Raw genomic sequence first — 57,671 nt, 5'->3', positions numbered from 1 at the left:
GGTTGTAATAGTCCTGACCATCGCAGGTTATACCCCCTAAGTTCACACGCTCGTATTCAGAATCCCAGTTGTTAATAGGTAACAGGATGTATTTCTGGTTCAAAGCCCAAACATCGGGCAGGTTGGTAATAAATGATCCATCCAGCATCAGCCATTTTTCGCGGTCGTTTTGCTGCTTGCGGCCCAATACTTTGTATAAAATACCAGAAGCTTCGGCGCAGGTATATTTACCAAACTCGGTAATAATATCAGGCTCCACTACATCGTGCTCCGCACAGATTTCCTTGATACGGCTTACGATCTCGTTGATCATGTACTCATAGTCAAAATCGAACACCAGCGAATCTTTAAACGGCATACCACCGCCAATATCCAAGGTATCCAGTTCTGGGTTAATCTTTTTGAATTTGCAATATAGAGTAACGTAACGCTCCAATTCGTTCCAGTAATACGGCGTATCTGAGATACCCGAATTAATGAAGAAGTGCAGCAACTTTACGCGGAAGTTTGGATTCTTCTCGATCTTGTTATAGTACAGGTCTATCACATCCTCCATACGGATGCCCAAGCGCGAAGTGTAGAACTGCGAATCGGGTTGCTCTTCTGAAGCTATGCGGATACCCAGGTTACAAGGGGTGTCCAGTTCAATTTCGTCGTCGTAAATGTTAAACTCTTCTTTATTGTCAAGTACGGGGATGATGTTCTGAAACCCGTCGTGCAGCATATCAACAATGTACTGCTTGTACTGGTAGGTTTTAAAGCCATTACAAATTACAGTAATGTCTTTACTAATGACCCCTTTTTTCTCCAGTGCATCAATCATGGGCATATCAAAGGCCGACGAAGTTTCCAGGTGGATATCATTCTTCAGCGCTTCTTCAACCACATGTTTAAAGTGAGAACTTTTGGTGCAATAGCAATACTTATAACTACCACGGTAATTGTTCTTGATAATTGCCTGTTGAAACATCAGCTTAGCTTGCTGTATCTTTTTAGAGATCAGAGGCACATAGGTAAACCGCAAAGGGGTACCATAAGTCTCGATCATCTCCATAAGGTTCAGGTCGTGAAAATATAATTCGTCATCTATGATCTCGAAACCCTCCTGCGGGAAACCCACGCTCAGGTCCAGAAATTCCTGGTAGCTTTGCATTCTTTATTTGTCCTTTTTTTAGTTGTGCAAAAGTGTACTTTTTTTAGATAAAAATGGGTTCATTTTATGCACAATTTTCTCCTCGTATTGTAATTTGTTGGTTGAAGGTTCAGTGTCGTATTTAATATAATGTTATAATGTTGTAAATCAAATATTTGTGAAGGTGTAAGAACTTAAGTAGTTGACTGAAATACTGTTCAATTTGTTGTGTGTTATTACGTAAGCAAACATTCTAAAATTAATGCAATAATGTAATGTTAAATGAATGTTTATCAGAAGTTAATATAGTTTGAATGGTTTTAGCTGAATGATAATTTACAGGATTAATTAATCTACAGAATTTTAGATTATAACGATCAAGTCAAAACAACCTGATCCAGGGTCAAGTTTCCCTAAACTCACAACTCACAACTCACAACTCACAACTCACAACTCACAACTCACAACTCACAACTCACAACTCACAACTCACAACTCACAACTCACAACTACATGCCTTTGCGCATCTTACTGAAAAATTCGGGCGTTACGCCTATGTAGGAGGCTATTTGTTTTTGCGGCAGGTGGTAAATAAGGGTAGGGTAGCGGCTGCAAAAGCGGGAATAGCGCTCGGCGGCGGGCAGGCTCAGGTTATCTATCAGGCGTTGCTGGTAGGCAATCAAAGATTTTTCGGCCAGTATGCGGAAAACGTGCTCAAACTTAGGTACTAACTTATATAATTCTTCCTGGGCAGTTTTAGGGAGCAGCAACATTTCGGTTTCTTCTAATGCTTCAATGTTTAGACTGCCGGGCTGGTGGGTAATCAGGCTGTACATATCAGCCATCCACCAGTCGGTAGGGGCAAAGCTAAGCACATGCTCAAAGCCGTTGGCATCTACCGTATATCCCCGTAAACATCCCGAAATTACAAAGGCCGAATGCCGGCATATATCGCCGGTGGCCACCCAATGTTGCTTGCGCTTTAGTTTTTTGGACTGCAGCATCTGGGTGAAGATATCTTTTTCGGCAGGAGTAAGCATTGTATGTTTACTTACGTTATTGAGTATCAAATTCAGGCCACTATCCATCGGCCATAAAAGTAAAAAAATATTTTTTAGAGCTTATAAGCAGAATGACTGTATACGTATATGTAAAAGCTATAAATTTATTAACCATGGTTATATTTATTAACTATTGGTTGTTGGTGGCATGGGCTTTGTAATTATGCGTTTGTACAAATTTGGCAAACATGAAAAACAAGATTTTAGTAGTAGACGATAACGAATTTATGTTAAGCCTCATGTCACAGATCTTGAGTACACAAGGTTATGAGGTGGAAACTTTGAGCAGAGCAGCCGGCTTGTTTGAGTGTATAGGTACATACCAACCTGGTTTAATTATTTTAGATGCGCAACTGCCCGATGGCGACGGACGCGACCTGTGCGGCATTATAAAGCAATCTAAAACTTATAACGGTATTAGTGTTATACTGTGTTCGGGCAGGGACGATATTGAAGAGTGTTACAGTCAGCCAGGCCCTCCCGATGCTATATTACCGAAACCGTTTGATGTTGCACAACTGATAGGTATGGTTGACGACAGCATCCGCACTGCCGCCTGAAATTAAAGTCGCAAATTAATTTATTAATAACCGGATCATTTAGTTCGGTAAGTTGTGAGAATTAGTATGTGCAGCTGATATATTTGCTGCACATACTACACTCATGAAATATCTTGTTTACATCAGCACTGCCTATCGTTTACTTAACCAGGACGAATTGCTTGATATACTGGCCGTAAGCCGTAAAAATAATCAGCGAAATAATCTTACCGGAATGCTGCTGTATGGAGAAGGTACTTTTATACAAGTGTTGGAAGGTGATGCTGATGTGCTGACCAAAACCTATGAAACCATTATTGCCGATCAAAGGCATAAGAATATTATAAAGATGGCCGAGGGTGATATAGATACACCCAATTTTCCGCACTGGTCTATGGGCTTTAAATCAGCCAGTGCAAAGGAACTGCAAGAGTTAGGCGGATTTACCGATCCTAAGTCTTTAGGTAAGAACTGGATTGCAGCAGAAACCAGCTCCATTTTAGGAATGATGAAAACCTTTGCCGATGCCAACCGGATGTCTGATTAACTAATTAAAGCTGCGGGAAGCGAAGTTGAGGTGTATAATTATTTAACTTCGAACCTCGCTCCCCACAACTTATTACTAAACTCTTATAATCCTCTTCCGGTTTTGTGCTGCAGTTCGTCTATTTTTTTAGACGCTTCTGCCTTGTTTAAACTTTCATCAAACTCTTCCTTTGCTTCGTCAGACAGTGTTTTTAAATACGAATGCTGTGCGCCGGTCATAGGCTCATCGCCGGTTGTCCAATCGTCCGGGTCTTTTTCGGTGTTCGAGCCTTTTACATCACCCGTTTCGTTTGTGGTATTGCCGGTGTTGTTATCTTCAAACAAGTCTCCGGTTTGATCTTTATCTTCAGTTGTCATACTAATATATTTAGTAATTAAACCGGCTATGTAAGGCAATTGTTTTAATGGTTAAGATAAATTTCTAACTTAAGCTTTATTAGGTGCACATATAATGGAAGTGTATAGTGTCATATCTTACAACCCGGCTGCAAATCCGCCACAGCATAATCACAAATTCACTATCTTTACAGCCCATGAGTAAAACTGTAACGCCCTATCAAAATCAGCAGGCAACTAAAAAAGAACAGGTGGCCGATATGTTTAATAACATATCTAAAACTTATGATTTTTTGAACCACTTCATGTCGTTGGGTATTGATATCATTTGGCGTAAAATTGCCATAAATGAGCTTAAAGCACAGCAGCCTAAACGCATACTAGATGTAGCTACCGGTACCGGCGATTTTGCTTTCGAGGCCCTGAAGATATTACAACCCGATCAAATCATTGGCGTTGATATTTCTGCCGGGATGCTGGAGATAGCTAAGGAAAAAATAACCAAGCGTAAGCTAAGCAAACGTTTCGAGGTTAGGTTGGGCGACTCGGAAAAACTGCCTTTTGCTGATAACGAGTTTGATGCTCTTACTGTAGCTTATGGCGTGCGTAATTTTGAAAACCTTGAAGTTGGTTTGGCCGATATGCTCAGGGTTTTAAAACCTGGAGGTAAAGCCGTAGTGCTTGAGTTTTCTAAGCCCAAAGGTTTCCCTGTTAAGCAGCTGTATAACTTTTATTTCAAATACATCACACCCGGTATAGGCAAGCTGTTCTCTAAAGATTCGCGCGCTTATTCATACCTGCCCGAGTCTGTAGCTGCCTTTCCGGATGGAAAAGATTTTGTGGCCATGATGGATAAAGTTGGTTTTAAAAACACAAAGAACAGGCCGCTTACCTTTGGTATTTGTTCCATATATACCGGTATTAAATAAAGGAATGAATTTGCCTAAAGCCCTTTTATTGTTTGCGGCCCTGCTGTTTAGCCGGTTGGTTAATGCGCAGGCCTGGGGTGGCGGTGCCGATGATAATAAGGTGAGCTTCGGTTTTAGTTTTCAGTACCTTAATCAAAACTATAAGATCGTAAAAAAGCCTGACTGGCGCACACCTTTTTACGATGCAGAGATCAATAGAAATATTACCGATTCGCTAACCAGTATCACCTCGCGTTCATCGCCCGGTTTTACCGTAGGTTTTATTACCCGTTACCGCCTGAGCGAGAACCTGGAGGTACGCACTACACCCGCGCTGGTTTTTGCCGACCGTGAACTTAACTATACTTACAAAACGCCATCGCAAAATGCCAACCGCCAGGTGCAAAGCACTACGGTAGAGATACCATTGCTGCTCAAACTACGGTCTGATAAAATTGGTAACGTAAGGGCTTACCTGGTAGGCGGAGCCAAATATTCTATGGAGGTAAGCAAAGGGCAGGTTGATGAAAACGAAGCTCCGCTGCAACGCAAGATCCGTAACAACCGCGGCTTTGCATCGTACGAAGCTGGTTTTGGCTTTGATATTTATTTTGAGTACTTCAAGATGTCGCCCGAAATTAAAGTGGGTAACTCTTTTGGCAACGTTCTTATTGCAGAGAACACGCCTTTTTCAAATCCAATAAGCAAGTTGTTTTTGCATAGTATTATGTTCAGTTTGCATTTTGAGTAGTCTGAACAGGAATTTGAAAAATTAGTTGAACTTTCAGAATTTCCTATTTAAGTGTTTCAAAATAAAATTTGCTTATTCAGCAGTTTACAATACAACTCGCTCATTCATGCGTCCACGCCTGAATGCATTTTAAAGTAAGCGTCCACGCTTACTTTTATAAGCTTAGAATTAAATTAAGTGTTAACGTTCAAACTAAGATACGTCACGAGGTCTGCGGACTAATATCCAAAAATGCATATACCACCTTCAATAACATTCAAGTCATATAATTCAGTAAATTCTATTAATTCTTCAAATTCTGGTTCAGACAAGGATAAAAAACATAATTTCGCCTGCTTAGTTAAATATCTATGGCTAAAATTGCTTTAATAACAGGTGCCACTGCCGGAATAGGCGAGGCCTGTGCACATTTATTTGCCCGCGAAGGCTACGATCTTATTTTAACGGGTCGCCGTCAGGACAGGTTAGATCAACTGGCGCAAAATTTAAATAGTACGTATAATGTACGCATTGCTGTAGCTGCATTCGATATTCGCAGTAAGGAGCATGTGGCCCACCATCTTGAAACTTTGCCGGCCGAAATGAAATTGGTAGATGTGCTGGTCAACAATGCTGGGTTAAGCCAGGGCTTGGATCCCATACAAAACGGAAACACGGACGACTGGGATACCATGATAGATACCAACATTAAGGGCCTGCTTTACGTAAGCAAGATCGTGTCTAACTGGATGATCACGAATGGCAAAGGACATATCATTAACCTGGGCTCCATAGCCGGTAAAAATGTATATACTAATGGTAACGTATATTGCGCTACCAAAGCGGCCGTTGATGCGCTGAACCAGGGCATGCGTTTAGATTTGTTGCCCCATGGCATCAAGGTAACGGCCATACACCCCGGCGCTGTAGAAACCGAATTTTCGGAAGTGCGCTTTAAAGGCGATAAGGAACGGGCTGAAAAAGTTTATGAAGGCTTTACCCCGTTAAGCGCCGAAGACGTAGCCGATGCCATTTGGTACGTAGCTTCGCGCCCTGCCCACGTAAACGTAAACGATATGTTATTAATGCCAACCGCACAGGCAAACGCAGGTACTATATTTAGAGGATAATTTAAATAATCGTCTTTGCGAGCGATAGCGAAGACAACCGACCAAAGGGAGTTCATTAATACCATTGAAAACAAACAATGCATTAATAATCCCTGCACGCAAGGGTAAACGCTTTGTTAGCCTCCGCAGAGATTGCTTCGTACCTCGCAATGACGGTATGGGCCAACCAATAACTTAACAACCTAATAACTTAATAACTATCATGTCATTAGAAACCCAAATAAACCAAGATATTAAACAAGCCATGCTGGGCAAACAGGAAGCCCGTTTGCGTGCCTTGCGTGCCGTAAAATCGGCATTGTTGTTAGCCAAAACCGAAAAAGGTGCTGCCGAGGAAGTAAGCGAAGAAGCCGAGATCAAGGTTTTGCAAAAGCTGGTTAAGCAACGTAAAGAATCGGCCGATATCTACCAGGCGCAAAACCGTCCTGATCTGTACCAGATTGAGAAGGAAGAAATGGAATATATAGAAGCTTACCTGCCTAAGCAAATGAGCCGTGAGGAGGTAGAAACTTTCCTGAAAGATTTAATTAGCAGGGTAGGTGCAACCTCGGTTAAAGACATGGGTAAGGTTATGGGTGCCGCCAACAAAGAACTGGCCGGCAAAGCCGATGGCAAAACAATATCTGAAGTGGTAAAACAATTATTGGCCTAATATATTTGTTAAGAGTATTGTAACTCTGTTTCAAAAACCTAATTTTATAACCAAAATTATAATGTTTTATACCGTTTTTAAAAATGGTATAATGTACTGACCGTTATTTATATAGCTATTACACTTCCCGATATGAAATTTGTGCTTAAAGAGGAAAAAGGATTTATATACATCGATGAAGGCCAGGGCGAGGTGTTATTGCTGCTGCATGGCCTAATGGGTGCTTTAAGCAACTGGGAGGAGGTTATTGATCATTTTAAAGACCGCTACCGCGTTATTATCCCCATACTGCCCATTTATGATCTGCCAATATTAACTACCGGTGTTAAAACACTAAGTAAGCACGTCCATCGTTTTATTAAGCATAAAGATTTGGATAATATTACCTTGATAGGCAACTCCCTTGGTGGACACGTTGGATTAATTTATACACTGGCACACCCCGAAAGAATTAAGTCGCTGGTGTTAACCGGCAGTTCGGGTTTGTACGAAAACGCTTTTGGCGGTACGTTCCCTAAACGCGAGAGTTATGATTTTGTAAAGGAAAAAGTAGAATATACATTCTATGATCCGGCTACGGCTACTAAAGATCTGGTAGATGAAGTTTTTATCATGATTAACGACCGGTCGAAAGTTATACGTATATTGGCTATGGCTAAATCGGCTATCAGGCATAATATGGCTAAAGACTTGAAAAAGATCAAGATACCGGTTGGCCTCATTTGGGGTAAAGATGATAAGATAACCCCGCCCGAGGTGGCTGTTGAATTTAACCAGCTGCTGCCCGATTCTAAAATATACTGGGTAGACAAATGCGGACATGCGCCCATGATGGAGCGACCGACGGAGTTTAACCGGTTGTTGAATGAATACCTGGAATATTTGAAAACCAAAGTTTAACATTATGCTTGCAATAGAGTTAGCTGCCGACACCATACCACCGGTTACCACAACCGATACCATACAGCGTGCGATAGACCGTATGGTTGAATTTAGGGTGCGGCACCTGCCTGTTGTGAATGATCAGCAATTTATAGGCATGCTGGCCGAGGCTGATATAACCGAGCCCGACCATAGTCTGCCTATAAGCTCATTACCGCACTTGCATGTAAATGCTTTTGTATACGAAGAGCAACACGTGTACGACGTGGTGCGCATGTTTTACGAGCATAAACTAAGCATGGTGCCGGTACTTGATTCTTCTAAGAATTACGACGGGGTGATTGATCATAACGCAATGAACAACTACTTTGCTGAAATTACAGCTGTAGCCCAACCAGGCGGTATCATTGTGTTGGAGGTGAGCAATAAAGAGAACTCCATGACGCAAATGGCGCAGATAGTGGAGTCAGACAACGCGCAGATCCTGAGTTCGTACGTGCGTACCTTCCCTGATAGTACCAAAATGGAGGTCACCCTCAAACTTAATAAACCCGATATATCATCCATCAACGCCGCCTTTTTGCGTTACGGGTACGATGTAAAGGCAACCTTTAATCACAATGATGGCGAAGATAATTCGAAGAACCGGTACGAATCGTTCATGAATTATCTGAACATTTAATTTATGAAGATAGCAATCTACGGCAGGCAGTTTAACGATACCGTACTCCCTTATATACAGCAAGTATTTGATGCCCTGTCACAACACCCTGTCGAAGTTTATATTCATCACCAGCTTTACGGTTCACTTAAAGATCAGATCAATATTTCTGCTTATCCTGTACTTGAAGCCAATCGCGAATTAAGCGGCTTTATTGACCTGGTAATTACCCTGGGCGGCGATGGTACACTGCTGGATATGGTTACCCTTATACGCGATAGCGGCATCCCGGTAATCGGTATTAATTTTGGGCGTTTGGGGTATTTAGCCAGCGTAAACAAAAACGATATTGCCGCCGCTATTTATGCAGTTGTAAACAAAGAGTTTTCCATTGACAGTCGCGAGCTTATCAGCATTTGTTCAGATGCCTCCGTTTTTGGAAACGAAAACTTTGCCCTCAACGATATTACCATCCACAAGCGGGATGATGCCGCCATGATCACCATGCACGCCTATCTTAACGGAGAATTTTTAAACACCTATTGGGGCGATGGTATTATTATTTCCACAGCTACCGGCTCTACCGCTTATTCGTTAAGTTGCGGCGGACCTATCATTTTACCGCAGTCAGACACCATTGTAGTTACACCTATATCGCCACATAATTTAAACGTGAGGCCAATTGTACTGCCCGATAGCTGTACACTAACCTTCGAGGTAGAAACCCGCAGTGCTAATTATTTGATCTCTTGTGATTCGCGCACGGCGGTGATAGATACCAATATGAAGTTTGACATTCGCAAGGCCGGCTTCAAACTTAACCTCGTAAGGCTTAATAATGAGAGTTACCTGCAAACGCTAAGAAATAAATTATTGTGGGGATTAGATGCCCGCAACTATTAACTTTGCACAATGCCCCGGTGTTTAATTTTCCTGCTGTTTGTTTTAACAGTTGTACAAGCTAGAGCCCAGAAATGGGAGTTTGGTGTGCAGGCCGGTGCGGCAGGCTATCAGGGCGATTTAAACCAACGCAACCCGCTGCAGGTAAGCGGCTCCATGGCGGGTTTGTTTTTACGCTATAACATTAACGGCTACCTTTCGCTCAAGGCCAGTGCCAGCAAAGCGCAAATTGAAGGGGCCGACAGTACCTCCAAATACGCACAGCAACGCGGCCGTAATCTTAGCTTTTACACGCCACTTAACGAATTTGCCCTGGTAGGGGAGTTTAACTTTTTTGAATACCGCCCCGGTAGTGGCTATAACAGTTTTACGCCATTTATTTATGCCGGTATAGCAGGCATAAGTTACAATCCGCAGGCTACGTACAAAAATCAAACCTACGATTTGCGCCCCCTGAATACCGAGGGTAATAATGCGCTTTATAAAAATTCGGCTTTTGCCATACCCTTTGGCGCAGGGGTAAAGTACAATATATTTGGTAAGCTTAGCCTCACGGCAGATATTGGCTACCGCAGCGCCTATACCGACTATCTTGACGATGTAAGCGGCAACTACGCCGACCGCCGGATTTTTACCGACCCTGTGGCCCTTGCCCTTTCAGACCGCTCTGGCGAACGGACAGGTGTTTACACCGGCGCAGCAGGTACCCAGCGTGGCGACGGCCGCAAGCACGATACCTATGTTTTCTTCGGCATAGGTATATCCTACACTTTTATCAGCAAAAACTGCTATTACTAAGCTCTCTTAAACTTCAGGCCAACAAAAAATCCCTTGCTTGCGCAAAGGATCAGTTATCTAATAATTGAATTGTATTAACGGTGTAAGCCTGCCGGTTTAGGCGTATTGGCTTCAGATGGTTTGGCTAAAACCTCGGTTTTAATGTGTCCTGCTGCTTCAGATGCTCGTGCAGGTTGATTGCACTTACCCAGCAAAGTGTAGATGACAATAAATATAACAATGGTAGAAAGGCAGCCTCCGCCTAACTTTTTGGCGCCCCAGGCAGCAATAATGGTTCGGAAAAAATTATTCATAGTATAGTATTGATGTAGGTTAAATAACCCTAACCCGCCATTATTTGTTTGGCATTAACTGTAATTGACCGTTAACTTATGCCATGCTACGCATGTGTTGTTGAAATATAACGGAAAATACCCATTTAATAAAATAATATTCTTCGTTACGGAACAATACATTGCTTATATTCGTTTAATAGTTAATTCTCCAATTATTAACCTTTAATCTTTGTATTATGGCCGAGCTCAATTCATCTTCCGAAAAAAATGATGGCAAAAAAGCACGTCAACCCAAAAGTATGCGTGTTGACCTTACCGCCATGGTAGACCTGGCGTTTCTGCTGGTCACCTTCTTTATGCTCACCACCACGCTATCCAAGCCCAAGGCCATGGATCTGGCTATGCCGGTTGAAGGGCCTGGTGGTCCTGTGCCGCAAAGCCGAAGCATAACGCTGTGTTTAGGTAAAGAAAATAAACTACTACTTTACAAAGGCTTATCTACTACGCCGCAGGTATTAAGTTATGGCAAGAACGGATTGCGTAAAGCGTTGTTAGATGCCAAAGCAGAAATTAAGCGTAATACCGGCAAAGAGGCTATTGTTGTAGTGAAACCAAGTGATCACTGTGTTTACGGTAACCTGGTTGATGCTTTAGACGAACTCAACATCACCAGAACCAATATTTATGCGGTGGTAGACATTACCGATAAGGATGTTGACCTGTTAAAGAAGCAGGCTATTTATTAGAGCATTACTTAACGACCTCTTTGTAATACTAAAGTTGTCTTAAATAAGTAATAACCCAATTGTCAGTCTGAGCTTGTCGAAGACTTAGCCAGCGTACAAGTCTTCGACGAGCTCAGACTGACATAAGTTTATAAATCATGCATTTGTTTCGTACCTCGCAAATACGGATTCAATAAAATAATAGACTAATTAAAAACAGCTTTGCATACCGCAAAGCTGTTTTTTTATGTTGCACTATTGGCAATTAACGGTTTACGTACAAATGCAATTTCTTTTTGTTTTTTGAATAATAAATAAATCAAAGTATAGTTTTACCTTTGTACCCTGAAAAAATCATGATTATGCGCTTTTTGCATGCTCAAAATTGTGGTTATTAAATTAAAAGTGATTAACTCTAAACACATATTCCTGTCTGCACAGCCTGTATTAACGGGTTGCGGCAAAGCCCTGGGCATTGCACTTATGGGCGGTAAGCATCACTATTATGGGGTATAAAGATCAGATAGATTTATCAAGGCTTCCGCAGCATGTGGCTATTATTATGGATGGCAACGGTCGCTGGGCCAAAGGTAAAGGCAAGTTGCGTGTATTTGGCCATCATAATGGTGTACTATCGGTGCGCGATGTGGTAGAAGGTGCCGGGGAATTAGGGGTAAAGTATTTAACGCTATATACCTTCTCTGCCGAAAACTGGAACCGCCCCAGTTTTGAAGTAACCGCTATTATGGAACTACTGGTGAGTACCATTAATAAGGAGATCAAAAAACTGATGCAGAACAATGTAAAGCTTAACGCCATTGGTGATTTAGCGTTACTGCCTAAAAGATGCCATAACGAACTGCAGGGCGCTATTGATCAAACAGCGGGTAACACCGGGTTGGTGCTTACGCTGGCTTTAAGCTACAGCTCGCGCCGCGAGCTGATGCAGGCGGCCAAGAACATTGCCGAGCAGGTGAAAGAGGGTACGCTTAACCCCGAAGATATTACCGAGGATGTATTTGCTCAAAACCTTTACACCCACAATTTGCCCGATCCTGAACTCATGATCAGGACCAGCGGCGAGTACCGCATAAGTAATTACCTGCTATGGCAAATTGCATACGCAGAGTTGTATTTTACCACTAAGCTATGGCCCGATTTTAGGCGCGAAGACCTGTACGAGGCCATTCTAGACTACCAGAAACGCGAGCGACGCTTTGGCAAGACCAGTGAGCAGGTGAACTAATTTTTCTTTTAACAAATTTTAACAAACGTTTAAATTACTTTAGCGTCACAAAATATTCGGATGAATAAACTCTTTTTAGCTATTCTTTTTTCACTAATAAGTACAGCAACGTTTGCCCAAATAGGGGGTAGTCGTCTCAACAAATCTTCTATACCTGTTGATAGCTTAAGTTATCTTAACCCCAAAGACTATATAATAGGTGATATAACTGTTGCCGGTACCAAATACCTCGATAAGGATGTATTGATCCAGATTGCCAAGATCAGCAAGGGCGATAAAATAAATTTGCCGGGTGAGGCATCGGCCAACGTGTTAAAAAACATGTGGGCACAAGGTTTATTTGATGATGTTCAATTGAACATTACCCGCATGAATGCCGACACTGTTTATCTCGAGCTGTATGTTACCGAGCGTCCGCGTTTATCGCGCCTGCGTTTAAACGGTATTCGTAAAGGTGAGGTTGAGGATGTGCAAAAGAAACTGAACGATAAAACAGGAAAGATCGTAAACGAAAACCTGCTAAGTACCACTACGGCCATCGTTAAAAAACACTTCAACGAAAAAGGCTATATGAATACCACGGTAGACATTAAGCAACAACGCGACCCTGCCGATTCTAACTCCGTTATCCTGAACGTTAACATAGATAAAAAGCAGAAGGTTAAAATTAACGAGGTTATTTTTGAAGGTAACAAGGCGTTCAAAAGCAAAAAGCTTAAAGGATACTTAGGTAAAACCAAGGAAAAGAAATTCTACAATATCTTCGGTTCTAAAAAATTTAAGCAAGACCAGTACGAAGAGGACAAGCAGGGGCTGATCGAAAAAATGCAGGCCAAAGGTTACCGCGATGCCGAAATTTTGAGCGATTCGGTTTGGAAGCATGACGAGAATACCGTTAACGTAAAAATTAAAGTTTACGAAGGTCACAAGTATTACTTCGGTAATATTACCTACGCCGGTAATGCCCGCTACCCGGCCACTACGCTTGATAAAATATTACGTATTAAAAAAGGCGATGTATTTAGCGAAGAAGAGCTGAGTAAACGTCTTAACGGCGGTACGCCCGATGGTTCGGATATCAACTCCCTTTACCTGGATGATGGATACTTAACCTTTAACTCTGAAGCAGTACAAACCCGTATCTACAACGATACCATTGACCTGAACATCCGTATTTATGAAGGTGCACAGTATACCATTAACCGCGTAATGGTTAGAGGTAACGAGGTAACCAATGATAAGGTAGTATTGCGCGAACTGGCAACCAAGCCGGGTCAAAAATTCTCCAAAGCATTAATTGTACGCAGTACACGTCAAATTACACAGTTGGGTAACTTTGATGAGCAAAAAATTGAGCCTAAGCCAACCAACATTAACCCTAATGATGGTACGGTAGATATTATTTACAACGTGGTTGAAAAACCGTCAGATCAAATCGAACTTTCGGGTGGTTTTGGTGGTGGTCAGTTGGTAGGCACGCTGGGCTTAACGTTCAACAACTTCTCGGTACGTAACCTGTTTAATGGTAAAGCTTACAAGCCACTGCCTAAAGGTGATGGTCAGAAATTAAGCTTACGCGGACAAGCCAACGGTAAAAACTACCAAAACTTTTCGTTCACCTTTTCTGAGCCATGGTTAGGTGGTAAAAAGCCTATCTACTTCAGTTTATCTGCTTACACGCAATTGAGTTCAACCGGCCAGTTTTATGCCAAAGATAATCCTCTTTATAACTATTTGCGTATTAACGGTGTGGGTGTAACCCTGGGTAAACGTTTAAACTGGCCAGATAACTACTTCCAGTTAAACTACTCTTTAAACTTTGACCACTACACGTTAGACAATTTCAGACAAGGTTTCTTGTTTGCAAACGGTACATCATACAACATCAAGTTAACGCAGGAATTTAGCCGTAACTCGGTGGATGCACCTATTTACCCAACCAGTGGTTCTAATATTAAGTTCACCTTGCAGGTAACACCGCCATACTCGTTGTTCAACAATACCAATTATCGTATTGCCACGCCTGAGGAGCGCTACCGCTTTGTGGAGTATCACAAATGGAAGTTTGATGCCCAGTGGTTTACCAAAATTGCAGGTAAACTGGTATTAATGTCGCAAACCCGTTTCGGTTTCATTGGCAGCTACAACAAGTTAGTAGGTCCGTCGCCGTTTGAAAGGTTTAAATTAGGTGGTGATGGTATGGCTACTTACCAGTTCTTACAAGGTAGCGAGATCGTTGCTTTAAGAGGCTATCAAAACTTCTCTATTGTGCCTCAAGGTTCAGGATATAACTCTGATAACAACCCGGGAAGCCCGATCTATAATAAATTTACCCTCGAAATGCGTTATCCGGTTATTGCAAGTCAGTCGGCTACCATATTCCTGTTAACATTTGCCGAAGGTGGTAATACGTGGAACAATTTCCGCGATTATAATCCGTTTAATATCCGTCGTTCGGTGGGTGTGGGTGCAAGAATATTTCTTCCTATCTTTGGCTTGTTAGGATTGGATTACGGTTACGGTTTCGACAAGATCCCGGGCTTGCCCCAAGCTAACAAAGGGCAGTTCCACTTCTCTATTGCACAAAGCCTGAGCGGTGGTTTTAATTAATAAATACAACATGAAAAAAATACTGATTACCTTAACCATTACGTTAATAAGCGTGGCAAGTGCCTGGGCGCAGCGTTTTGCCTTTGTTGATTCAGATTACATTTTGAAACACGTACCTGAGTACGCTTCTTCGCAAAAACAACTGGCAGCCCTGTCAGACCAATGGCAGCGCGAGGTTGATGGCCGTTTCCAGGAAATTGACCGCTTGTACAAAGCCTACCAGGCCGACCAGGTGTTAATGACCGCCGATATGAAGAAACGCCGTGAGGCCGAAATTGTAGACAAGGAAAAAGCCGCTAAGGATTTTCAACGTTCTAAATTTGGCCCCGAGGGAGAATTAGCACAACGCAGCAGCACACTCGTTAAACCTATTCAGGAAAGAGTGTCTAAAGCTATACAAGCAGTAGCCGAAAGCGAGAACCTGGATATGGTATTTGATAAAAACAGCGAAGTAATGATGCTGTATGCCAACCCGCGCTATAATAAGAGCGATGTGGTGATAACCCGTTTAGGTTTAAAGCCGGGGGCTTTTGCAAAGTAAATTTTTTTGATTAAAATAGCACACGATTAAACACAGAACAAAAGAAAGAAATGAAAAGATTATTTAAAGTTGCTTTAGTTGCAGGATTTATGATGCTGACGGCGGGTTATGCTAAAGCACAAAGCAAAATTGGTTACATTGATTTTAACGCAGTTATTGATGCCTTACCAGAAATTAAAGGTGTACAAACTTCACTGCAAACCTACCAAAAAACATTTGTAGACCAATTGCAAGCTATGCAAACCGAATTGCAGACTAAAGGTGATGCTTACCAAAAAAACAGCAAAACCATGACCGATGCAACCCGTATTGCCTCAGAAAATGAATTGCAAGACATCAACAAACGTATGCAGGACTTAAACAATACTGCACAACAACAAATTGAAGCTAAGAAAAACGAATTAGGTAAACCACTTTTTGAAAAAGTACGTGCTGCCATTAACGCAGTAGCTAAAGAAAAAGGTTACAACTATGTAATTGATTCAGGTACTACTAACCTGATCGTATCTCCTCCGGGCGATGATTTATTAGCCTCTGTAAAATTGAAATTAGGTTTAAAATAACATCCGTTTTTTTTAAAGCATAAAAGCGAGTGGCATAGCCCCTCGCTTTTTTTATTTTTGTACCATGCAAGTTAAGCGCCCTATTGGGGTTTTTGATTCGGGGATAGGAGGGTTAACGGTCTTCCGTTCCATAGCAGAGCAACTGCCGGGCTACGACTATTTGTACTTTGGCGATAATAGCCGTGCGCCCTACGGCGACCGCTCATTTAACACCATACATCAGTACACCTGGGAGTGCGTGCAGTGGATGTTTGCGCAGGGTTGTCCGCTGGTTGTACTGGCTTGCAATACCGCATCGGCCAAGGCGCTGCGCACCATACAGCAGCGTGATATGCCGGGTAAGCACGATGATAAGAAGGTATTGGGTGTAATACGCCCCACGGCCGAGGTAATAGGAAATTATACAAAAACTAATAAGATAGGCGTATTGGGTACCAAGGGTACCGTACAATCAGGCTCCTATGCCATTGAGATCAAGAAGTTTTTTCCGGAGGTACAGGTTTACCAGCAGGCCTGTCCGCTTTGGGTGCCGCTCATAGAGAACGGAGAATATGAGAAGCCCGCTGCCGATGCTTATGTAAAACTGTACTTAGACCAGATCATGGAACAAGCGCCAGATATTGATACCTTGTTACTGGCCTGTACCCATTATCCCTTGTTGCAAGATAAGATCAAAGCTTACCTACCACCACATGTTAATGTAGTAGCACAGGGCGATATCGTGGCCCATAGTTTGGTTTACTATCTGCAACGCCATACCGAAATAGAAGAACAGCTTACCCAAGGCGGTAGCCGGCAGTTTTTTACCACCACCGATGACACGGCCGACTTTGATCAGCACGCTTCCATGTTCTCTCCCGAGCCTGTAAAGTCGGTATACGTAGCCATGAAGTAGCAAAAGTAATTAAATGTATTTTTTTGAAGTTTTATGAACTTTTAAGGCGGTTTTTGAAGGTTTTTTAAAGCCTGCAAAATTGTATACTTAAATGGTAGATTATTTTCGTGGCAGGTGCCATTAATCTGCATATCAACTCTTCATTCTCCTCATAATTCCCTAAGTTTGCACGTTCATCTTAAGGGTTAAATTTTTGAGCTTTTATATCACCTATATCATCGTAGCCATAGGGTTGTTTGCATTTGCAGCCCTGTTTGCGCTGTTTGGTGTTTATGCCGAGCGCAAGGTGTCAGCTTACATACAAGACCGCCTTGGCCCCACCGAAACCGGTAAATTTGGCCTGCTCCAAACCCTGGCCGATGCCCTTAAACTCCTTCAGAAAGAATCCATAATCCCCCAAGCTGCCGATAAAGTGTTGTTTGTGCTGGCACCTATCATCATATTTGTATCGGTGTATATGGGCTTTGCCTGTATGCCCTGGGCACCCGGACTGGCCTCTTCAAAAATCAATTTGGGGTTATATTACTTTTTCGCTATTCTGTCTATTGAGGTATTGGGTATCATTATGGCAGGCTGGGGCTCCAATAACAAGTATTCAATGCTGGGCGCCATCCGTTCGGTAGCACAGATCATCTCTTATGAAATACCGGCCGGTTTTGCGCTGATCTCCGTCGTGATGATCAGCCAAACACTTGATTTGCAGGAGATATCCATGCAGCAGGGTGTTCTATCAGCCGAAAAAGTAAAATTCTTAGGCATTTGGGATGTTACCCATGTTGGGGGTTTACTAAGCTGGAATGTTTTTAAAGCCCCGCACCTGATCGTGGCTTTCGTGATATACTTTATCTCCTCGCTTGCAGAAAGCAACAGGGCACCCTTTGATATACCCGAGGCCGAGTCAGAACTGGTGGCCGGCTTTCATACCGAGTTTACCGGGATGAAGTTCGGTTTTGTTTTCCTGGCGGAGTATTCTATGATGTTCCTGGTATCGATGATAGCCGTTATCCTGTTTTTAGGTGCCTGGAATACCATGCTGCCTAACATGGGCAGCGTTAAGCTTGCCGACTGGACAACAGGTACCGTTTGGGGTATAATCTGGATATTTCTGAAAACGTTGATCTTAGTCGGCGTGCAAATTTGGATTAGATGGACGCTGCCCCGTTTAAGGGTAGATCAGCTGATGGATTTGTGCTGGAAGGTGCTTACACCACTGGCGTTTTTATGCATGATTATATCGGGCATATGGCGGCTGTGGGTAATGTAATGTGATTGGGATAAGCGGTTGCTCAATTTGGAAAATTAGTGTAATTATATAAAATTAGAATACAATTAGTGTTACTTAAAAAAACATACAACGCATTAGCGACCGCCTCAAAAGGGATGGTGCTTACGTTGCGCCATATGTTTGCCTCAAGGAAAGACCGCCAGGTAGGGTCGGTAAAATCAGATAACTACTTCAAGCGCCTCGAAGAGGGTACCAATACCATCCAGTACCCTAAGCAGCAATTGCCGGTACCCGAAGTTGGCCGTTACCAACTGGATGTGGAAATAGACGATTGCATTGTGTGTGATCTGTGCGCTAAAATATGCCCTGTAGATTGCATCGCTATCGAATCTATCAAAGCTACTCAAGCTATTGGTCAAACCTCCGATGGATCGACCAAACGCCTATATGCTGCCAAGTTTGATATTGATATGGCCAAGTGCCTGTATTGTGGTCTTTGTACCGTGGTATGCCCAACCGAGTGTATTACCATGACCAACCAATATGACCGTAGCGTATATCAACTGGGCGACTTGACCTATCATTTTTCTGACATGGATCAGGAATTAATAGACGAGAAAAAGAAAGAATTTGAGCTGCAACAGGCCGAAAAGCAAGCCGCAAAAGCCGCTGCCCTTAAAGCCAAAGAGGAGGGAAAAGCCTAATGGTGAGCATTATGTTTTATGTAATGGCTGCTATTGCCTTAGGGTCGGCTTTGTACGTAGCTGCAAGTGGTAATTTAGTGCGGTCGGTATTTATGTTCTTCATTACGCTGTTTGCGCTAGCTGGGTTATATGTGCTTTCTTTAGCCGACTTCGTAGCCGTTACGCAGGTGGTGGTTTATGTAGGTGGCATATTAGTACTCATCCTTTTTGCCTTTATGTTATCGGGCCGTGAAAATTTGGAAGGACTGAAACAGCAAAAGAACCGCTTACTATCGGTAAGTAAGTTGCCTGCTGTTTTGCTGGCTGCAGCGTTCTTTGTGGTTTTGACCAACATATTCTTGAAAGCAAAGGCTGATGACATCAGCTGGATAAAACAAGCCATTACCGAACAAAACGTAATGACGCCGCAAAACACCAGCATTAATAGCCTCGGCGTCAATCTTATGACTAATTATTTGCTGCCTTTCGAAGCTATATCTGTTTTGTTATTGATGGCCCTGGTAGGTGCAGCGCATCTCTCAAGAAAGGAGGAATCTGCAACATGATTATCTTAACACATTATCTTTTGGTGAGCGCAGGGTTATTCAGCATTGGTATTTACGTAGTACTTTCCAAACAGAATGCCATACAGGTACTCATTGGTATTGAAATGATGCTGAATGCCGCTATATTAAACATGGTGGCTTTCGGTAAGTTTGATAAGATCAATAACGCCGGGCAAACCTTTGCCTTGTTTGCCATTGTATTAGCAGCTGCCTCAACCGCGGTTGCGCTGGCTATTGTGTTGAACGTTTACCGTAGGCATCAAACTATTGATCCGGGAAAAATTAACCAGTTAAAAGATTGACCATCATGAAAGTATATCTAACTGGTTTGTTAATGATTTGGAGTATTGTCGTAAATGCGCAGGTTGAAAAAAAACAGGTTTTACTCAGCAACGATACATTGTTAACAAAAACAAATAGCACCGTAAACCAACTGTCTAAAAAGAAAAAGCAAACTGTTTTAGAAATAATAGGGAAAATAGGCACTAAACCATTGATGATTATTGACGGTGTGATATTCAAAGGCCTATCAGATACTATAAATACTGATAGAATTGAGAAATTGGATGTGTTAAAAAACAATGATGCACAGACTATTTACGGTGACCAAGCTAGAGAAGGTGCGGTGTTAATTACCATGAAACCACCTGCTGCTACCGGTATGAATCTCAAACCTGTTATTATAGTTAATGATACTTTAAGCAACATGGAAAAAGCACAAGAGTTGAAGCCTAACGACATAGCTTGGGTCAATGTAATAAAAGATCCCCGGCAAACAGCCTCTTATGGTGCAGCGGCTTCCGGCAGTGTAATAGAGGTTTACACGAAAGAGCATCTTAAGCGCGCTAATTTTCAAAAGTTATGCAAACTATCCGAAGCATATCATCAGTTTTTACTTAATTACCCAGGTAAAACTGTAATTGTGCTCATTAACGGTAGTGTTTCAAAAGATGCTTACAGCTTTTACAAATTGTCTGTAAACGAAATTAAGCAGGCTGATTTTACATTTTCAGAAACTACCCCAAGTATTAACATCATCACAAAACCTTGATCTCCACACTGCAATACATCGACTCACAAACCGTAACCTATGCACTTGCAGCCGTAGGCTTACCGCTTGTTGCTGCGATAATTAATCTGCTGCTTCCGGCACGTAGCGGCCGGGTGGGGGGATGGATCTCTGCTGTGACTATCTTTTTAAGTGCTGTATGTGCAGCCATAGTTTTTGGAAGCATATGGAACCATAACGCCTTACACACGCAGCAGTTATGGTTTACCATTGGTAATACTGCCGTAAACGCCGGGGTGTTATTAAATAACTTGTCGGCATTTATGCTGCTGCTGGTTACGGTGATTGCCTTGCCGGTACACATTTATTCTACGGCTTACATTAAATCTGAAGAGCAGAACCGTTATTTTACCTACCTCAGCTTTTTTTGCTTTAGCATGCTGGCACTGGTAGTGGTTGATAGTATGATATTGCTTTATGCTTTTTGGGAGCTGGTGGGCTTTTCATCTTACCTGCTAATTGGCTTTTGGTTTACGCGCGATAGTGCGGTGCAGGCCAATAAAAAAGCTTTCATCATGAACCGGATAGGTGACATTGGTTTGCTTAGTGCCATCATTATCCTGTTCGCCCAATACCACACTTTTGATTTGGTAGCGCTTTTCGGAACTAATGGACTGGTATTTAAATCGACCATTCAAAATGGTATGTGGATAGCTTTAACCGGTCAAATGCCGCAAGTTTGGCAGTACGTAGCCTTTGCCGGAATCTTTTTAGCGGTGGCAGCAAAATCGGCCCAGTTTCCGCTGCATACCTGGTTGCCTGATGCCATGGAGGGGCCGACCTCGGTTTCCGCTCTAATTCATGCGGCTACCATGGTGGCGGCAGGCGTGTTTTTGCTGGGTAGGGTATACCCCATGTTTAGTGCAGATGAACTAAACATGCTGGCTATTATAGGTTGTTTTACCGCCTTTTTAGCAGCTACCATCGCATTAACCCAAAACGATCTGAAGCGCATTCTAGCTTATTCAACCATATCGCAGCTGGGGTATATGATTATGGCTATGGGTATTAACGCTTATGCCTCGTCGCTGTTCCATTTGGCAACGCATGCGTTCTTCAAATGCCTGTTGTTCCTTTGTGCCGGTGTAATTATCCACGAAATACATCACATTAAGGAAGAGCATCAGCTAACTATCGATGCGCAAAACATCAACAATATGGGCGGTTTGCGTAAAAAGATGCCGCTTACTTTCATTGCTACCTTAATTGGGTGTTTGGCGTTGGTTGGCTTGCCATTTACCTCGGGTTATTTATCTAAAGACGGTATCCTGATCCAGGCGTTTGAATGGGCCGAGGGTAAGAGCGTGTGGTTTAAGATCATACCCATCGGCATATTTATAACCAGTGGCATCACCGCTTTTTACGTAGCCCGGTTGATATTTAAAGTATTCTTTGGTGAATTTAAACTTAAAGCTCTGCTGCCGAATGTGCACCTGCATGTGAGCGATGGCAGCTGGGGTTTCCGTATACCGCTTGTGTTCCTGTCTTTGTGCTCCTTGTTTCCGCTGTTCTCTTTTAACCCTTTCTCTTACGAGCACGCCTGGTTATTTGAAGGGTTTAGTCTCTCTAATAATGTACTGGGTGAGAGCATTTACCATCATGTTATACCTGTATCTATTAGCGTGTTAAGCATTTTAGTGGCGGGGTGGGCATTTTCGGTATATGTTAAGCAACGCAGATTGGTGCTTTCAGAAAGCAGTTTCCTGTTCAAGATGTCTTATAACCAGTGGTATATTGATGCATTTTATAAACGGGTGATTGTTAAAGCGGTGTTACTGCTTAGTAATGCGCTGTACTGGTTCGACCGCGCCATCGTTGATGGTTTTATACAAGTGCTGCAGCAGGTAACACTGTTTTTGTCGGGCCTTGCTGCCTGGGTTGATCGCTACCTTGTCGACGGCTTTTTGTATCTGGTTACCCAACTGGTTAAAGGCATCGGTAATTTTTTCCGTGGCTTTCAAAGCGGGCGGGTGCAGTATTACTTGTTTAGCATGCTGGCAGCAGTATTGGCGGTGTTTATTATTAAATTATTGATCTGAACCTGATGAATATATTAACCCTACTCATTTTTATACCTGCCTTGTTTGGTTTGCTCATCCTGGCCTTGCCGGCTTCGCTAAAGCAAAGCTTCAAGTATATTACGCTGGCTGCTACGCTTATTCAGTTGGGCCTGAGTATTTGGCTGTATATAAATTTTCAAACAGGTGCAGCATTTGGTGGCATTAACCATGAAAGTCAGTTTCAATTTGTGCAAAAGATATCCTGGATCAGTCTGGATTTGGGTACCGCCGGCCGCATGCAGGTAGACTATTTTGTGGGGGTTGACGGTATATCAATACTGCTGCTGGTTATGACCGCCGTTGTAATGGTCATTGCCGTATTGGCCTCCTGGGAAATTAAGCATAACCTTAAAGGTTTCTTTGTGCTTTTTCTGTTGCTGGATATGGCTGTGGCCGGGGTATTTTGTGCGTTAGATTTCTTCCTGTTTTACCTTTTTTACGAACTGATGCTGTTGCCGCTTTACTTCCTCATAGGTATTTGGGGAGGTGTTAGGCGCGAGTATGCAGCTATCAAGTTTTTCCTATATACTTTATTTGGTTCGGTATTTATGCTGTTGATCATGGTAGGGTTGTACCTTTCCGTTACCGATCCGGCTACGGGCAACCACACCTTTAATATTGTTCAAATGATGAACCCGGCTAATTACCAGCAAGGTTCCGTATTTTCTATCTTCAGCCATCAAACCTTATTCGGCATTCCGGCGCGTGTGCTGGCTTTTGTGGTATTGTTTATTGCCTTTGCCATTAAGGTACCGGTGGTACCGCTGCATACCTGGTTGCCCGATGCTCACGTAGAGGCTCCAACGCCCGTATCTATCATACTTGCGGGAGTACTGTTGAAAATAGGAGGGTATGGCATCATTCGTATTTGTATCGGGATTTTTCCCGAGGTAGCCTATCAGGGGGCATATTGGTTAGGCTTGCTTGGTGTGGTTTCCATATTATATGGAGCATTGAACGCCTTGGCTCAACGCGATCTAAAACGTTTGATCGCTTACTCGTCCGTATCGCACATGGGGTTTGTGTTGTTGGGATTGGCCTCACAAACTGCCGAGGGTGTAAGCGGTGCCATGATGCAGATGATCAGCCATGGGTTTCTATCATCGATGCTATTCTTCTTGGTGGGGGTAATCTATACCCGCGTACACGATCGCGACATCTACAACTTCAGAGGCTTGGCTACGGTTAATCCTCAATATACTACTTATGTGATGATCGCTTTCTTTGCTTCGTTAGGCTTGCCGGGTTTCTCTGCATTTATTGCCGAGGCCTTTTCACTAACCGGTGCATTTAAATCAGAGCTCATTCCTAACTGGATGGCTGTTTGCGGTTCTATAGGTATATTATTAAGCGCCGCCTACTTTTTATGGACACTGCAACGCATGTTCTTCGGCAAAGAGCTACTTAAGGGGGGAGATAGTTGGAAGCAGGCTTTAACCGGTTTAAAGCTCCGTGAAAAGTTAGCGCTGTTTCCATTGGCTGTGCTGGCATTGGTATTGGGTATTATGCCGTCGCTGGTATTTAGCAAGATCAATGATTCGGTATTGGCGCTGGTAGAATTTACTAAACAAATGGTACGTTAACGTATGCAGCAAGTACCGCCATATCTTACCCAACAGCTCGATGATGTAATGAGCAGCCTGCTGGTTTTTAAGCCCGAACTTTGCCTGGCGGGTTTGTTTTTGCTGGTGCTGGGCATCGATCTTATTTATCGTAAAAATAGCGGTAAGGCTTGCCGTATGCTGGGTTGCGCCGGCATGTTGCTGGTTTTGGCGGCCGACTTAGGGCAGTATCTTATTTTTAAAGAGCAAGGACGTTTCCTGTTCATCAACAACCTCATCTTAAACCACGATAATATTGTGCTGAAGATGATCATTGATGCGGTCACCTTTACTTTGCTTGTTTACTTCCCTTGGGATCACCAGTTAAAAACGCATAAAAAAGGTTTGGGCGATGCCTACACCATCATCATTGCTTCGGTATTAGGCCTGCATTTGATGGTTATGTCGGCCACATTGCTAACCATGTTCTTATCTATAGAAATGGTTTCTATTGCATCTTACCTGCTGGTGGCTTATCGTACCGAAAGTAATTTCAGCGCCGAGGCCGCTTTAAAATATGTATTATTCGGGATGGCGGCATCGGCTGTTATGCTTTATGGTATTTCTTTATTTTATGGGTTCAGCGGCAGCATTAATCTGTATCATCCTCATATGGTTGCCAATTTACAAGCGGCCGATCCAACAGTTATTGTGCTGGCTGTAGTGCTTATTTTGGCCGGCATTGGTTTTAAGCTTTCGTTTGTGCCGTTACATTTTTGGGTACCCGATGTTTACCAGGGAGCCAGTACACCGGTAACGGCTTACCTCTCAACCCTGCCTAAAATTGCCGGTTTTGGTTTACTGGTCACCTTTCTGAGACCATTCATGTTCAACCCCACATGGAGCCGCTTCGATTTTACGCTCATACTTTCCATAGCCGCTATTGTTACCATGATAGCGGGAAACTTTGCCGCTATATGGCAGCAAAATGTTAAGCGCATACTGGCTTATTCAAGTGTTGGCCATACGGGTTTTGCGTTAATGGCCATTGTGACGTTTACGCCGCAAAGTATGGGTGCGCTAAGTTTTTACCTGATAGTTTATGCTATTGCCAATATAGGGGTGTTAGGTTTGGCTACTTATTTTGCCAACGCCATGCAGGCCCACACCGTTAACGACTATAAAGGTTTAGGTACCAAATACCCTATTGCATCAGTGTGCTTTGTGGTGCTGTTAATATCACTTACAGGTATTCCTGTTTCGGCAGGGTTTAATGCCAAGGTGCTGGTGTTTTCATCCGTTTACGAGGTGTATCAGCACGGGCATAAAGGTATTATGCTGGCATTGCTTGTTACAGGCGCGGTAACCACTGTAGTATCATTATTTTATTATCTCAAAATTCCGCTCAATTTGTTTTTACGCAAAGAAGATACTGTGCGTAACCATTATCCGGCTGTTTCTAAAGACCTGCTGGTGATGATCGTTATCCTATCACTAATAGTTGTGTTGCTGGGCATTTTTCCTGATGCACTTGCTAATTTACTTTAACAGCAAATTCACAACGGCTTTATAAATTATTAATACTTGCTGTAAACTATTAATGCTTTATAATGACAATTGCCACCGTGATTAACGCAGAAAAAGCGTACTTTCGTGGCTTCATTTCAAGTCATGAGCGATCAGATTAAACATGAATGCGGCGTAGCTTTTATACGCCTTTTAAAGCCCCTCTCATACTATCAGGAAAAATATGGTACGGCTCTGTACGGCTTAAACAAGCTTTATCTCTTAATGGAAAAACAGCACAACCGCGGCCAGGATGGCGCAGGTGTGGCTACCATTAAATTAGATATTGCTCCGGGTAAGCGTTACATCAGCAGGCACCGTTCTATGGCCAGCAATGCCGTAGCCGATATTTTTGAGTACATCCAAAAAAAGTTTGCTGATGTAGAAAAGGAACAGCCGGATAAAATGAAGGATGCCGAATGGCTTAAAGAAAACGTAAGCTTTACAGGCGAAGTTTTGTTAGGTCACCTGCGTTATGGTACGCACGGTAAAAACTCCATTGAAAGCTGTCACCCCTTCCTGCGTCAAAACAACTGGATGACACGTAACCTGGTTATTGCCGGTAACTTTAACATGACCAACGTAGAAGAGTTGTTAGAACAACTTTATGAGTTAGGTCAGCATCCGAAGGAAAAAGCAGATACCGTTACCGTCCTGGAAAAAATCGGACACTTTTTAGATAGCGAAGTACAAGGCTTGTTTGATCAGTTCAAACGTGAAGGTAGCGACGATAATATCGAGATCACTAAAATGATTGCCGATAGTATGGACGTAGCCAAGATACTCCGTAAATCGGCCAAGAGCTGGGATGGTGGTTATACTATTGCCGGTATATTTGGCCATGGCGATGCATTTATTATGCGCGACCCGGCTGGCATACGCCCGGCATATTATTACGTTAACGATGAAGTGGTTATTGCCACATCAGAGCGTCCGGCTATCCAAACTGCATTTAATATTCCTTTAGAAGATATTCGCGAGGTGAAACCCGGCCATGCACTCATCATCAAAAAAGATGGATTTGTGAGCGAGGAGATGTTTAGCGAACCTAAAGAGAAGAAGGCATGTTCATTTGAGCGTATCTATTTTTCACGTGGAAGCGATGCTTCTATTTATCGCGAGCGTAAGCAGTTAGGCCGTTTGCTTTGTTCACAAATACTGGATGCGGTAGGTAACGATATTAAAAATACCGTATTCTCTTACATTCCAAACACTGCAGAAATTGCTTTTTACGGCATGGTAGAAGGCGTAAACAAATACGTAAAACAATACCAGCGCGAAAGGTTGTTAAACCGCGATGATAAAATTAGCGACGAGGAATTGAGCGAGGTGTTGAGTTTAGCACCACGTGTAGAAAAAATCGCTATTAAAGACGTTAAGCTGCGTACATTCATTACACAGGATGCCGACCGTAGCGAAATGGTTGCTCATGTTTATGATACCACTTACGGTTTGATCAAAAAAGGAGCAGATACTTTAGTGGTACTGGATGATTCTATTGTTCGTGGTACTACGCTCAAGCAAAGCATTTTGAAGATCTTAGACCGTTTAGGTCCTAAAAAGATCATTGTGGTATCATCGGCACCACAAATACGTTATCCTGACTGTTACGGTATTGATATGTCGCGTATGGGCGAATTTGTGGCTTTCGAAGCTGCAGTGAGTCTGTTGAAGGAAAGCGGACAGGAAGACATATTGCTGGAAGCCTACCAAAAATCACAAGCAAGTTTAGATTTGCCTAAAGAAGAGGTAGAAAACTTTGTTAAAGCGATTTATGCGCCTTTTACCGATCAGCAGATCTCTGACCGTATAGCTAAAATTATTACACCTAAAGGTACCCAAGCGGAGGTGGAGGTAATTTACCAAACGCTTGATAACCTGCACACTGCTTGTCCTGATCATTTGGGCGACTGGTACTTTAGTGGCGATTACCCAACCCCAGGCGGTAACCGTGTGGTAAATAAAGCCTTTGCCAATTGGATGGAAGGTAAAAATACCCGTGCTTACGCATAAGCCATTAGTAGTCATACATAACAAGAAAGCCCTGTCGATTTTTCGGCAGGGCTTTCTTGTTATGTTGAAACTCTTATTTTAGTTATACATCAACTGACTTTTCTTAAATATTTTAGCCCATTTTTCTACAAATAACGGACCTAATGAGGCTTGCTTTACTGCCACAAAATTGGTGAACAGATTTTGATTTCCCTGGATAACATAATAATATTGAGATTCGGGTACCTTGCTATTGGTAAAGTAGGGCGACTCTATTTTGAACATAATCCACGGGTTTTTAGCTGTCCCGCCTTTCTCCACCATAATTAACCGGGCTTTGGGCGATCTGGCTTTGGTTTTGTCGAAAAGGGCTTTCATAACATTAGTCATATCAGAATTAATTATCCCCTTCATACTCATCATGGTGCCTATCATGCTCCAGTTATTCAGCGTTTCATTGCCTGGAATAAGCTCTATCATCCGAGCCGTTTGGTTCTTTTGATTGGAGGCAATTTTCCACTTGTACTCATCGGGCCAAAAAACTTTCAAGCTTTCGGTACCCGTTTGCGCGTTAACTGTTTTGACCATGGTAAGCACGGCAATAGTCAAAATGAAGAAGCATTTTTTCATAGGATCGAGTGTGTTAAGTTGGTAATTACAAGCTATGCCCCGGTTTATTTGAGACATGATGTAATACTATAACACACAAATTAGCTGGTTGTTATGGGAGAAAATACGTAATGCGTTACCAGCCTGTCGAAAATGACGAAAGCGGCAATAATTAACGCAGCACCGGCGACATAATTTAAACGGTGAACCAGTTTAACCGAAATTTTATCGCGCAATTTATTGGCGTAAAATGCCTTAACTATATCCATGCCGAATTGCACCAGTAATATAGTGCAGAACATAATGGCTATTTTAAGCTGGCGGTTGGCTATACCCTCGTGGTAAACGGTACTGGCAGTACCTATAACGGTTATCCAGTGAAAGAGCAGGGTAGGGTTGAATATGCACATCAGGAAGCCTTTAAAAAAGTACCCGGCCCTGTTTACAGTGGCTGGTGTGTGTGCATTGTAGCTTACCTCGGGTTTCTTAAAAATATAGTAAAAGCCTATAAGTAGAAGTATAACGCTACCGAAAACACCCGCCCAAACCTTTACTTTATCAGAAATATCGAAAAATTGCGAGCCAAAAATAATGGCGCCCACAAATACTACATCGCTGCAAACTACCCCCAAAGCCAGGGCGGCACCTGCCTGGAAACCTTTTTCGATGCTGGTTTTAATCAGCGCAAAAAATACCGGACCTGTTAAAAAGGTAAGTACCAGTCCTATACCAATGCCCGAAATAACAGCTTCTATCATTATACCGGTTTAATTTACTAACGGCGAATATGCAACTTATCTACTAAACAAAAAAAGTTATTAATGTTGACGACTATGTGCAAAAGTATTGCCACTATTTACGAAAAATGGCTTAAGTTAGTAACCTTAAACGTAAGTTAATAACCGCTTAATATGCAGGATAATACATCAAAAAGCTATGGATCGGCGTTATACACGCTCATTACTGTGTTTTTTTTCTGGGGCTTTTTAGCCGCATCTAATGGTATTTTCATACCATTTTGTAAAGCACATTTTGATCTTACCCAGTTCGAATCGCAGTTAATAGATTTTACTTTCTATGGCGGTTATTTCATTGGCTCGCTTGCCCTGTACTTTGCGTCGCAGGCAACCCGGGTAGATATTTTAAATAAACTGGGCTACAAAAATGGTATCATATTAGGACTGGTTATTTCGGCCATTGGTGCTTTAGGCATGGTTCCGGCCATTGGATCGGGCGAGTTTGGATTTATATTGGCCGCATTTTTTGTGATCGCCATTGGTTTCTCTTTACAGCAAACGGCCGCTAATCCTTTTGTAATTGCTTTAGGTACACCCGAAACAGGCGCTAACCGCTTGAATTTTGCAGGTGCGGTAAACAACTTCGGTGGCTTAATGGGGCCGATTATTGTAGGCGTAATGCTGTTTGGTACCGCCAAAGGTGCCGATGCTGCCAAGGTTGAAATTTCATCAGTTAATAATTTGTACTATGCTTTAGCGGGCTTATTTATTGCTGTTGCCCTATTCTTTTGGATTTCTAACCTACCTAAGGTAACCAGTGATGAAAAGATGGAGCAAAGTACTAAGGCTAATCTTCCTTTGTTTATCATCTTTATTGCTTTTTGTTTGATATTGGCTGCCAGCCCACTTAGTGGTTATACCGGCCTGTCGAAAGCTTATTTTGTATATGCTTCGTTACTAATTATACTGTTTACCCTCATTTTTTCTTTACTATCTGCCAAACGCAATAGCGAGGGTTGGGGTGCCATGCAATACCCACAATTAATTTACGGTATGATAGCCATTTTTACTTATGTGGGTACCGAAGTAACTATTCAAAGTAATATGGGAGCACTGCTTAAGCTGCCTGAATTTGGCGGCTACAACGAGTCGGATATTGCACCTTTTATATCGCTTTACTGGGGGAGTTTAATGGTGGGTCGTTGGGCAGGCTCGGTAGGTGCATTTAACTTGAGCACTTCTACCAAGTATGTATTAACTGCCATTATTCCGTTTGTGGCTTTTGGGGTAATATTGGGTGTGAACAAGGTAACGGGTGCAAAAATAGATCACCTGTATCCTTATGCAGTTTGTGTGGGCGTATTGGTTGTAGCCTTCTTCCTGGGTCAGCAAAAGCCGGCTCGTACGTTAACTGTATTCGGATTACTTGGTGTTGCATTTATGCTGGTAGGCTTGTTTACCACCGGTATTGTAGCCACATTTGCCTTTATCAGCGGTGGTTTGTGCTGCTCAATTATGTGGCCTTCTATTTTCTCATTGTCTATTACCGGTTTGGGTAAATATACCAGCCAGGGTTCAGCATTTTTAATTATGATGATCCTAGGTGGTTCAATTATACCGCCGGTGCAGGGCATTTTGGCCGATAGCAGCGGTATTCACTTATCATATATTGTACCGGTATTAGGCTTTGCTTACCTAGCATTCTTTGCCTGGAAGGTGAGCGGCGAATTACGTAAACAAGGTATTGACCTTGACCATGTAAAAGCAGAAGGCGGGCACTAAGCATGAGTAAACTTTCTTTTAACCAAATTTTCATGAACCTGGCCAGCGATCTGGCTAAGCGCTCACATTGTGTAAAGGCGCAGGTAGGAGCCGTGCTGACTAAGGATACCCGCATTATATCAGTGGGCTACAACGGCCCGCCTGCAGGTACGCATAATTGCGATGAAGAATGGCCCGAAACAGGCTGCCCGCGCGATGCCCGCGGCAGCTGCTCGCTGGCTCTGCACGCCGAAGAAAACACGATTTTATATGCCGTAAAAAATGGAGCCAAGTTGGAAGGCGCTACCATGTATACCACATTGTCGCCATGTTTGCCCTGCGCACGCCTCATATTTTCTGCAGGTATTACCAAAGTATATTACCAGCATTCTTACGCACAATACAAGGGTTTGGTGAGCGATGAAGGCGTTGACTTTTTAAACCGCTTCGGTGTAGAAGCGGTTAAGTTTGAGCCCGAAACAGATACCGTTATTTCTTAAGAAAGGGTTCTACTTTGGCTAAGGCAAATGCCAGTTGCTCTTCGGGGGTAATGTTAGTGTTATCTAATATAATGGCATCCTCCGCACGCATCAGCGGACTTTCCTTGCGGGTAGTGTCCGAGTAATCGCGGTGAGCCAGGTTCTCGAAAATCTCTTCCAGCGTAACGTCAGAATTGGTAGCTTGTAACTCTTTATAACGGCGTTGCGCACGCACATGCGGGTCGGCAGTCATGAATAGCTTTACCTGAGCATGAGGGAAAACAGCCGTACCAATATCGCGGCCATCCATTACAATGTTTTTTGATTTACCCATGCGCTGCTGCTGGGCAACCATCTCTTTACGCACTTCGCGTATAGCAGATACCGGGCTTACATTTTGAGATACCGGCATCAAACGAATTTCGTCCGATACTTCCTCATCGTTCAGGGTAATATGTGTTTGATAATCGCGCGAGTGAAAGTTGAGGTGGATGTTTTTTAGTGCTTCGGCTACTTGTTCGGGGTTGTTGATGTCAACCTTATTCCTCAAAAAATAGAGCGTAACAGCACGGTACATGGCACCACTATCAACATATATAAAATGGAGTTTTTTGGCTAAGGCTTTGGCTAAAGTGCTTTTTCCGCATGATGAATATCCATCAATGGCTACTACAATGTTTTTGCTCATCGTGGTGCTAAGGTACAAATTTGCGCTATATTTTTGCTGCTGACCAATTAAAGTTAGCTTTGAAGATGAATTTTACCAAGGCCGGTCTGCAAAGGGAGGTCACCTACAAAACATCAAGAAGCGGCGGCAAAGGCGGACAAAATGTAAACAAGGTAGCCACCAAAGTGGAACTGCTTTTTGATGTGCAGGCATCACTTTTATTTCATGAGGAAGACAAAGCGCTGTTGCTAAGTAAACTGCAAAATCGTTTGAATAAGGACGGCTTTCTACAGGTAATTAGCGAAGAGGAGCGTAGCCAATACCTCAACAAAGAACGGGCAGTAAATAAACTGGTCGATATCCTAATTAGGGCATTGCATCGCCCCAAGGTGCGTAAAGCCAGTAAAGTAAGCAAGGCCGCTCATGCCAAACGCATGGATCAAAAACGTATGCAATCGGTAAAAAAGCAATTACGACGCGGTAGCGGCAATGCGGACTAATAATAGCTATTACATTATTGCTTTATGACCGCTGAACCGATATACAATAGTAACCGAACCCCACTGGTGGGTATTAAAAACCTGGGTTTTTACCTCTTTGGTGTTGAAGGTTGCAGTGGCATCAAAAATCCAGCGGGGGCCACCGTAAGTTAAACCTACCTGGTTGCTCAAAACAGTGCGTTTTGGCATGCTGGTAATTTCGAGACTTGATTTATCTTCTTCTTTAGAAAATATAGAACCTTGCACCGTTGCATCGTAACCTACATAGTTAAAGGTAGGCTTATAGTGTAAAAACACTTCTTTTTTATGAAGAGGGGCAATGCTGTTACGGGTTGCAGTACTCTGTGTGCTTACAGAGTTAAACAGCTGATTAAAATTACCGAACCTAAGTAACGGGCCAGCGCCAACGCCATTAAAACCGGTACCTGCATTGCCATAAACGCTTGCCGTTAAATCAAACCATTCTTTTCTTACCAACAGCTTATTGTACTCAACAGAAAGATTTATCTGCGCGTTGTTCCTTACTTGGTACTGCCAGCCGTTAAGCGTATAAAAGCCAAAGGTACTGTGAATTAATTTTTGTACAGGCTCGCCTTTAGCCGATGGCCCTACTACGCCGGCCTGTAACGAAACTTTGAAATTACTCTCATTGCGGAAAAGGTAATTGATGTTAGCACCTGCATAAAGGTAACCCGCAAACGGGCGATCAACGTAAGAAGCATTAGGCACGCTGCCAGATTGTGCGTTGTACAGTTTCTGCCCAATTTCTATCCCCAGTACTTTGTTAGCCAGCTTTGGGTTTTTAAAATCCATGCCTCGCCTGTAAAATACAAACAAACCATTGGTATAATACCGGTCAGACCCTTGCGCCAGGAAAGAGTCATTGTCAGACTGGAAGCCGAATTCTTGTGTACGGTTTTGGGCATATAGCTGGCCTGCTGAGAGGCTTAAAATTACAAAGAATATGAGTCGGAGTGTTTTCACAAAACTTTATTAAGATGCTAAAATAACAAAAGCCGGATAAGTTCCGGCTTTTGTAAATATCAAGGTGTATTATTTGTTTTTTAAAGTGTAGCCAAAGCTTATCCCGAAAAAGAAAGGGTTGAAGCCGCCGCTATTAAACACTGGATTTATACTTGCTCGAAAATTAAAACCGCCATTAACCGGCTGCGACCGATATCCTACTGTGGTTGTACCAAGAACAGTTGATTGCCGATGTCTGCTGCTCGACGAATTGTTAGATGTGTAAATGGAATTCTTTCCTAAAACGGAAAAAGAATCTTCGCCGCTATAGCTTGCGAGTGTTGCACCTAAGCCAAGCTCAAGGTACTTCCCTTTACGGCCAAGTAAATAATTTACTTGCAAAGGAATACTTAATATTGAAAAATCGTTATCTGAAGCATAACCTAAACCTACGCGTCCGCCAAGACCATCCTGATGTTTAGAGAAGCGGGCATCATAATTTGCAGAAAAGGTAAGGCCCGGTCCAAATAATTCTAAGTAAACGTTTTGTGCCCTTTTTGTCGTGTCGCTTTGAGCTTTTGCTGAATTGAACAAGGTGCCAAATGATAGCAATAGGATCGTGACTATAGTAAAGTTTGTCATCTAAATTAATTTGAGCGAAAATAGATAATTAACTTAAATGCTCAATAGCTTAATTCAAAGTAAAAGCTATTTCTATAATAGCGTTAGTATGCATAGTAAAAGCTATTTCTATAATAGCGTTAGTATGCATAAAACTTTAACTAAAGAAAAGGTATGTTTTTGAAATATAAAGTCCGTTAATATTAAATAAACTTCGAATGATAAATGAGGTAAAAAACAAAAGGCAGCGATGAAGCTGCCTTTTGTTTTTATTAGTTGTATAATGCTTATTCTGCTGCATAGGCCGCCGCCGGCTTAGGTTCTTCCTTTATGGTCAAATCCAACGGCTCTTCAACTAATTCGTTAAGCAGGGCCAGGTCAATAACTTCGCGCATTTCTTTAACGTAGTTAAATTGCAGTTCTTTAATATAATCTTCTTTAATTTCCTCAATATCCTTGCGGTTGCTTTGGCAAAGGATGATCTGCTTAATGTTGGCGCGTTTGGCAGCCAGTATCTTTTCTTTAATACCCCCAACCGGCAATACACGGCCACGCAGGGTAATTTCCCCCGTCATGGCTAAATGCGGTTTTACACGGCGTTGCGTAAAGGCCGAGGTTAAGGCAGTTAACATGGTTACACCTGCCGATGGTCCGTCTTTTGGCGTAGCACCTGCCGGTACGTGTACGTGAATGTCCCACTGGTCAAACAACCGCTGGTCAATGTTAAAATAGCCTGCATGTGCCCGCAGGTAAGCCAGTGCAATAGTGGCCGATTCTTTCATCACATCGCCCAAACTGCCGGTTAAGGTTAAGCGTCCTTTGCCGGGGCTTAAACTGGCTTCTATAAATAAAATATCGCCGCCTACCTGTGTCCAGGCCAGGCCGGTTACTACGCCGGCAACGTCGTTATTTTCGTATAGATCTTTATCAAACAACGGCGGGCCCAAAAAGCGTTCCACATCTTTTTTGCTTACCACGGGCGTATACTCTTCTTCCATGGCAATGCTTTTGGCTATACCACGTACTACCGAGCCTACCTGTTTTTCAAGGTTACGCACACCCGATTCGCGGGTGTAGTCCTCAATCACCTTTTCCATTACGTCGTTTTTGATCACCACGTCTTTAGTTTTAACGCCGTGAGCTTCGCGCTGCTTAGGTAAGAGGTGTTGTTTGGCTATCTCGATTTTCTCTTCAATAGTATAACCGTTTACCTCGATAACCTCCATACGGTCTAACAAAGCGGGCTGTATAGTGCTTAAAGAGTTGGCCGTGGCTATGAACATCACATTGCTAAGGTCAAAATCCAGCTCTACGTAGTGGTCATAAAAAGTACTGTTTTGTTCGGGATCTAAAACCTCTAACAGGGCAGATGATGGATCGCCCCTAAAATCGTTACCTACCTTGTCTATCTCATCTAAAATAAACACCGGGTTAGCAGCGCCAGATTTTTTGATGGATTGGATGATACGGCCCGGCATAGCGCCGATATAAGTTTTACGGTGACCGCGAATTTCGGCTTCATCGCGCACGCCGCCCAAAGCCATACGTACATATTTACGACCTAAGGCCTTGGCTATTGATTTACCCAGCGATGTTTTACCTACACCCGGAGGGCCAACCAGGCAAAGAATAGGGGCCTTCATATTATGCTTTAGCTTTAATACAGCTAAGTATTCAATAATACGGCGTTTTACCTTATCCATGCCAAAGTGGTCTTTATCAAGTACTTTTTGCGCACGTTTAAGGTCGAAGTTATCTTTGGTAAACTCGTTCCAAGGCAGGTCGAGCAGTAATTCCAGGTAATTTATCTGTACCGAGTAATCGGCCGCAGCGGGGTTAATGCGCTGCAACTTCTCTATTTCTTTATTAAAGTGATCGCTTACCTCTTTGCTCCACTTCTTTTTTACAGAACGGGCACGCAGGTTCTCTATCTCCAAATCGGGCGATGAACCGCCTAATTCTTCCTGAATGGTTTTCAGTTGCTGGTTCAAAAAATAATCGCGCTGCTGCTTATCCAGATCGGTGCGTACTTTGGTTTGTATCTGGTTTTTAAGTTCCAGCATTTGCAGGTCGGTGGTCAAATGCTCCAGCACAAAATGGGCACGGTCGCGCAGGCTCGGCGTTTCGAGCAGGCGTTGTTTTGCCGTTACATCGGCGTTCATGTTCGATGCAATAAAATTGATCAGAAACGATGTGCTCTCGATGTTACGGATAGCAATACCGGCTTCGCTCGGGATACTGGGCGATAGCTGGATAATGCTCATAGCCATATCCTTCACCGAAGAAACCATGGCCTTAAATTCTTTATCTTCTTTATAAGGAGCCTCTTGAAAGGGCTCTACACTGGCTTTTAAATATGGAGCGCTTTGTAATTCTTCTTTTAATACAAAACGTTTTTTGCCTTGCAGTATCACGGTGGTATTACCATCGGGCATTTGCAGCATTTTAATAATAAGTGCTGTGGTGCCCACGGTATGCAGCTGATCAAACTCCGGGTCTTCGGCGTTAACATCCAATTGCGTTACCACGCCCACCATACGGTCACCTTTGTTGGCATCGCGTATAAGTTTGATTGATTTATCGCGGCCAACGGTAATAGGTATAACCACGCCCGGGAACAGCACGGTATTACGTAAAGGCAGTATAGGTAAAACTTCAGGTACTTGCTCATTGTTCATTTCCTCCTCGTCTTGCGTAGACATGAGGGGGAAGAACTCCGAATCATCGTTTAATATTGGTAATGTATTTTTAAAATCAAATGGATCGAAACTCATCAAATACCCTTTCTTGTATATATGGTAGTAAAAAAACGCCATGTTGGCAGACCTGTGGTAAACAGCTGTTGCAAACACGGCAAAAATACGCTTTTATGCGCTAACGCTGTAATGTTTCAATTGATATGCCAATTATAGACAAGGTGACAATTTACCATTGCATTAAAAAATTACCTTGATTATTGTTGCGTAATTAGTATAATTGCCGTTGCCTGCAAAAGAAAAACAGTCGTGTTGAGCGAAGCAATTTGTAGTTTATAATTTAAAAGTTTTAAACATACAGCATTTGCATACAATAAAATATATAGATGCAAGTTATTGTATAGTTAATGTTGTTAACAACTGATCAATGATGAGGCTGTCGGTCATAATATCTTTACTTATTGTTTCTTCGTTAGAAAGCTCTGCCCAAAATGCTTACTTAAAGCTTGGCTACCAGGCTTTTATGGATAAGGATTTTAAAACAGCCGTAAAGCAGTTAGAAAAAGCCTGTATTGTAGACTCTAACAGCACCAATGCCCTTTGGATGCTGGGTTACTCATACTTTCACAGCGAAAACTATAAAAAGTCTATAACCGCTTATACCCGCGTAGTTACGCTTGATAGAACCAACCACGCAGCTTACTACTTTAGATCGAAAGCCAAAAGCAATATGGCTAAAGACAGCCAGTTACCACCCGCCGAAAGAGAAAAGTATATGCTGGGGGCCATTCAAGACTTAAACAAAGCCATTCTTATTAAAGCTGAAGATAGTTATTACCAGAACAGAGGTTTAGCTTACCGCGATTATGCTGTTTATAAAATGCAATTGGGCGGGTATGATCACGCGCAGGTTGGCACCTCATTCAAAAATGCTATCGCTGACTTTGAGAAGGTGTTGAGCAACAATCCTAACCGTAACGATATTGCTTCATTGCTCGAAATATCAAAAGAAAAGCTGGCCACAGTTGTTGGTCATCGTTAGGCCCCTCCTAAATCCTCCCCGGGAGGGAGGACTTTAAAAAATTACATGCAAGAAAAAGGAGCTCACTAAAACTCCCTCACTCCTGGGGAGGGTTGGGGAGGGGCTATCACTCCACTAATCACATACCTATTACTTCCCATTAACTTCACCTGCTGTTCTTTATCAATCACGTAAAGTGAATCAGGGTAATAAGTGAGGTGTTCAGTAGTTTTGTAAAGCAGGTTCTTGGTAGCGTTACTGATGTTGATCTTTGTAACCTTTCCATTGATGCGCCGGATGCTGATACGGCGGGTAAAAAGCTCGGGCAAGAGGGCGGTGTACACTACCGAATCGCCTTGTTCATCAATACGGTAACTGTCGCGCCAGGCGGGTTTATTAATGTCTGAGGCGGCAAATAAGGCTAACTCTTGTCCCCAGTTTTTAATAACGATACGTTTGGTTTGAGTTTGGCTATTGTTATGCGTCACTGTTTTGTTTACCGCAGGTTGAGCTTTACGTAAACGTGCAGAATCGGCATTAATAAAAGCTTTCAGATCGAAATAGCGTTTATTGCCTGTGCTTACATGCACATCGGGGCGGCAAGCAGCCAGCCCCGATAAGCACGTTGTGATAAAAAGAAATTGCTTAAAGCTTTTACACCAATACATCACCTGTCATGGTAGCAGGTATTTGCACACCCATTAAAGTTAAAACGGTAGGGGCTATGTCGCCCAATTTACCATCGTTAATATGATCAACATCTTTGTCGATCAAAATGCAGGGCACCAGGTTAGTGGTATGTGCCGTGTTAGGCGATCCGTCTTCGTTGATCATAAAATCGGCATTACCATGATCGGCAATGATGATGAAAGAGTAGCCGTTTTGGGTACCTACCTCAACCAGTGTTTTAACACAGGCATCAACCGTTTCAGCGGCTTTTACTACGGCTTCAAAAACGCCGGTATGGCCTACCATGTCGGTATTGGCAAAATTGAGACAAATAAAATCGGCCCAGCCACTTTGCAGTTCAGGTAAAATAGCATCGCGGATACCTTCGGCGCTCATTTCAGGTTGCATATCGTAAGTAGCCACTTTTGGCGATGGCACCATCAGGCGCTTTTCGTTAATAAACTCCTTTTCGCGGCCACCTGAGAAAAAGAAGGTTACATGCGGATATTTCTCTGTTTCGGCAATACGGATCTGGTTTTTACCAGCGTTTTGTAATACTTCGCCCAGCGTGTTGGTCAAATCATCCTTGGTGAAAACTACCTTTACGTTATTGAACGTTTCGTCGTACGTGGTCATGGTAACGTAGTACAGGTTGAGCGCATGCATATTTTGCTCAGGGAAATCTTTCTGGCAAAGCGCCTGCGTAATTTCACGGCCACGGTCTGTACGGAAGTTAAAGCAGATCACCACATCGCCTTCTTTAATAGTAGCTATGGGATTGCCATCTACATCTGTACGGATGATAGGCTGTATAAATTCGTCAGTTACACCTTGTGCATAAGATTCCTGGATGGCCTGTACCATATTCATGGCTGGTGCACCCTGGCCGTTTACCATCAGGTCGTAAGCAAGTTTAACGCGTTCCCAGCGGTTATCGCGGTCCATGGCATAATAGCGGCCAATAGCCGAGGCCAGTTTAACCGGCTGCTGGCTAATGGCAATTTCGAGATCAGTTATATAGGTAACACCAGAGTTAGGGTCGGTATCGCGACCATCTAAAAAGGCGTGGATGAATATTTTTTCTAACCCGTACTCTACCGCAGCATCGCACAAACCTTTTACATGCTTGGTATGCGAGTGTACGCCACCGTCAGACACCAGGCCTATTAAGTGCACATCTTTATTGTTTTCTTTAGCATAAGCAAATGCTTCTTGTAATACAGCAATGCCGGGCAGTTCGCGCTCGTCTACCGCTTTGTTAATGCGGCCCAGTTCTTGGTATACCACGCGGCCGGCGCCTAAGTTCATGTGGCCAACTTCCGAGTTACCCATCTGTCCCTCGGGTAAGCCTACGTCGGTACCCGAGGTTACCAGTTTAGAGTTGGGATACTTTTGAAGCATCTCATCAAAAAATGGTGTATTGGCCTCGTAAATGGCGTTTGATTCGTCGGGACGGCCGTAACCCCAGCCATCTAATATTAATAAAGCTACTTTCTTATTTTCCACGGCGCAAATATAGTTGATTGGTTGATTAGTTGAATAGTGGTTGGTTGATTAGTGAGTGGTTAAGTAGTTGAATTGTTAGAATTAAAAAAACAAAGAAGATTAAATGCAACCCCGAACCAATAAAAATCAAAAACTAAATCCTAACTAATTGTTTTACTTTTGAAGCACAAAAAATTCATATTTTGGATAAAGAACTTGTACACGACTTTATAATAAGGGCGCTGGCCGAAGATGTTGGCGATGGCGACCACACCTCGTTAGCCACCATACCCCAGGGAACCATGGGCAAAGCCCGTTTGTTGGTTAAAGACACCGGCGTACTGGCCGGGGTAGAACTGGCTTTAGAAATTTTTGATATGGTTAGCCCCGAACTTAAAGTAGACGTTTACTTGCAAGACGGTGCCATGGTTAAACCCAAAGATGTGGCTTTTATGGTAGAAGGCAGCGTACAATGTATACTTAAAGCCGAACGCCTGGTGTTGAATTGTATGCAGCGCATGAGCGGTATTGCCACCAAAACGCGCCAGATAACCGACCTGCTTAAGGGGACTAACACTAAGGTGCTTGATACCCGTAAAACAACGCCCGGTTTCCGTTACCTCGAAAAATGGGCGGTTGAAATTGGCGGAGGAGTAAACCACAGGTTTGGTTTGTATGACATGATCCTGATTAAGGATAACCATGTTGATTACTCGGGCGGTATACAACAGGCCATTTACAATACGCACGAATATTTAAAAGCCGAAAATAAAAGTCTGCAAATTGAAATAGAGGTACGTAACCTCGACGAATTGGAGCAGGTGCTCGAAACCGGCGGTGTAGATCGTATTATGCTGGATAACTTCAGCATCCCCGATCTTAGAGATGCCATCAATATTATATCGGGCAGGTATGCTACCGAAGCATCGGGTGGTATAACGGCCGATAATATTTATGAATACGCAGCTTGCGGAGTAGATTATATTTCGGTTGGTGCCCTAACCCATTCGGTTAAGAGCCTCGACCTCAGCTTAAAAGCCGTTAAGTAATAAGTTACCAAATTTATGGTGTTCATTTAGTATTTTTGTGGCAAAATGATTTCTGTCTATTCTGTTTTAGTGCTTATTCTGGCCTACCTGTTTGGCTCTATTCCTACCGCGGTATGGATAGGCCAGGCGTTCTATGGGATAGATGTTAGAGAATACGGCAGCGGTAATGCCGGCGCTACCAATACTTTCAGGGTTTTGGGCAAGCAGGCGGGTATACCCGTTATGTTAATTGATATCTTAAAAGGGTGGACGGCCACCAACCTGGCTTACCTCATTGGCGTAAGCACTATCGGGCACCATAATTCTGTTGCATTTATTAATTATGAACTGGCTTTGGGCATAGCGGCCGTAATGGGCCATTTGTTCCCGGTTTTTGCCGGATTTAGGGGTGGTAAAGGCGTGGCTACATTATTTGGAATGGTTTTGGCTATAAACCTACAGTCGGCTCTATTGTGCGTGCTCGTATTTATAATAATATTGCTGGTAACCAAATATGTATCATTAGGCTCTATTGTAGCCGGATTTACTTATTTAGTGGGAGTAACCTTTATATTTCCAGTGTATATTAAATCGGTCGTTATATATAGTATGTGCATATGTGTGCTCATTTTGGTTACCCATCAAAAAAATATAGAACGTTTACTCAAAGGCAAGGAGTCGAAAGTCAACCTTTTTAAAAGTAAAGTAGCCTAAAACAACTGTCCTATGAAAATTCAAAAATTAATGATGGCTTTCACAGCGGCCGTTATTTTCTACTCGTGTTCCACTGTGCCCTTAACCGGTCGTAAACAATTTTTAGCCGTTGGCGATGCCGAGGTTAATCAATCGGCCGCAACCAGCTACCGCCAACTGTTATCAGATCCTAAAACCAAAGTTATTACCGGTACCAGCGATGCGCAACGCATAAAAACGGTGGGTAACCGTTTAGCCTCTGCTATACAAACTTACTTAAGCCAAAACGGTTACGGCGATCAATACAATTTTCAGTGGGAATTTAACCTGATACAAAGTCCCGAAGTAAACGCCTGGTGTATGCCGGGTGGTAAAGTAGCCGTTTACAGCGGTATTTTGCCTATAACATTAAATGATGCCGGTTTGGCTACCGTAATGGGTCATGAAATTGGTCATGCTATTGCCAAGCATTCTGCCGAACGTATTTCACAAGAATATTTAGCGCAGGGTGTAGGCGCTGCGGTTGGTGTTGCTGCTAACACCTCCTCATCTGTATTGTTAAAGAGTGTTAATGCCTTATATGGTACAGGCAGCCAGGTAATGCTTTTGAAGTACAGCCGTAACCAGGAAACCGAAGCCGACCGTTTGGGTTTAACTTTTATGGCTATGGCCGGTTACAACCCTAATGATGCTGTAGCTTTTTGGCAGCGTATGGCAGCTAAAAGTGGTGGTAATGCTCCGCCGGAGTTCTTAAGCACTCACCCTTCAGATGCTAGCCGTATCCGCGAAATTCAAAACCGCATACCCGAGGCCATGAAATATTACAAAAAATAAGAAATTTAAATCCCGCCATCAGGCGGGATTTTTTGTTATAGCATTAATCATCCAATAACAACTATCCTGTCATCTCGAACGTTAGTGAGAGATCCTGTTCAAACGCCAGGTTGTATATTATGCACATCGAACAGGATTTCTCGTTATCACTCGAAACGACATTGAGGTTCATATAACACCATGCCTAAAATTAAATTTCTCCAAGCCGATTGGCGCGATCTGCTCATGCTTAATTACGAGGTGCCGCCAGAGGTGCTTAAACCTTATCTGCCGGCCTATACCGAGCTGGATTTGTGGGAAGGTAAGGCATTGGTTAGCATGGTGGGCTTTATGTTTTTAAATACCCGGGTATTAGGCATTAAATGGCCATGGCATGTAAATTTTGAGGAAGTAAATCTACGTTTTTATGTGCGTTATTTTGACGGACAGCAATGGAAGCGGGGTGCAGTGTTCATCAGCGAAATTGTGCCGTTAGCTATTATTCCCATGGTGGCTAACAACCTTTACAACGAGCACTATAAAGCCATGCCTATGCGCCATTCGGTAAATAGTAATGATAAGGAAACCGAGTATTTGTACGAATGGAAATACAAAGGCCGCTGGAACAAGTTAGCTGCCACCGTAAGCAATGCATTTGTGCCCATAGAAAACGGCAGTGCCGAAGAATTTATCTTTGAACATTATTGGGGTTATAATGCTATCAATCATAACACCACGTTGGAGTATGCGGTTGAGCACATGCCGTGGAACATAGCCCCGGTAACCAAATCTATTTTTGATGCCGATGTGGCCGCGCTTTACGGGCCAGCGTTTGAACCCTATCTCAAGCAACCTTTTTCAGCCTTCTTTGCCAAAGGATCAGATGTGGCGGTAAGGGTAGCGCAACGGATAAAGAAGAAGAGTTAGCATGAACCGCAAGTTCGGGCGTCCACGCCCGAACATTAATGATGTAAGCGTCCAAGCTTACGATAACATCATAACTGTAAGCGTGGACGCTTACACCAAAATTCATTCAGGCGAGGACGCCTGAATGTGCGAGAAAAAAGAGAACTACACAGACTTTTAATATATAAAAGTATGTCATTGCGATTGGAGCGATAGCGACGCGGCAATCTCACTGGGACCAGTCTAAACGAGATTGCCACGCTACGCAATGACATTTATGTTATTCTCAAACTAATAACTATTCGCTCACTGCTTCACCCATCGTTTCCAATATTCCATCCCATAAGGCAATACGTGCTTGCAGGGCAGCTTCAACGGCTTGGGTAGCTTCTGTCCATTTGCTTGCATCGTCGCCGCATAATTCGGCGGTCATTTCATAAGCTAGGTGCGAGTGATGGTCGCCATCTACTTCGATGTGGCGTTCGAGGTAGTACAGTAGTAAACTAACCTTATCAGGAAACTGACGGCTAATTTCTTTCACCATGCTAATAAACATTTCGGGTATCAAATCTTCACGACCAAAGGTGAATACCGCAGCCTGGATATAAGGCTTATCTGTGGCAATTACCTCGAAAGTATGCTGTACAAATTTGCGGGCAGCTTCAGGAATAGATGCCTCTTCAAGGGCTTCATTAATAGACTTACCTGCTTTGAATTTTTCAAATAGTGCATAAATGGCTTTGGCCTCGCTGCCTGCCTGTTGCATAGCACGCAGGTAAAGTTCAAAGTGACTAGTGCGGTTTCCCTCATTATCAATGTCACTTTCCTCGCCCGTAACAATCTCATTAATGAGGTAGCGGGTGTTGGCGCTGCCTACCGGCATCCAGGGCAGGGTAGTGCAGGTAAGGTTTTGCTGCAACGCTTTCAACAGCGACATAAAATCCCACACCGCAAAGGCATGATGCTCCATAAAAGTGTTAAGGTCCTCCAGCGTTTGCATTTGCCGATACAAAGGATGACTGATCAATTGGGCTCTTAAAGGTTCTATCTGCTGTTTTAACTGCGCTATGCGCTGATCTGCTATGGCCATAATATGTTTTAAATGCTTGTCAAAAGTAGGAGGGATAAACGAAGAAAGTAAACCGGCAGATTTTTATGACGAAATTTTGATGGGTAAAGGTATGTAAACAGAAACCGTCATTGCTGAGATTGCTTCGTACCTCGCAATGACGGGTAATTTAAAGTATCAAAAGCACATCCAAAGATGTGCTTTTGATACTCACGACTCACGACTCACGACTCACGACTCACGACTCACGACTCACGACTCACGACTCACGACTCACGACTCACGACTCACGACTCACGACTCACGACTCACGACTCACGACTCACGACTCACGACTCACTGCTATTCTCCTTCTGCAACTTCTTCAGCATTTCGCTGCCTATGAGGGCGTCTATCATGCCGCCGTTGCCACCATCTTTACCGCTAACCAATATATCGGGCACCAGTTTAATGCCGTTTGATGCCAAAGCTTCGGCTACGCGCACAATGGCGTATTGTTCGGTACCCATGGCCAGGGTCTTTTCTTTCGTTACCTCGGCTTCGGCCAAACCTATGGCTTTGATCTTGCCTGCATCGGCGGCACCGTTCAGTTCAGTAGCGGCGGCATCAGCCTTGGCTATAATGGTTTTGGCCTCGGCATCGGCACGGGCGTTAATGGTGCGGTTCTCAGCATCAGCTTTGGCGTTAATCACTCTCGATTCGGCATCACCTTTAGCTGCAGCCACCTTAGCGGCAGACATCTGTGTATGAATTTCTACCTGCCTTGTCGATTTTACCACCTCGGGCTGCATATCTGCACCGGCACGTGCGCTTTCAAATTCTTTACGCTCAATTTGCGCACTGCGTTGCACCTCGTAGGTATGGCGTTCTTCCTCGGCCAGTTTACGGTCGGTCATGGTTTTCATTAATGCCTCGGGAGGCACAATGTCACCTATCAGGGTATCAACACCCACCACGTTATAATCGGCCAGTACCTGGCTAATATGTCCCTTGGCATCATCCTGCCTTTGCGAGCGGTTGGTTAAGAAACCTATTACATCGCTCTTTTGCGCCGCATTACGGAAATAGTTGGCAATGGTAGGCTCCAGTACCTGCGATATAAGGTTTTTCATTTTACCAAAACGGGCAATTACTTTAGGCGCCTCGTTACGCGGTATATGGATAATCTGCGATACGTCTAAATTAAAGGTAAACCCATCGAACGAGCGTACGTTGATAGTACTCAGGTTCTTGTCCAACTCGTGTGCCTCGCTGCGGCTGTTAGCCCAGTTGAGTACTGTGTTGGTGGTAGGTACCATTTCTACGCTGTGGGTATAAATGTTTACCGGGTGCTTACCGGGGTCAAGCGGTTCGTCCCATACACCTTTTTGACCCTTGTGCACAATGTTGCCATGTTTAAAGTTATCGCCGCTGGTATCGGTACCTTCGGGGCCTACAAAGGAGTTTACCACGCCTACATAACCAATGGGTATGTGCATCATTTCTACCTGTTCTAAAATAGCGAACCAGGGGTTGAGGTAGTAGGTACCTGCCAGTATCACATCTTCTTGCAAACCCTTTTTACCACCGGCATGAATAAAGGCCATAGGGTCCTGGTAGTTACGGTGACCGTCTACCGAGCCGCCTGCAATTTCGCCTTTATCCAGCGGTTCGCCATCTAAAGTGGTAATAATACCTACCTTATTTTCGTGTACCTGTGTAATGGGTACCATGACTATCTCGAATAAAAACGTATTGATACGGTAGTTACCGGGGGTGAGGAAAGCCGCTTGCGGGCCTTTTTGTCCGCCGTTTTCTAAAAAACGCTGCGCATCCTGAAACTTGTCGCACTCCACGGGGCGGCCCAGCACGCGGCCGGTATCGAGCGGGGCACCGTCGCGGGCTTTTACCAGCCCCAGTTTGTCTTGCTCAATAATGGTAAACGGTTCCATGGTAATGCCATACTGCCATGGCCACATACGCCAGTATAAGCCTGGAGCAAGCGGTTTGGCCTGCATACCGGCTTCGCCGCGGGTGGCAATAATGCGGCCGTCGGGCAATTGCTTGTCAGACCCATAGAGGGTAAACTTTTTAACCACCAGCCCTATACGGTTATCGGGCACGATGATCATTCCGAAAAATACACGAAGTACAGATTTGTACATAACAAGGGCAGCCACAACAGGCACTACCCACCACAGCTTGAAAATAAGATCAGCCATTTGCATAAAATTTAAGATTTGGTTTTTGTGTTTGTTAAAGGTGCCCTTAAGGTGCGGGCAAGTGGACGTTGCTTACAGCATTATTGTGATACCTTGGCTAAGTAAGCGTATATAAGATAGCGGCGCAAACCGTTTGTTACAACTAATTACACGGCCTGATACGATTTGAATTTATTGCAATTTTATACATCCAAACCTGAGTTTTTGTGTTAATTTTATAACGTTATAATTAATTTTGACGAGTGAATTTAAATATTGACAGATCACCGCGCTTAAGCAGCAACGACGTTTTGGTAACACGGGCACTGTACTACCGCTACAGTAGCTGGCTGCTTGGGTATTTAATGGCTGTGGTAAAAGACTACGAGCTGGCAGAACAGTATTTGGTGGATATATTTAAGGATGTGCCCAGCCGTTTGCACGAATTTACAGGATCGGAAAGCAGCCCTTGGTTGTGCCTGCAGGTATTGGCCAAAAGCAAGTTAAAAGGCTATGCCAGCGCGTTGCGTGCCAGCAAGGCGAAAACTAATTTCGACTCTATGGAACGCCTGAAGTTTGATAGTTATGTAGATGCCATGACCACCGAGCAACAAATAGTTTTTTGCGGGGTGTACTATTATCAAAAATCGACCGCATTACTGGCACAGGAGTTGAACAAAGCAGACGACGAGGTGAAGAAAATATTGAAAGAGGCTTTTTTAATGATCAAAAATGGATAAGACGGTACATGACTTTATAGAAAGCGGTATACTGGAAGCCTATATAACCGGCGCTGCTTCCGAGCAAGAGAACCAAGAGGTACTATACATGAAGCAACATTATCCGGCTGTGCAAAAGGAGCTTAAAGAAATTGAGAGTAGCCTCGAACTCATGGCCCGCCACATGTCCATACCGCCGCCGCCCAACCTGTGGGATCGTATTGAAGATGAAATATCGGGATTGGTAAAAACAGACAAGCATAAGCCAGCCGAACAGGAACGCGACTACCAACACTACCAAAAGCAAACCACTAAGCCCGAACCGGATTATATAGAGGTAGAAGGCCAGTCGTCGCACATGCGCATACACAAAGCCTGGAAATGGGTTTTTGCTGCCGTGTTTGTACTGGGTAAGATATTTTTAGGATTCGCTATTTACTTTTACCTTGAAAACCGCCAGGCTCAGCAAAACATACTCGAACTTAAACAGCAGTTGCGAGAAGTAAGAGGGAAGTAGGAGGTGCGGAGTACGGAGATTTAGGTACGAGGAGCGAAGATCTGAGTACAGAGGTTTTAGGTGCGTAGTGTGAAGATCAAAATGCAAAGAGCAAGTTTAGGCAAGTTGCCCTTACATTCTTTACTTCGATCCCTGACCGAATACGTTTACTCACTAAAGCCCCGCACCTCGTTACTTTTACCTTGCACCTACAAAGCCCCCGCACCTCGCACCCCTTACCTCGCAACTCAAAGCCCTCGCACCCCAAACCCTGCTCTCTAAAACCTAATAGCCGTCGCCATCCAGTAAATTGCCCAGGCCACCTAAAATGCTGCCTTCTTCTTTACGGCCACCAGGTGTTGCGTAACTTAATATACGGCTGGCTAAACGGCTTACAGGTAGCGTTTGTATCCATACTTTACCCGGTCCGCGCAGCGTAGCAAAAAATACGCCTTCACCACCAAATATCTTATTGCGTACACCACCTATATATTCAATGTCAAAATTGATACCCGAGGTATAACCCACCAAACAGCCGGTGTCTATTTTTATCATTTCACCTGCTTGTAAGTCGCGTTCAAACACATGCCCACCTGCGTGCATAAAGGCCATACCATCGCCTTGCAGGCGTTCCATAATAAAACCCTCGCCACCAAACAGGCCGGTGCCCAGCTTGCGCTGAAACTCAATATTGATAGCTACACCTTTGGCTGCACATAAAAAAGCATCCTTTTGACAAATAACCGAACCGCCCAAATTCATCAGATTCAGCGGGATGATCTTACCCGGGTAGGGTGATGCAAAGCTTACGCGTTTTTTGCCCATGCCCACATTGGTAAAAGCCGTCATGAACAAGCTTTCGCCCACCAGCAGGCGTTTACCTGCACTAAACAGTTTGCCCATCAGGCCGCCGCTTTGCTGCTGGCTGCCGTCGCCAAAAATGGTTTGCATTTGTATACCATCATCCATCATCATAAACGCGCCGCTCTCGGCAACGGCGGTTTCGCTTGGGTCAAGTTCAACTTCTACGTATTGCATCTCTTCGCCAAAAATGCGGTAGTCAATTTCGTGGTTTTGCATAATTAAATGTATAAATATGTATTTTTTTGTACTTTTTAGATGCGTTTATGAAGCGAAAATTACAACGTTTCGAAAATATTTAGCGCAAATGGCATCTGCAAGCATTGGCCTCAATTATTTGATGTTGATAAGCTTTGCTTCAATGTTTAAAAATTTGCTTAAAATTTTAGCAAAATAGATTTACCTTTAAAGCGTTTTTGCAGTTGATATTGCGAACGCAATTAGTTAATTATCCGCAGGTATGGCAACAGAAGTAAAATGCCCCAGTTGTAATCATAGCTTTCCTATTGAGGAAGTAATGACCGAAGAGTATAAAAAGCAGCTACGCAAGCAGATGCAGCAATATACTCAGCAAAAGGAAGACGAATTTAAGAAGAAGGAAGAGGAGTTCAGGAAGAAAGAAGACGGCTTTTTAACATCGCAACGGCATCAGCAAGAGCAATTTGAGCAGCGGTTAATTGAGGAAAAACGCCAGATGCAGCAGAGTATAGAGGAATCTATGCGTAAATCTATCCAGGCCGATGTAGAGCATCAAATGCGTATGTTGGAGAACTCTGTAAAGGAATCGGAAGAAAAGCTACGTGCATCGCGCCAGAAGGAGCTGGAGTTTATGCAGAAAGAGCGAAGCCTAAAACAGCGGGAAGAAGAACTGGAACTGTTTACCCAACGCAAGCTGCAAGAACAACGTGAAGCCCTGGCCGAGCAGATCCGCAAGCAGGAAGCCGAGCGCTTTGCCATGCGAGATACTGAGTATCAGTTTAAAGTACGCGAGTTAGAAAAGCAATTAGATGACCAGAAGCATTTAGCCGAAGAAATGAAGCGTAAAGCCGAACAAGGCTCTATGCAGTTGCAGGGCGAGGTACAGGAGTTAATTTTAGAAGAACAGCTGCGCAGTTATTTCCCGTTCGATATGGTGAACGAGGTAGGCAAAGGCATCCGTGGTGCCGATTGTATTCAAACCGTGCGTAACTCTTTTGGGCAGGAATGCGGCAAGATCATCTACGAAAGTAAGCGAACCAAAGATTTTGGAGTAGACTGGATAGAAAAGTTGAAAAAAGATATGCGCCACACCGGTGCCGATTTGGCCGTAATTGTGACCCAGAATTACCCTAAGGATATGGACTGCTTTGGCGAAAAAGATGGTGTTTGGATCTGCTCGTTCACCGAAGTAAAGGCGGTATCTTATGTGCTGCGCGAAACGGTAATGAAAACAGCGGCCATTTTAAAGGCACAAGAGGGTAAGGGCGATAAAATGCACTTACTGTATGATTACCTGCTGAGTAACGAATTTAAAGAGCAATGGAAAGCTTTGAGAGAAGGTTTTACCAGTATGCGTATGTCAATACTACGCGAACGCGACGCTATGGAGAAATTGTGGAAGGCACGCGAAAAGCAATTGGAAAAAGTGTTGCTGAGTGCGGTACATATTCAAGGCTCTATTGAGGGTATAGCCGGCAGCGAGAACATACAGTTAAGCCTAACCGATGATGAAGACTTGCTCATGTTAGGGTAGGGGCGGGGCTGATCACGGTTTAAACAAACAATAACAGCAGTTGGGTTGTCGGTTAAAGGCAATCAAACTGCTGCTTATGCTGAAATGTTTCTCTATTCTGTTTTTGATATTTTGCACTTATCATGCAAGTGCACAGTTTAACGACACTACTAATTATCATGTTATCTTTAATGGCACGGGTTCGGTTAACCGTGCACGTAACGGAAATGCGTATTTGCTGAATAATGGACTCCGTTTCGAGTTGAAGAAGAAAAGCGTAGCCCTTAACGCTACCAATAATTGGGTATACGGTAAATCAAACGGCGACCTTACCAATAATGATTTCTCCTCCACTATCGACTTTAACCTTTACAAAGCCATTCCTCATGCCTACTATTGGGGACTGGTCAATTACAACACCAGTTTCTCCCTCAAAATAAATAAACAACTGTTGGCCGGCGGAGGTATTGCTTACAGCATTTTAGACAAGCCAAACACTTATCTTAACATAAGCGATGGTATACTTTATGACCTGAGCGATATAAATACCACCGATACTACACGTGAAAATTACCACACTTACCGCAACTCTTTCAGGTTACAAATGCACTTTCTTATAGCAGATTTAATTACCGTAGATAGTGGAAACTTTCTGCAAAATTCGCTGACCAGGAGTGGAGATTACATTATCAAAAGTACGTTTGGCTTAGGCTTCAAAATCAATAATTGGCTTACTTTGAATAGCTCATTATCTTACAATAAAATATCGCGTACGGATAGTGAAAACCTGTTGCTGACTTATGGTTTGAAAGTTGAACGTTACTTTTAAAGCATATAATGAAAAGTAATAACGAATATTAAAAGTAATATATTTGTCTGTATTACAATGCTTTGTATATGTAGTATAAATCAAAGAATGACGTTGTTATTTCAGCTCCTGTAAGAGGTTTTCTATATCAAGCCTTTGAGTAAACATGGTTAGATTGCCATCAGCATCTAATGGCCAAAGCTCTTTCGGGCGGTCCCAATAAAGTTCCACGCCGTTCATGTCAGGGTCGTTTAAATAGATAGCTTCAGACACACCATGGTCTGATGCACCGGTAATGTGCGCATATTTAGCATCCACCAAGCGCTTAAATATGGCGGCTAAATCTTTACGTTCGGGATAGAGTATAGCGGTATGGTATAGGCCCGGAAATCTGTCGGGTGCGGGTTCTGAGCCTAAGCTGTGCCACGTATTTAAACCAATGTGGTGATGGTAGCCACCTGCCGAAATAAAAGCCGCTTGCGTTCCGTACTTCATCATAAGTTCAAAGCCAAGTAAGCCGCAATAAAAATCCAGCGAACGTTGCAAGTCGCTTACTTTCAAATGCACATGACCTATGCGGGTTTGTGCAGGTATTTGATAGTCATTCATAACTAATTATATGTTTAAACATTAAATGTAAGATTTGTAACACTTACCTTTGTACCATGATTGTCAAATCTGCTGAATTTATTTGCAGTAACACGCAAACTTCCAAACTGCCGCCACCCGAAAAACCGGAGTATGCCTTTATTGGCCGCTCTAATGTGGGTAAATCTTCGTTGATCAATATGTTGGTTAACAAAAAAGGCTTAGCCAAAACCTCTCAAACACCAGGTAAAACTCAACTCATTAACCATTTTTACATCAATGAAGACTGGTACCTGGTAGATTTACCCGGTTATGGCTACGCCCGGATCTCTAAAAGTAAAAAGGAAGACTGGGATAAGTTTATCCGCACTTACCTGGATAAGCGCGAAAGCCTGCAATGTGTGCTGGTGTTGATAGATAGCCGTTTAGAACCACAAAAGATCGACGTTGCATTTTGTAACTGGTTAGGCGAAAAAGGATTGTCGTTCGTATTGGTATTTACCAAAGCCGATAAGCAATCGGCCATTAAAACCGACCAGAACGTAGCTAAGTTTAGAAAAGCGTTAAGTGAAACCTTTGAGGAAGTACCTCAGCATTTCATTACTTCAGCCGAGAATAAGTTAGGTCGTGATGAGGTGTTGGGTTTTATTGATAGCGTGAATAAGGGGTTTGTTAAGAATTGGTAAGAAGTTGAAAGGTTGCAAAATGATTGAAGCTTTCCCCCTCTTGAGAGGGGCAGGGGTGTGTCCTAATAAACTATACCACGCAAAATAATCTCATACAACAGCAACCTGAAGCGATTAGCGAGGCAGCTAAGAAACAATAGCACACCCGGCGAAATTAAACTTTGGCAGGAGTTGAGAAATAAGCAGTTTCACGGATGCGATTTTCACCGTCAAAAACCGTTATTAGATTATATTGTCGATTTTTATTGTGCGGAGTTAGGGTTGGTAATTGAGTTAGATGGGCGTTACCATGACGGGATTAGTGAAGATGATTTGAAAAGGGATAATGAATTAGCACGATACAATTTAACCGTTGTAAGATTTAGTGAGAGTGAAGTGATGAAGGATATGCTAAATGTCTTGAGGACTTTGTAAGCTTATTTAGAAGAATACAATAAAGGAGGGTAGTTTAAGCATGCTTGTGATACACACCCCTGCCCCTCTCAAGAGGGGAAGAATAATAGAATATAATTTACATGAAAAAATACTTCTCATTAGTTACTTTTTCGCATACCATATTTGCCATGCCGTTTGCTTTCATCGGCTTTTTTTTGGCGGTTACCACTACCGATGGAAAGTTTGAATGGATCAAGCTGCTGCTCATGTTGCTGTGCATGGTATTTGCCCGTAACTCAGCCATGGCATTTAATCGCTACTTAGACAGGGATATTGATGCCAAAAACCCACGTACTAAGGTTCGTGATATTCCGGCAGGGCGTATTTCGCCTGCTGGAGCCCTTACGTTTACGATAGCTAACTGCCTGTTATTTGTCACTGTAACCTGGTTCATTAACCTTATTTGCTTTTACCTGTCGCCCGTAGCTTTGCTGGTGGTGCTGGGTTACAGCGCAACAAAGCGCTTTACAGCGCTTTGTCATCTGGTATTAGGCTTGGGCCTTTCGCTGGCTCCCATAGGCGCTTATTTGGTGGTTGCTGGTCATTTTGCACTACTGCCAATCTTCTTTTCGCTGGCGGTGGTTTGTTGGGTAAGTGGGTTCGATATTATTTATGCTTTGCAAGATGAGGATTTTGACCGTAATGAAAAGCTACACTCTATACCAAGTGCTTTGGGTACCGCTAAAGCTTTAGCGCTATCTACGTTTCTACATGTGTTATCAGCGATATTTGTAATCTTGCCGGTTTTCTTTACTCAAGTTGGGCCATTGTACTATGTTGGCGTATTTGTATACTGCAGCATGCTAGTTTATCAGCACCGCCTGGTTAAACCTACAGACCTCAGCCGGGTAAACTTTGCTTTCATGACCACCAATGGTATTGCCAGCGTAGTATTCGCGGCCTTCTTTTTGTTAGACAGATTATGGATCCGCAGATAGCAACCCACCTCCCCATTTTCCGCAAGCAACTGGAAAAGTTCGTTGTTTTCAACGATGAGGAGTGGAATGTGTTTGCGTCGTATCTCAAGATCAGAACCGTAAAAAAGAAAGATCATCTGATTGAGAGCGGGCAGATTTGCAAAGAGATTGGCTTTATTGTGTCGGGTTCCCTCCGTTTTTATCACGTAAAGGATGGGCATGAAATAACCAATTACTTTTGCCTCGATCAAGAGTTTGTAAGTTCTTACAGCAGTTTCCTGAAACAGGTGCCGGGGCACACTAACATACAAGCGCTCGAAGAGGTACTGCTCATTACCTTTACCCATCAAAACATACAGCAGCTTTTGGCAAACCCGCTTATGGCTTACAAAATGGAACGCTTTGGTCGCCTCATAGCCGAGTACCTAATATGTTGCTACGAGGAGCGCGTAGTTAGCTTTATTACATTAACCCCCGAGGAGCGGTATATCGCCTTGCTCGAAAGTAATTCCCGCTTGCTACAACGTATCCCGCAGCATTACCTGGCCACTTACTTGGGTATAACCCCGGTTTCGCTATCGCGCATTCGTAAGCGGATGTTTGAAGTGGTTAAATAGCCGCACTTGTTTTCTTATCTTTTGTTAACGTTTTGATTTACTGGGAGGGCCTACTTTTGAGTTAAATAAAACCCCAATATCATGCACACCATTTTAGGAGCAGGTGGCCCCATAGCAAACGCGCTTACCGCCGAATTGATCAAATCCAATCAACAAATACGCCTGGTGAGCAGGCGGCCCATAACTCCGGCTAATGCGAATGTAAAATGGCACAAGGCCGACCTCACCAACGCCGCCGAGGTAATGCAGGCTACCCAAGGATCAACCATTATTTATTTATGTGCCGGACTGGTATATAATAAAACTATATGGCAGCAACAATGGCCGGTCATCATGCAAAACGTCATTAACGCGGCGAAAGAAAACAATGCCCGCCTAATTTTTTTCGATAACGTGTACATGTATGGTTTAGTAAAAGGACCAATGCTGGAGACCGAAATTTACAATCCCGCAAGTGTAAAAGGGGAGGTGAGGGCCAAAATATCAGCTCAACTGATGGATGAGGTGAAGGCTGGTAACCTGCACGCTTCCATTGCCCGTGCTGCCGATTTTTATGGAACCGAAGGCACAAATAGCGTTTTAGATAGCATGGTATTAAGCAAATTTGCCAAAGGCGAAAAAGCCATGTGGTTAGGTAAGCCCGATACCCTGCATAGCTTTACTTACGTGCCCGATGCCGGCAAGGCAATGTACCTGTTAGGACAGCGCCCCGATGCCGATAACCAGATTTGGCACCTGCCTACGGCTCCTGCTATTACCGGCAAACAAATCATGGAAATAGCCGCCGCCACATTTAATACCAAGCCCCGGCACATAGCTGTAAATAAACTAATGTTGCAAGTGATAGGCCTTTTCAATAAGCCGGTTAAAGACAGCGTAGAAATGTATTACCAGTTTAATCACGACTACGTTTTCAATTCAGATAAATTCGAAAAGGCTTTTAATGTAAAACCTACCACTTACGCGCAAGGCATTCAAAACTTAGCTCAAACCTTGTTCAAAGCGTAAGGTAATCATGCATTGGTAAATTGATGTGATTTCATTTGCTTTATCATCTACACATCTGCACATTTGTAGTTCTGCACATCATCAAAGATGTGTGGTTTGAGAAACTATGATATCTGCTAAAGAAAGAAAATACATCCCTGCACAACTTGATATTAAATGGGAAACCCTGGAACCGTTTTACCAGGAACTAAGCAACCGGCCAATTAATTCGGTTCAGGAATTGGAACACTGGCTGCACGACCGCAGCGAGTTGGAAGCCGCCCTGGAAGAAGATTTTGCCTGGCGCTACATCCGCATGACCTGCGATACAGCGAGTGAAGAATTGCTACAGCAGTTTCAATATTTTGCTACCGAAATTGAACCCAAAATAGCACCTTTCAATAATGAGTTAAACAAAAAGTTAATTGATAGCGAGTATGTTAAACAACTTGATGAAAAGAAGTACTTTATATACCTCCGCAGTATTAAAAAGTCTTTAGAGCTGTTCCGTGAAGAAAACATCCCGGTGCAAACGGAGATTCAGGTAGAGCAGCAAAAGTACCAAAGCATCACCGGTGCTATGTCGGTTACCATAGGCGATAAGGAGTTTACCCTGGAGCAGGCGGCTGCCTTATTAAAAGATACCGACCGTGCTAAAAGGCAGGAGGCCTGGGAGAAAATCACCGCCCGCCGTTTGCAAGACAAGCAACCGTTGAACGAGTTGTTCGACCTGCTGATGGTGTTGCGCCACAAGGTTGCCCGCAATGCCGATTTTGAAAACTTCAGGAATTACATGTTCCAGGCGCTTGGCCGCTTTGATTATACACCGCAAGATTGCTACGCTTTTCATGAGGCTATAGAAAAAGAGATCGTACCCATTTTGCGTGAGCAGGCGCAAAAGCGCAAAGAGGCTTTAGGTTTAGATGAGCTGAAGCCTTGGGATATGGATGTTGACATTACCGGCAAGCCCGCTTTAAAGCCCTTTACCGACGGGGCCGACCTGGTGAATAAATCTATTACCTGTTTTAACCGCATTAGCCCTTACCTGGGCGAACGTTTAGAGATCATGAAGGCCAACGGGCTATTCGATGTGGAAAGTCGCAAAGGCAAAGCCCCAGGCGGTTATAACTACCCCTTGGCCGAAACAGGCGCTCCGTTCATCTTTATGAACTCCGCTAACACCTTTCGCGATTTGACCACCATGGTTCACGAAGGGGGGCATGCCGTTCATACTTTCCTGACTGCCGATTTAGAACTGAACGATTTTAAACATTGCCCGAGCGAGGTGGCTGAACTGGCTTCCATGTCTATGGAGTTGATCTCGATGGATAATTGGGATGTGTACTTTGAAAACGAAGAAGAGCTGAAACGTGCCAAGCGCGACCAGTTGATCGATGTGCTCAAAACCTTGCCGTGGGTGGCCGTGGTAGATCAGTTTCAGCACTGGTTGTACACCAACCCCGACCATACCGATGAGCAACGCACCGATGCCTGGAAACAGATCTTCGAACGTTTTGGAGCAGGCTTTATTGACTGGAGCGAGTACCCCGAGGCCGAAGCAAATTTATGGCAGAAGCAATTGCACATTTTTGAAGTGCCGTTCTACTACATTGAATATGGCATGGCTCAGTTAGGTGCTATTGCAGTTTGGAAAAACTACAAAGAAAACCCTGAAAAAGGGTTACAACAATACCTTGATGCTCTCAAATTAGGGTACACCAAAACCATCAAAGAGATCTACGAAACTGCCGGAATTAAGTTTGATTTTAGTGCCGGTTATGTAAAAGATCTTGCTGAATTTGTAAAAGGCGAATTAGACAAGATATAATTTATATATCTGCTGTATTGATTTAGATGGTGGTTGTATTGGTCTGATTATAAATGCATATAAAACTAAAGTATAGTCTTTTTATTGCCGTTTTTTGGCTCACAGCTTGCGATAATAATAAGGAATCTGAACAAAAATCACAACCGGTTAATCAGCAAGTTTCTATTCAAAAAGAAGATTTTGAAGCAGGGGCGAAGTCGGCATATAATCCAGGTACGGTTCGCTTTAAAACCGGCGTTTGGTACCTGGAAGATGCGCTGATAGCGGGTAGTAATAAGGATGCCAAAGA

At 43.3% G+C, this 57,671-nt stretch carries 60 protein-coding genes (2 of these 60 running past the window's edge); 44 read left to right on the top strand and 16 right to left on the bottom strand.

Features of this window, described 5'->3' with window-relative positions; all coding sequences use genetic code 11:
- Together IEV61_RS00580 and IEV61_RS00575 are read right to left on the bottom strand one after the other, a co-directional pair.
- Positions 1–1,153, bottom strand: the 5' portion of a protein-coding gene (locus IEV61_RS00580; protein ID WP_188412821.1) for an arginine decarboxylase. It extends 242 nt beyond the left edge of the window; only the first 1,153 of its 1,395 coding nucleotides appear in the window; its start codon is at positions 1,151–1,153; its stop codon lies off the left edge, out of view.
- A 488-nt stretch (positions 1,154–1,641) separates the two neighbouring features.
- The gene (locus IEV61_RS00575) at positions 1,642–2,220 is read right to left on the bottom strand and encodes a Crp/Fnr family transcriptional regulator (protein ID WP_229746985.1); all 579 of its coding nucleotides are present in this window, start codon (positions 2,218–2,220) and stop codon (positions 1,642–1,644) included.
- A gap of 161 nt (positions 2,221–2,381) precedes the next feature.
- Here IEV61_RS00575 and IEV61_RS00570 point away from each other — a divergent pair, with 161 nt between their 5' ends.
- Positions 2,382–2,753, top strand: a complete 372-nt coding sequence (locus IEV61_RS00570) for a response regulator (RefSeq protein WP_188412819.1) — start codon at positions 2,382–2,384, stop codon at positions 2,751–2,753.
- A gap of 103 nt (positions 2,754–2,856) precedes the next feature.
- On the top strand, positions 2,857–3,279 hold the full coding sequence (locus IEV61_RS00565; protein WP_188412818.1) for a BLUF domain-containing protein: 423 nt from the start codon (positions 2,857–2,859) through the stop codon (positions 3,277–3,279).
- Between the two features lie 83 nt (positions 3,280–3,362).
- On the opposite strand, the gene IEV61_RS00560 is transcribed toward IEV61_RS00565, so the two are convergent.
- A complete protein-coding gene (locus tag IEV61_RS00560) occupies positions 3,363–3,635 on the bottom strand; it encodes a DUF3072 domain-containing protein (RefSeq protein WP_188412816.1) in 273 nt (90 codons plus the stop codon).
- Positions 3,636–3,811: 176 nt separating this feature from the next.
- On the opposite strand from IEV61_RS00560, the gene ubiE reads away from it, so the two are divergent.
- The 8 genes from ubiE to porG all read left to right on the top strand — a co-directional run bounded on the left by ubiE (position 3,812) and on the right by porG (position 10,275).
- Positions 3,812–4,543, top strand: coding sequence for a bifunctional demethylmenaquinone methyltransferase/2-methoxy-6-polyprenyl-1,4-benzoquinol methylase UbiE (gene ubiE / locus IEV61_RS00555; RefSeq protein ID WP_188412814.1), 732 nt, complete (start codon positions 3,812–3,814; stop codon positions 4,541–4,543).
- Between the two features lie 4 nt (positions 4,544–4,547).
- Positions 4,548–5,273 (top strand): type IX secretion/gliding motility protein PorT/SprT, encoded by a 726-nt coding sequence (porT, locus tag IEV61_RS00550; protein ID WP_188412812.1) that lies wholly within the window; start codon positions 4,548–4,550, stop codon positions 5,271–5,273.
- A 350-nt stretch (positions 5,274–5,623) separates the two neighbouring features.
- Complete coding sequence (locus IEV61_RS00545) at positions 5,624–6,382, top strand: SDR family NAD(P)-dependent oxidoreductase (RefSeq protein ID WP_188412810.1); 759 nt, start codon at positions 5,624–5,626, stop codon at positions 6,380–6,382.
- Between the two features lie 202 nt (positions 6,383–6,584).
- The gene (locus IEV61_RS00540; RefSeq protein ID WP_188412808.1) at positions 6,585–7,034 is read left to right on the top strand and encodes a GatB/YqeY domain-containing protein; all 450 of its coding nucleotides are present in this window, start codon (positions 6,585–6,587) and stop codon (positions 7,032–7,034) included.
- Between the two features lie 132 nt (positions 7,035–7,166).
- Positions 7,167–7,934, top strand: coding sequence for an alpha/beta fold hydrolase (locus tag IEV61_RS00535; protein ID WP_188412806.1), 768 nt, complete (start codon positions 7,167–7,169; stop codon positions 7,932–7,934).
- A 4-nt stretch (positions 7,935–7,938) separates the two neighbouring features.
- The gene (locus tag IEV61_RS00530; protein ID WP_188412804.1) at positions 7,939–8,598 is read left to right on the top strand and encodes a CBS domain-containing protein; all 660 of its coding nucleotides are present in this window, start codon (positions 7,939–7,941) and stop codon (positions 8,596–8,598) included.
- A 3-nt stretch (positions 8,599–8,601) separates the two neighbouring features.
- A complete protein-coding gene (locus tag IEV61_RS00525) occupies positions 8,602–9,480 on the top strand; it encodes an NAD kinase (RefSeq protein ID WP_188412802.1) in 879 nt (292 codons plus the stop codon).
- Between the two features lie 9 nt (positions 9,481–9,489).
- Positions 9,490–10,275: a type IX secretion system protein PorG gene (gene porG, locus IEV61_RS00520; protein WP_188412800.1), complete on the top strand. Its 786-nt coding sequence runs from the start codon at positions 9,490–9,492 to the stop codon at positions 10,273–10,275.
- A 74-nt stretch (positions 10,276–10,349) separates the two neighbouring features.
- On the opposite strand, the gene IEV61_RS00515 is transcribed toward porG, so the two are convergent.
- Positions 10,350–10,568, bottom strand: coding sequence for a hypothetical protein (locus IEV61_RS00515; RefSeq protein WP_188414462.1), 219 nt, complete (start codon positions 10,566–10,568; stop codon positions 10,350–10,352).
- A 218-nt stretch (positions 10,569–10,786) separates the two neighbouring features.
- On the opposite strand from IEV61_RS00515, the gene IEV61_RS00510 reads away from it, so the two are divergent.
- The 15 genes from IEV61_RS00510 to IEV61_RS00440 all read left to right on the top strand — a co-directional run bounded on the left by IEV61_RS00510 (position 10,787) and on the right by IEV61_RS00440 (position 27,853).
- Complete coding sequence (locus IEV61_RS00510) at positions 10,787–11,296, top strand: ExbD/TolR family protein (protein ID WP_188412798.1); 510 nt, start codon at positions 10,787–10,789, stop codon at positions 11,294–11,296.
- A 484-nt stretch (positions 11,297–11,780) separates the two neighbouring features.
- Positions 11,781–12,521, top strand: coding sequence for an undecaprenyl pyrophosphate synthase (uppS, locus tag IEV61_RS00505; RefSeq protein ID WP_188412796.1), 741 nt, complete (start codon positions 11,781–11,783; stop codon positions 12,519–12,521).
- Between the two features lie 60 nt (positions 12,522–12,581).
- The gene (bamA, locus tag IEV61_RS00500) at positions 12,582–15,131 is read left to right on the top strand and encodes an outer membrane protein assembly factor BamA (protein WP_188412795.1); all 2,550 of its coding nucleotides are present in this window, start codon (positions 12,582–12,584) and stop codon (positions 15,129–15,131) included.
- Positions 15,132–15,141: 10 nt separating this feature from the next.
- A complete protein-coding gene (locus tag IEV61_RS00495; RefSeq protein ID WP_188412794.1) occupies positions 15,142–15,672 on the top strand; it encodes an OmpH/Skp family outer membrane protein in 531 nt (176 codons plus the stop codon).
- A gap of 50 nt (positions 15,673–15,722) precedes the next feature.
- Positions 15,723–16,235: an OmpH/Skp family outer membrane protein gene (locus IEV61_RS00490; protein ID WP_188412793.1), complete on the top strand. Its 513-nt coding sequence runs from the start codon at positions 15,723–15,725 to the stop codon at positions 16,233–16,235.
- Positions 16,236–16,299: 64 nt separating this feature from the next.
- On the top strand, positions 16,300–17,130 hold the full coding sequence (murI, locus tag IEV61_RS00485) for a glutamate racemase (protein WP_188412792.1): 831 nt from the start codon (positions 16,300–16,302) through the stop codon (positions 17,128–17,130).
- A 193-nt stretch (positions 17,131–17,323) separates the two neighbouring features.
- Complete coding sequence (gene nuoH / locus IEV61_RS00480) at positions 17,324–18,394, top strand: NADH-quinone oxidoreductase subunit NuoH (RefSeq protein ID WP_188412791.1); 1,071 nt, start codon at positions 17,324–17,326, stop codon at positions 18,392–18,394.
- 68 nt (positions 18,395–18,462) lie between these two features.
- The gene (locus IEV61_RS00475) at positions 18,463–19,059 is read left to right on the top strand and encodes a 4Fe-4S dicluster domain-containing protein (RefSeq protein WP_229746984.1); all 597 of its coding nucleotides are present in this window, start codon (positions 18,463–18,465) and stop codon (positions 19,057–19,059) included.
- 23 nt (positions 19,060–19,082) lie between these two features.
- Positions 19,083–19,604 carry an NADH-quinone oxidoreductase subunit J family protein gene (locus IEV61_RS00470; RefSeq protein ID WP_229746983.1) on the top strand — a complete coding sequence of 174 codons (522 nt, stop codon included), beginning with the start codon at positions 19,083–19,085 and terminating at the stop codon, positions 19,602–19,604.
- Positions 19,601–19,906, top strand: coding sequence for an NADH-quinone oxidoreductase subunit NuoK (gene nuoK, locus IEV61_RS00465; protein WP_188412788.1), 306 nt, complete (start codon positions 19,601–19,603; stop codon positions 19,904–19,906). The genes IEV61_RS00470 and nuoK overlap by 4 nt, the downstream gene beginning before the upstream one ends.
- A 5-nt stretch (positions 19,907–19,911) precedes the next feature.
- Positions 19,912–20,655, top strand: a complete 744-nt coding sequence (locus tag IEV61_RS00460; protein ID WP_188412786.1) for a hypothetical protein — start codon at positions 19,912–19,914, stop codon at positions 20,653–20,655.
- Positions 20,652–22,712 (top strand): NADH-quinone oxidoreductase subunit 5 family protein, encoded by a 2,061-nt coding sequence (locus IEV61_RS00455; protein WP_229746982.1) that lies wholly within the window; start codon positions 20,652–20,654, stop codon positions 22,710–22,712. The genes IEV61_RS00460 and IEV61_RS00455 overlap by 4 nt, the downstream gene beginning before the upstream one ends.
- 5 nt (positions 22,713–22,717) lie before the next feature.
- The gene (locus tag IEV61_RS00450) at positions 22,718–24,316 is read left to right on the top strand and encodes a complex I subunit 4 family protein (RefSeq protein WP_188412784.1); all 1,599 of its coding nucleotides are present in this window, start codon (positions 22,718–22,720) and stop codon (positions 24,314–24,316) included.
- A 3-nt stretch (positions 24,317–24,319) separates the two neighbouring features.
- Positions 24,320–25,822 carry an NADH-quinone oxidoreductase subunit N gene (locus IEV61_RS00445; protein ID WP_188412782.1) on the top strand — a complete coding sequence of 501 codons (1,503 nt, stop codon included), beginning with the start codon at positions 24,320–24,322 and terminating at the stop codon, positions 25,820–25,822.
- Between the two features lie 123 nt (positions 25,823–25,945).
- Positions 25,946–27,853 carry an amidophosphoribosyltransferase gene (locus IEV61_RS00440; RefSeq protein WP_188412780.1) on the top strand — a complete coding sequence of 636 codons (1,908 nt, stop codon included), beginning with the start codon at positions 25,946–25,948 and terminating at the stop codon, positions 27,851–27,853.
- 78 nt (positions 27,854–27,931) lie between these two features.
- On the opposite strand, the gene IEV61_RS00435 is transcribed toward IEV61_RS00440, so the two are convergent.
- Complete coding sequence (locus IEV61_RS00435) at positions 27,932–28,462, bottom strand: hypothetical protein (RefSeq protein WP_229746981.1); 531 nt, start codon at positions 28,460–28,462, stop codon at positions 27,932–27,934.
- An 80-nt stretch (positions 28,463–28,542) separates the two neighbouring features.
- On the bottom strand, positions 28,543–29,199 hold the full coding sequence (locus IEV61_RS00430; protein WP_188412776.1) for a LysE family translocator: 657 nt from the start codon (positions 29,197–29,199) through the stop codon (positions 28,543–28,545).
- A gap of 153 nt (positions 29,200–29,352) precedes the next feature.
- Between IEV61_RS00430 and IEV61_RS00425 the strand changes: the two genes are divergently transcribed.
- Complete coding sequence (locus tag IEV61_RS00425; RefSeq protein ID WP_188412774.1) at positions 29,353–30,960, top strand: MFS transporter; 1,608 nt, start codon at positions 29,353–29,355, stop codon at positions 30,958–30,960.
- A gap of 2 nt (positions 30,961–30,962) precedes the next feature.
- Positions 30,963–31,439, top strand: coding sequence for a deoxycytidylate deaminase (locus IEV61_RS00420; RefSeq protein WP_188412772.1), 477 nt, complete (start codon positions 30,963–30,965; stop codon positions 31,437–31,439).
- Here the strand turns inward: IEV61_RS00420 and cmk are convergent.
- On the bottom strand, positions 31,429–32,106 hold the full coding sequence (gene cmk, locus IEV61_RS00415) for a (d)CMP kinase (protein ID WP_188412770.1): 678 nt from the start codon (positions 32,104–32,106) through the stop codon (positions 31,429–31,431). The genes IEV61_RS00420 and cmk overlap by 11 nt on opposite strands.
- Before the next feature lie 65 nt (positions 32,107–32,171).
- On the opposite strand from cmk, the gene arfB reads away from it, so the two are divergent.
- Entirely contained in the window at positions 32,172–32,585 is a 414-nt protein-coding gene (gene arfB, locus IEV61_RS00410) for an alternative ribosome rescue aminoacyl-tRNA hydrolase ArfB (RefSeq protein ID WP_188412767.1), read from the top strand.
- Between the two features lie 9 nt (positions 32,586–32,594).
- Here arfB and IEV61_RS00405 read toward each other — a convergent pair whose 3' ends face one another.
- From IEV61_RS00405 to lon, 3 genes are all read right to left on the bottom strand, one after another.
- Positions 32,595–33,569 (bottom strand): lipid A deacylase LpxR family protein, encoded by a 975-nt coding sequence (locus tag IEV61_RS00405; RefSeq protein ID WP_188412765.1) that lies wholly within the window; start codon positions 33,567–33,569, stop codon positions 32,595–32,597.
- 69 nt (positions 33,570–33,638) lie between these two features.
- Positions 33,639–34,190 carry a hypothetical protein gene (locus IEV61_RS00400; RefSeq protein WP_188412763.1) on the bottom strand — a complete coding sequence of 184 codons (552 nt, stop codon included), beginning with the start codon at positions 34,188–34,190 and terminating at the stop codon, positions 33,639–33,641.
- Positions 34,191–34,456: 266 nt separating this feature from the next.
- The gene (lon, locus tag IEV61_RS00395; protein WP_229746980.1) at positions 34,457–36,985 is read right to left on the bottom strand and encodes an endopeptidase La; all 2,529 of its coding nucleotides are present in this window, start codon (positions 36,983–36,985) and stop codon (positions 34,457–34,459) included.
- A gap of 307 nt (positions 36,986–37,292) precedes the next feature.
- Here lon and IEV61_RS00390 point away from each other — a divergent pair, with 307 nt between their 5' ends.
- Entirely contained in the window at positions 37,293–37,907 is a 615-nt protein-coding gene (locus IEV61_RS00390) for a tetratricopeptide repeat protein (RefSeq protein ID WP_188412761.1), read from the top strand.
- Positions 37,908–37,972: 65 nt separating this feature from the next.
- Here IEV61_RS00390 and IEV61_RS00385 read toward each other — a convergent pair whose 3' ends face one another.
- Both IEV61_RS00385 and gpmI read right to left on the bottom strand, forming a co-directional pair.
- Positions 37,973–38,554: a hypothetical protein gene (locus IEV61_RS00385; protein ID WP_188412759.1), complete on the bottom strand. Its 582-nt coding sequence runs from the start codon at positions 38,552–38,554 to the stop codon at positions 37,973–37,975.
- Positions 38,541–40,061: a 2,3-bisphosphoglycerate-independent phosphoglycerate mutase gene (gpmI, locus tag IEV61_RS00380; protein ID WP_188412756.1), complete on the bottom strand. Its 1,521-nt coding sequence runs from the start codon at positions 40,059–40,061 to the stop codon at positions 38,541–38,543. Before gpmI ends, IEV61_RS00385 begins: the two co-directional genes overlap by 14 nt.
- 182 nt (positions 40,062–40,243) lie before the next feature.
- Here gpmI and nadC point away from each other — a divergent pair, with 182 nt between their 5' ends.
- The 4 genes from nadC to IEV61_RS00360 all read left to right on the top strand — a co-directional run bounded on the left by nadC (position 40,244) and on the right by IEV61_RS00360 (position 43,501).
- Positions 40,244–41,089: a carboxylating nicotinate-nucleotide diphosphorylase gene (nadC, locus tag IEV61_RS00375; protein ID WP_188412754.1), complete on the top strand. Its 846-nt coding sequence runs from the start codon at positions 40,244–40,246 to the stop codon at positions 41,087–41,089.
- A 45-nt stretch (positions 41,090–41,134) separates the two neighbouring features.
- Complete coding sequence (gene plsY, locus IEV61_RS00370) at positions 41,135–41,782, top strand: glycerol-3-phosphate 1-O-acyltransferase PlsY (protein WP_188412752.1); 648 nt, start codon at positions 41,135–41,137, stop codon at positions 41,780–41,782.
- Between the two features lie 12 nt (positions 41,783–41,794).
- Positions 41,795–42,595, top strand: a complete 801-nt coding sequence (locus tag IEV61_RS00365) for a M48 family metallopeptidase (protein ID WP_188412751.1) — start codon at positions 41,795–41,797, stop codon at positions 42,593–42,595.
- Between the two features lie 180 nt (positions 42,596–42,775).
- Positions 42,776–43,501 carry a YqjF family protein gene (locus IEV61_RS00360; RefSeq protein ID WP_188412750.1) on the top strand — a complete coding sequence of 242 codons (726 nt, stop codon included), beginning with the start codon at positions 42,776–42,778 and terminating at the stop codon, positions 43,499–43,501.
- A 277-nt stretch (positions 43,502–43,778) separates the two neighbouring features.
- Here the strand turns inward: IEV61_RS00360 and IEV61_RS00355 are convergent, their stop codons facing one another.
- Positions 43,779–44,570: a DUF3050 domain-containing protein gene (locus tag IEV61_RS00355; protein ID WP_188412749.1), complete on the bottom strand. Its 792-nt coding sequence runs from the start codon at positions 44,568–44,570 to the stop codon at positions 43,779–43,781.
- Positions 44,571–44,878: 308 nt separating this feature from the next.
- Positions 44,879–46,750 (bottom strand): SPFH domain-containing protein, encoded by a 1,872-nt coding sequence (locus IEV61_RS00350; protein WP_188412748.1) that lies wholly within the window; start codon positions 46,748–46,750, stop codon positions 44,879–44,881.
- 242 nt (positions 46,751–46,992) lie between these two features.
- Here IEV61_RS00350 and IEV61_RS00345 point away from each other — a divergent pair, with 242 nt between their 5' ends.
- Positions 46,993–47,469, top strand: coding sequence for an RNA polymerase sigma factor (locus IEV61_RS00345; RefSeq protein WP_188412747.1), 477 nt, complete (start codon positions 46,993–46,995; stop codon positions 47,467–47,469).
- The gene (locus tag IEV61_RS00340) at positions 47,462–47,965 is read left to right on the top strand and encodes a hypothetical protein (protein ID WP_188412746.1); all 504 of its coding nucleotides are present in this window, start codon (positions 47,462–47,464) and stop codon (positions 47,963–47,965) included. The genes IEV61_RS00345 and IEV61_RS00340 overlap by 8 nt, the downstream gene beginning before the upstream one ends.
- Positions 47,966–48,229: 264 nt before the next feature.
- Here the strand turns inward: IEV61_RS00340 and IEV61_RS00335 are convergent, their stop codons facing one another.
- On the bottom strand, positions 48,230–49,024 hold the full coding sequence (locus IEV61_RS00335; protein WP_188412744.1) for a TIGR00266 family protein: 795 nt from the start codon (positions 49,022–49,024) through the stop codon (positions 48,230–48,232).
- A 241-nt stretch (positions 49,025–49,265) separates the two neighbouring features.
- On the opposite strand from IEV61_RS00335, the gene IEV61_RS00330 reads away from it, so the two are divergent.
- On the top strand, positions 49,266–50,537 hold the full coding sequence (locus IEV61_RS00330; protein ID WP_188412742.1) for a DUF2130 domain-containing protein: 1,272 nt from the start codon (positions 49,266–49,268) through the stop codon (positions 50,535–50,537).
- Positions 50,538–50,613: 76 nt separating this feature from the next.
- Entirely contained in the window at positions 50,614–51,345 is a 732-nt protein-coding gene (locus IEV61_RS00325) for a DUF481 domain-containing protein (protein WP_188412738.1), read from the top strand.
- Positions 51,346–51,441: 96 nt separating this feature from the next.
- Here IEV61_RS00325 and IEV61_RS00320 read toward each other — a convergent pair whose 3' ends face one another.
- The gene (locus IEV61_RS00320) at positions 51,442–51,933 is read right to left on the bottom strand and encodes a VOC family protein (RefSeq protein WP_188412736.1); all 492 of its coding nucleotides are present in this window, start codon (positions 51,931–51,933) and stop codon (positions 51,442–51,444) included.
- 56 nt (positions 51,934–51,989) lie between these two features.
- Here IEV61_RS00320 and yihA point away from each other — a divergent pair, with 56 nt between their 5' ends.
- The 7 genes from yihA to IEV61_RS00285 form a co-directional block, all read left to right on the top strand.
- Entirely contained in the window at positions 51,990–52,598 is a 609-nt protein-coding gene (gene yihA, locus IEV61_RS00315) for a ribosome biogenesis GTP-binding protein YihA/YsxC (protein WP_188412734.1), read from the top strand.
- A gap of 72 nt (positions 52,599–52,670) precedes the next feature.
- The gene (locus tag IEV61_RS00310; RefSeq protein WP_188414376.1) at positions 52,671–53,012 is read left to right on the top strand and encodes an endonuclease domain-containing protein; all 342 of its coding nucleotides are present in this window, start codon (positions 52,671–52,673) and stop codon (positions 53,010–53,012) included.
- A 101-nt stretch (positions 53,013–53,113) separates the two neighbouring features.
- Complete coding sequence (locus IEV61_RS00305; protein ID WP_188412732.1) at positions 53,114–53,971, top strand: UbiA-like polyprenyltransferase; 858 nt, start codon at positions 53,114–53,116, stop codon at positions 53,969–53,971.
- Entirely contained in the window at positions 53,956–54,567 is a 612-nt protein-coding gene (locus tag IEV61_RS00300; RefSeq protein WP_188412730.1) for a Crp/Fnr family transcriptional regulator, read from the top strand. Before IEV61_RS00305 ends, IEV61_RS00300 begins: the two co-directional genes overlap by 16 nt.
- A gap of 81 nt (positions 54,568–54,648) precedes the next feature.
- A complete protein-coding gene (locus IEV61_RS00295; RefSeq protein ID WP_188412728.1) occupies positions 54,649–55,575 on the top strand; it encodes an NAD-dependent epimerase/dehydratase family protein in 927 nt (308 codons plus the stop codon).
- Between the two features lie 106 nt (positions 55,576–55,681).
- Complete coding sequence (locus IEV61_RS00290) at positions 55,682–57,382, top strand: M3 family oligoendopeptidase (RefSeq protein WP_188412726.1); 1,701 nt, start codon at positions 55,682–55,684, stop codon at positions 57,380–57,382.
- A gap of 53 nt (positions 57,383–57,435) precedes the next feature.
- Positions 57,436–57,671, top strand: partial view of a DNA/RNA non-specific endonuclease gene (locus IEV61_RS00285; protein WP_188412724.1) — the 5' end (the start) only. 1,165 nt of this gene lie beyond the right edge of the window; only the first 236 of its 1,401 coding nucleotides appear in the window; its start codon is at positions 57,436–57,438; the stop codon falls past the right edge of the window.

The sequence above is a fragment of the Mucilaginibacter galii genome, assembly GCF_014635825.1.
GTDB classification, from domain to species: Bacteria; Bacteroidota; Bacteroidia; order Sphingobacteriales; family Sphingobacteriaceae; genus Mucilaginibacter; species Mucilaginibacter galii.
Note: the sequence above shows the minus strand (reverse complement) of the source record. Positions and strands in the feature narration are given on the sequence as shown.

Excerpts from the sequence above, each read along its gene's own strand:
- IEV61_RS00575 (WP_229746985.1), bottom strand. The coding sequence starts at position 2,220 with ATGGATAGTGGCCTGAATTTGATACTCAATAACGTAAGTAAACATACA.
- IEV61_RS00570 (WP_188412819.1), top strand. The coding sequence starts at position 2,382 with ATGAAAAACAAGATTTTAGTAGTAGACGATAACGAATTTATGTTAAGC.
- IEV61_RS00565 (WP_188412818.1), top strand. The coding sequence starts at position 2,857 with ATGAAATATCTTGTTTACATCAGCACTGCCTATCGTTTACTTAACCAG.
- IEV61_RS00560 (WP_188412816.1), bottom strand. The coding sequence starts at position 3,635 with ATGACAACTGAAGATAAAGATCAAACCGGAGACTTGTTTGAAGATAAC.
- ubiE (WP_188412814.1), top strand. The coding sequence starts at position 3,812 with ATGAGTAAAACTGTAACGCCCTATCAAAATCAGCAGGCAACTAAAAAA.
- porT (WP_188412812.1), top strand. The coding sequence starts at position 4,548 with ATGAATTTGCCTAAAGCCCTTTTATTGTTTGCGGCCCTGCTGTTTAGC.
- IEV61_RS00545 (WP_188412810.1), top strand. The coding sequence starts at position 5,624 with ATGGCTAAAATTGCTTTAATAACAGGTGCCACTGCCGGAATAGGCGAG.
- IEV61_RS00540 (WP_188412808.1), top strand. The coding sequence starts at position 6,585 with ATGTCATTAGAAACCCAAATAAACCAAGATATTAAACAAGCCATGCTG.
- IEV61_RS00535 (WP_188412806.1), top strand. The coding sequence starts at position 7,167 with ATGAAATTTGTGCTTAAAGAGGAAAAAGGATTTATATACATCGATGAA.
- IEV61_RS00530 (WP_188412804.1), top strand. The coding sequence starts at position 7,939 with ATGCTTGCAATAGAGTTAGCTGCCGACACCATACCACCGGTTACCACA.
- IEV61_RS00525 (WP_188412802.1), top strand. The coding sequence starts at position 8,602 with ATGAAGATAGCAATCTACGGCAGGCAGTTTAACGATACCGTACTCCCT.
- porG (WP_188412800.1), top strand. The coding sequence starts at position 9,490 with ATGCCCCGGTGTTTAATTTTCCTGCTGTTTGTTTTAACAGTTGTACAA.
- IEV61_RS00515 (WP_188414462.1), bottom strand. The coding sequence starts at position 10,568 with ATGAATAATTTTTTCCGAACCATTATTGCTGCCTGGGGCGCCAAAAAG.
- IEV61_RS00510 (WP_188412798.1), top strand. The coding sequence starts at position 10,787 with ATGGCCGAGCTCAATTCATCTTCCGAAAAAAATGATGGCAAAAAAGCA.
- uppS (WP_188412796.1), top strand. The coding sequence starts at position 11,781 with ATGGGGTATAAAGATCAGATAGATTTATCAAGGCTTCCGCAGCATGTG.
- bamA (WP_188412795.1), top strand. The coding sequence starts at position 12,582 with ATGAATAAACTCTTTTTAGCTATTCTTTTTTCACTAATAAGTACAGCA.
- IEV61_RS00495 (WP_188412794.1), top strand. The coding sequence starts at position 15,142 with ATGAAAAAAATACTGATTACCTTAACCATTACGTTAATAAGCGTGGCA.
- IEV61_RS00490 (WP_188412793.1), top strand. The coding sequence starts at position 15,723 with ATGAAAAGATTATTTAAAGTTGCTTTAGTTGCAGGATTTATGATGCTG.
- murI (WP_188412792.1), top strand. The coding sequence starts at position 16,300 with ATGCAAGTTAAGCGCCCTATTGGGGTTTTTGATTCGGGGATAGGAGGG.
- IEV61_RS00470 (WP_229746983.1), top strand. The coding sequence starts at position 19,083 with ATGGCTGCTATTGCCTTAGGGTCGGCTTTGTACGTAGCTGCAAGTGGT.
- nuoK (WP_188412788.1), top strand. The coding sequence starts at position 19,601 with ATGATTATCTTAACACATTATCTTTTGGTGAGCGCAGGGTTATTCAGC.
- IEV61_RS00460 (WP_188412786.1), top strand. The coding sequence starts at position 19,912 with ATGAAAGTATATCTAACTGGTTTGTTAATGATTTGGAGTATTGTCGTA.
- IEV61_RS00450 (WP_188412784.1), top strand. The coding sequence starts at position 22,718 with ATGAATATATTAACCCTACTCATTTTTATACCTGCCTTGTTTGGTTTG.
- IEV61_RS00445 (WP_188412782.1), top strand. The coding sequence starts at position 24,320 with ATGCAGCAAGTACCGCCATATCTTACCCAACAGCTCGATGATGTAATG.
- IEV61_RS00440 (WP_188412780.1), top strand. The coding sequence starts at position 25,946 with ATGAGCGATCAGATTAAACATGAATGCGGCGTAGCTTTTATACGCCTT.
- IEV61_RS00435 (WP_229746981.1), bottom strand. The coding sequence starts at position 28,462 with ATGAAAAAATGCTTCTTCATTTTGACTATTGCCGTGCTTACCATGGTC.
- IEV61_RS00430 (WP_188412776.1), bottom strand. The coding sequence starts at position 29,199 with ATGATAGAAGCTGTTATTTCGGGCATTGGTATAGGACTGGTACTTACC.
- IEV61_RS00425 (WP_188412774.1), top strand. The coding sequence starts at position 29,353 with ATGCAGGATAATACATCAAAAAGCTATGGATCGGCGTTATACACGCTC.
- IEV61_RS00420 (WP_188412772.1), top strand. The coding sequence starts at position 30,963 with ATGAGTAAACTTTCTTTTAACCAAATTTTCATGAACCTGGCCAGCGAT.
- cmk (WP_188412770.1), bottom strand. The coding sequence starts at position 32,106 with ATGAGCAAAAACATTGTAGTAGCCATTGATGGATATTCATCATGCGGA.
- arfB (WP_188412767.1), top strand. The coding sequence starts at position 32,172 with ATGAATTTTACCAAGGCCGGTCTGCAAAGGGAGGTCACCTACAAAACA.
- IEV61_RS00400 (WP_188412763.1), bottom strand. The coding sequence starts at position 34,190 with ATGACAAACTTTACTATAGTCACGATCCTATTGCTATCATTTGGCACC.
- lon (WP_229746980.1), bottom strand. The coding sequence starts at position 36,985 with ATGGCGTTTTTTTACTACCATATATACAAGAAAGGGTATTTGATGAGT.
- IEV61_RS00390 (WP_188412761.1), top strand. The coding sequence starts at position 37,293 with ATGATGAGGCTGTCGGTCATAATATCTTTACTTATTGTTTCTTCGTTA.
- IEV61_RS00385 (WP_188412759.1), bottom strand. The coding sequence starts at position 38,554 with ATGTATTGGTGTAAAAGCTTTAAGCAATTTCTTTTTATCACAACGTGC.
- plsY (WP_188412752.1), top strand. The coding sequence starts at position 41,135 with ATGATTTCTGTCTATTCTGTTTTAGTGCTTATTCTGGCCTACCTGTTT.
- IEV61_RS00365 (WP_188412751.1), top strand. The coding sequence starts at position 41,795 with ATGAAAATTCAAAAATTAATGATGGCTTTCACAGCGGCCGTTATTTTC.
- IEV61_RS00360 (WP_188412750.1), top strand. The coding sequence starts at position 42,776 with ATGCCTAAAATTAAATTTCTCCAAGCCGATTGGCGCGATCTGCTCATG.
- IEV61_RS00355 (WP_188412749.1), bottom strand. The coding sequence starts at position 44,570 with ATGGCCATAGCAGATCAGCGCATAGCGCAGTTAAAACAGCAGATAGAA.
- IEV61_RS00350 (WP_188412748.1), bottom strand. The coding sequence starts at position 46,750 with ATGGCTGATCTTATTTTCAAGCTGTGGTGGGTAGTGCCTGTTGTGGCT.
- IEV61_RS00340 (WP_188412746.1), top strand. The coding sequence starts at position 47,462 with ATGGATAAGACGGTACATGACTTTATAGAAAGCGGTATACTGGAAGCC.
- IEV61_RS00335 (WP_188412744.1), bottom strand. The coding sequence starts at position 49,024 with ATGCAAAACCACGAAATTGACTACCGCATTTTTGGCGAAGAGATGCAA.
- IEV61_RS00330 (WP_188412742.1), top strand. The coding sequence starts at position 49,266 with ATGGCAACAGAAGTAAAATGCCCCAGTTGTAATCATAGCTTTCCTATT.
- IEV61_RS00325 (WP_188412738.1), top strand. The coding sequence starts at position 50,614 with ATGCTGAAATGTTTCTCTATTCTGTTTTTGATATTTTGCACTTATCAT.
- IEV61_RS00320 (WP_188412736.1), bottom strand. The coding sequence starts at position 51,933 with ATGAATGACTATCAAATACCTGCACAAACCCGCATAGGTCATGTGCAT.
- yihA (WP_188412734.1), top strand. The coding sequence starts at position 51,990 with ATGATTGTCAAATCTGCTGAATTTATTTGCAGTAACACGCAAACTTCC.
- IEV61_RS00305 (WP_188412732.1), top strand. The coding sequence starts at position 53,114 with ATGAAAAAATACTTCTCATTAGTTACTTTTTCGCATACCATATTTGCC.
- IEV61_RS00300 (WP_188412730.1), top strand. The coding sequence starts at position 53,956 with ATGGATCCGCAGATAGCAACCCACCTCCCCATTTTCCGCAAGCAACTG.
- IEV61_RS00295 (WP_188412728.1), top strand. The coding sequence starts at position 54,649 with ATGCACACCATTTTAGGAGCAGGTGGCCCCATAGCAAACGCGCTTACC.
- IEV61_RS00290 (WP_188412726.1), top strand. The coding sequence starts at position 55,682 with ATGATATCTGCTAAAGAAAGAAAATACATCCCTGCACAACTTGATATT.